Source organism: Gracilibacillus thailandensis, from assembly GCF_010994055.1.
Taxonomy (GTDB): Bacteria; Bacillota; Bacilli; order Bacillales; family Amphibacillaceae; genus Gracilibacillus; species Gracilibacillus lacisalsi.
In genome coordinates, this window is record NZ_WJID01000057.1 from 1 (window position 1) to 45,762 (window position 45,762).

The window sequence follows — 45,762 nt, forward strand, 5'->3', positions numbered from 1 at the left end:
CCACGGAAAGCGGAGTATTCTGCCGGAGCGTATGTGAGCGTTCATCATTAATCATAATGGGAGAAAGCCTCATTTTTTCTCCTTTCATTACTTCGTAGTTTATATCTAAGTCGAATTAATAAGAAAGTTGTTTGTGAATAATTGATTTCATAAAAAGTTATGCACATGTGGATAATATATAGCGACGATAAATTTTAAATCTGAGTGTGGATATCTTTTCAAGTGATATAGTTTTGTGCTATTCTAATAAGTTAGTGACACTAAATGAAATAAATAGCCAATTGATATAGAAAAAGTTAGAATAATGGGGGTGAAGAAGTGGAAAAAGATACAATAGCAGCGATTTCGACACCGATCGGAGAAGGGGCGATCGCAATTGTTCGATTGAGTGGTGAAGACGCAATTGCCATTAGCAATAAATTATTTGAGGGAAAAGATCTCGAAAAAGTAGAATCCCATACGATACATTACGGAAAAATGATCGATACCGAAACGAATGAAATGATGGAAGAAGTAATGGTTACAGTCATGCGTGCCCCAAAAACATTTACGAAGGAAGATGTAGTAGAGATTAACTGTCATGGAGGACTAGCATCTGTTAATCGATTATTAGAACATGTTTTGTTCCATGGTGCACGTTTAGCTGAACCAGGAGAGTTTACCAAACGAGCATTTCTTAATGGACGTATAGATTTATCACAAGCAGAAGCTGTTATGGATTTGATTCGTGCCAAAACAGATAAGGCAATGAATATTGCATTGAAGCAATTAGATGGGAAATTATCGAAACTTGTTCATCAATTACGGCAAAAGTTAATTGAAACGGTAGCACATGTAGAAGTAAATATCGATTATCCAGAGTATGATGACGTTGAAGAAATGTCTCACCAAATGTTACGAAAACAAACAGAAGATGTATATCAGGAAGTAGAACGGTTATTAAGTATGGCGAAACAGGGAAAAATCTTACGGGAAGGTATTGCAACTGCAATTATTGGTCGTCCAAACGTAGGAAAATCCTCTTTGCTCAATGCATTTGTACAGGAAACGAAAGCAATTGTAACAGATATTCCAGGTACAACGAGAGATGTGATTGAGGAATATGTCAATGTCCGCGGTATTCCGTTACGATTAGTTGACACAGCGGGAATTCGCGAAACAGAGGATATTGTCGAGCGAATCGGAGTGGAACGTTCTCGGCAAGCATTAAAGGAATCGGATCTAATTTTATTAGTGTTGAATTATGGTGAGGAACTAACTGAGGAAGACCGTAACCTGTTTAAAGCGGTAGAAGGATTAGAATATATTGTGATTGTCAATAAGACAGACTTGGATCAAAAGTTAGACTTGGATGAAGTAAGGCAATTAGCCGGTGATCAAAAAGTGATAACGACTGCATTAATTGAAGATAAAGGTATGGATGATTTAGAAGAAGCAATTGCAGATACCTTCTTTGCGGGAGATTTGGAAAGTGGTGATTTAACGTATGTTTCGAATGTCCGCCATATTCAGTTATTACAACAAACTTTAAAGGCTCTAGAAGATGCAATGGGAGCGATGGATGCAGATATGCCAATTGACCTGGTACAAATTGATGTGACAAGAGCTTGGGAATTATTGGGTGAGATTGTAGGAGATACGATGCAGGACAGTCTGATTGATCAACTGTTTTCACAGTTCTGTTTAGGAAAATAAATATTGATAAAAAGGAGGATCAGCGATGTCAACTTATGAAGCTGGTCATTATGATGTGATCGTCATCGGAGCAGGACATGCAGGGGTAGAGGCTGCTTATGCTGCTGCCAAACGTGGAGCGAAAACATTAATATTAACATTGAACTTAGATATGATCGCATTTATGCCTTGTAATCCGTCCATCGGCGGACCTGCCAAAGGTATCGTCGTTCGTGAAATTGATGCATTGGGCGGTTTAATGGGTAAAGTAATCGATAAAACATACATTCAAATGAGAATGCTTAATACAGGGAAAGGACCTGCTGTTCGGGCATTACGTGCACAAGCAGATAAACCTTTATATATCCAAGAAATGAAAAAGACATTAGAACAAGAACCAAATTTAACTCTTCGTCAAGGAATGGTAGAAAAATTAGTTGTCGAAGATGATCAAGTTAAAGGGGTTATCACAGAGACGAAAGCATTATATCGTGCTGAATCAGTTATTATTACAACGGGTACGTTTATGCGTGGACGTGTCATCATTGGTGATATTTCTTATGAAAGTGGGCCTAATAACCAGCGAGCAAGCGTAAAATTAGCAGAAAACTTGGAAGAGCTAGGGTTTGATCTAGTTCGATTTAAAACAGGTACACCACCAAGAGTAAATAATCATTCGATTAATTACGATAAAACAGAAATTCAGCCAGGGGATGACCATCCACAACATTTTTCCTACGAGACAACGGAGGAAATTTTGGATCAAATTCCATGCTGGTTAACCTATACAAATGAAAAAACGCATGAGATTATTAATGAAAATCTAGGATTATCAGCGATGTATTCCGGTATGATTAAAGGAACAGGACCGCGTTATTGTCCATCTATTGAGGATAAAATTGTCCGCTTCCATGATAAACCACGTCATCAAATTTTCTTAGAGCCAGAGGGTCGTCATACGGATGAAGTGTATGTCCAAGGTTTATCAACCTCATTACCTGAATACGTACAACGCGATATTTTACGCAGTATTCCAGGGTTAGAAGAAGCGGATATTATGCGTGCCGGCTATGCAATTGAATACGATTCTGTCGTGCCAACACAATTGTGGCCGACACTTGAAGTGAAAGATGTGGAAGGTTTGTTCACTGCGGGTCAAATTAATGGGACATCTGGATATGAAGAAGCAGCAGGTCAAGGTTTAATGGCTGGAATTAACGCAGCAGCTAAAGCATTGAACAAAGACCCATTAATCTTAGATAGATCTCAGGCGTATATTGGTGTATTAATCGATGATCTTGTGACAAAAGGCACCAATGAACCTTATCGACTGTTAACGTCACGCGCAGAATACCGTTTATTACTACGTCATGATAATGCGGATTTACGCTTAACCGAGATAGGTCATCAAATGGGCTTGATTTCCGATGAGCGCTTTGCACGTTTCGAAGAGAAAAAACAGTTAATTGAAGAAGAAAAAGAGCGATTAAGCAATATTCGGTTAAAACCAACGGAAGAATTACAAAAGTTGATGGAGTCTGTCGGTGGCACGAGGCTAAAAGATGGCATTCTTGCTTATGATTTAATGAAGCGACCAGAAGTAACGTATGATGTGATTGAACAAGTAGCTCCACCTGAAAAAGAATTAGCGGCTGATATCAAAGAACAAGTCGAAATTCAAATTAAATATCAAGGTTATATCGCAAAATCAAACCAACAAGTCGAGCGCATGAAAAAAATGGAAAATAAATTAATCCCAGATGATATTGATTATGATGCGATTAGCGGTATTGCTACGGAAGCAAGAGAAAAATTAAAACAAGTTCGTCCGTTATCTGTAGCACAAGCATCAAGAATATCAGGGGTTAACCCAGCTGATATTTCCATTCTGTTAGTGTATATTGAACAAGGGAATGTAGCAAAAGTATCGAACGAATAGAGGAGTGGCAAGATGAATCTTTCGTCCTTTCAAGAACATTTAAAAAACGAAGGTATTGAGATCACCGAAAAACAATTACAGCAATTTGAGAAATATTTCCACATACTGGTGGAGTGGAATGAAAAAATGAATTTAACAGCGATCACAGATAAAGAAGAAGTCTACGCCAAACACTTTTATGATTCGATTACAGCTGCATTCTATTTTGATTTCACAAATGAGTTTCATTTATGTGATGTGGGTGCTGGAGCAGGTTTCCCTAGTATTCCACTCAAAATACTTTTTCCGCAAATCAATGTTACCATTGTCGATTCATTGAAGAAGCGGATCACATTTTTAAATCATTTAGCCACAGAACTAGAACTTGAAGGTGTGAGTTTTTACCATGATCGAGCTGAATTATTCGGTATAAATGAGAAGTTTAGACATAAATTTGATGTAGTGATGGCTCGTGCCGTTGCAAGGACTTCTGTTTTGTCTGAACTTTGCCTGCCACTTTTACGAACAAATGGTACGTTTATTGCGATGAAAGGTTCTAATGTGGAGGAAGAACTTTCCGATGCCGAAGATGCTATCGAACTGCTTGGTGGAAAATTACAACGTGTTGAACATTTTTCATTACCAGAAAATAACGGCGAAAGAAATATCGTCATTATTGACAAAAAACGTAAAACACCAAAGAAATTCCCGCGAAAACCAGGTGTGCCTAATAAAAATCCATTATAATTGATATTTTTATCAAAAATAAGTCATATTTTTTATCGCTTTTTGATTTTTTATGATAAAATAAGAGTAACAGATTACTAGTTATGTTCCACGTGAAACATTTGGGATATAAAACGGCTTCTATGACTTGCTTAAATTCTAGTTTTAAGCAAGTTTTCCCTTTTATTTAATTGATAAATAGGGAAAAAAGTATTCGCTCTCATATTATTTGAATTTTGTTTAAGCAGAAAAAAGGTGGTGTTGATTATGTTACACCCATTTGGTCGTATTTTTGGATTAGGTGATAAGGTGGATGAAGAATTAATAGAGGACCAGGAAAGCTATCAGGATGAAGTAGTTTTTATTGATGTTGATGCTATTGAAGCAAATCGCTACCAGCCTAGATCCATATTTAATGAAGAAAAAATCAAAGAATTAGCACAAACCCTACATACACATGGTATGATCCAGCCGATTGTCGTGCGGTCTCTTGATGAAGAAGAGGAAAAATATGAAATAATTGCAGGGGAAAGACGTTGGCGAGCAGCAAAAAGCCTGAATTGGGAAAAGGTTCCTGCAATTATCCGCGAGATGACAGATAAAGAGACGGCATCGGTAGCATTAATTGAAAACTTGCAACGCGAGGAACTTACAGTAATCGAAGAAGCGGTCGCGTATGAGAAATTGATCGAGATGCATGAATTAACACAAGAAGCGTTAGCCCAACGCTTAGGGAAAAGCCAATCGACAATAGCAAATAAAATGCGCTTATTGAAATTGCCAGAACCAGTGCAACAAGCTATTTTACAGAAGACAATTACAGAGAGGCATGCTCGTGCATTGATCGCTTTAAAGAGTGAAGAACTTCAACTGAAAATTTTACAACAGATTATAGACCGAGATTTAAATGTCAAACAAACAGAGGCACAAATAGAACGAATGTTATCTGATAAGAAAAAGCCTGCCAAAAAGCCTCGATTAAAAGGTGTTAACAAAGATATGAGAATTGCCATGAACACGATCAGGCAATCGTTAGACATGGTATCGGACACCGGAATCGATTTAGAGACTGATGAACAGGATCATGATGACTTTTATCAGATTACGATCAAAATTCCTAAGAAAAAATGATTACATGATGACCCATCTTTATAAGTTAGGAAGATGGGTTGTTTTTTGGCAAGATAGTAGGAATTTTCAGGTTTATAAATTGTACCATTTTGACTAAAAATGCTAAAAATCAAAAAAAATTTATTTATAATAGAATATTAGTGATAGAATAAGAGAAAAGATGCAAGAGGTAGGTGACACCATGGGTAAAGTAATAGCCGTTGCAAACCAAAAAGGTGGCGTCGGCAAAACGACTTCTTCTGTTAATTTAAGTGCATGTTTAGCACATCTTAATAAAAGAATATTAATTGTTGATATAGATCCTCAAGGTAATTCAACGAGTGGGGTAGGGATTAATAAAGCAGATGTAAGTCATTGTATATATGACGTGTTAGTAGAGGATATTGAAACGAAACAAGTATGTTTACAAACAGATATCGAAAACTTAGAAATAATACCTGCAACCATTCAGCTAGCTGGAGCTGAAATAGAATTAGTTTCTACTATTTCACGTGAAGTTCGCTTGAAGAAGGCTATTGATAGTATTAAGGATGATTATGATTATATTATCATTGATTGTCCTCCTTCACTAGGGTTGTTAACAATCAATGCCTTAACAGCTTCAGATACTGTATTAATTCCGGTTCAATGTGAGTATTATGCATTAGAAGGATTAAGTCAGTTATTGAACACGATTCGGTTAGTGCAAAAACATTTAAATAAAGAACTGATGATAGAAGGAGTTCTTTTAACCATGTTAGATGCTAGAACGAATCTGGGATTGCAAGTAATAGATGAAGTGAAAAAGTACTTTCAAGATAAAGTCTATAACACGGTGGTACCTCGTAATATTCGTTTAGGTGAAGCGCCAAGTCATGGACAACCAATCATATCATACGACTCTAAATCAAGAGGAGCAGAGGTTTACCTTGATTTAGCAAAGGAAGTGATTGCTGGTGGCTAGAGGATTAGGTAAGGGGTTAGATGCATTTTTTCCAGAAATAGAAGAAAAAGATTCTGACAAGATTGAAGAGGTAGAACTGAGTAAGTGCCGGCCAAACCCGTATCAACCACGAAAAGTATTTGAAGCGGATGCGATCGAGGAATTAAAAGAATCTGTTTTACAACATGGTATCTTACAACCTTTGATAGTAAGAAAGAGCATTAGAGGATACGAAATTGTTGTAGGTGAGAGAAGGTTTAGAGCGGCTAAAGAAGCAAATTTAGACACAATACCTGTTATTATTAAAGATTTAACAGATGAACAAATGATGGAGTTAGCGTTATTAGAAAATATTCAGCGTGAGGATTTAACTCCAATTGAAGAAGCAACTGCATATGATCGTTTAATTAATGAATTAGGTACAACACAGGATCAACTTGCTAAGCGATTAGGGAAAAGCAGATCACATATCGCGAACCTGGTAAGACTTCTCAGTTTGCCAGAAGAGGTTATTGCCCAAATCAACCACGGAGCACTTTCCATGGGACATGGAAGAGCTTTATTAGGTTTAAAAGATAAAAATAAAATCAAACCAGTAGTGAAACGAATTACGAAAGAGAGATTAAATGTTCGCCAAGTAGAAGCATTAATAAACGAACTTAATAATCAGCAACCGAAGAAAAAGAAAAAACCAAAGAAGGATATTTTTATTACCGAAAAGGAAAATCATTTGAAAGAGTACTTTGGAACGAATGTAAAGATTAACAAAGGAAAAAGAAAAGGTAAAATTGAAATAGAATTCTTTTCGGAAGAAGACTTAAACCGTATTTTAGATAAGATAGAATAATACTTGGTCTGATTGTTTGCGGGTGCGAATGATCAGGCTTTTTCATGTGAAACTATGTTACAGGTGAAGGTGGATGCATAATGGCTTTATTAGGAACATTAGTAAATGGTTTATGTATAATTATTGGCACCATTATTGGTCTTGTTTTTTCTAATATCCCAGAAAGAATTAAAAACACTGCTTTACAAGGAATTGGTTTAGTAGTAGCACTGATTGGTATTCAAATGGCGATTCAAGCAGATAATATTATCTTAATTTTGCTAAGTTTATTACTCGGATCTATTATTGGTGCAGGCGTACATTTGGAAGATAAATTAAATATCCTTGGGCAAAAACTAGAAGGTAAGATAAGTAAGGATGGTAATGGGAATTTAACAGAAGGGTTTATAACGGCTTCTTTAATCTTTGTCATTGGAGCAATGAGCATTGTCGGTGCATTGGATGGTGGACTGAGAGGGGATCATGAAGTCTTATATACGAAAGCGTTCTTAGACGGTTTCATGGCAATGGTGTTAACCACAACATTAGGATATGGCGTCATTTTTTCGGTGATACCAGTTATTCTTTATCAAGGCTCGATTGCATTACTAGCGGTACAAATTAATAACTGGCTCCCACAATCTATCTTAGATGGATTTATCAATGAGGTTACTGCAATAGGGGGGTTATTAATATTAGCAATTGGCCTAAATATTCTTAACATCACCAAAATAAAAATAGGAGACTTTCTACCAGCAATTTTTGTATTCATTATTTTTTATTTTAGCTATGGATTTATAGTATTTTAGAATACTGAGAAAGATGCGGACATCTGTTCCGTTATTAGGGTAGTCGCGGACATCTATTCCGCTATTCAGCGAAAATAGTGCTAATGGAAGCCGAAATAAACCAAATAAGGGATTCAATGTCTGCGGACATCGAAAAACAGCTGATTTTCATTCAAATAAAGCAGTAAATGTCCGCTCAGGCAGCTTGTATCTATTTTGTAGCGGACAATCAGTGCGTGGTTAGTGACTGTTAAAGTGAAGGAATTTTTGTTCATACCTTTGTCCTGCGTCGCATATTTTTAATATATCTAAAGCTTTTTTGGAGGCAAAGATATGTGGAAATCGGGTGCGAAGTGGATGTTCTTAATTATAGGAACAATGGTTGGGGCAGGGTATGCTTCAGGCAGAGAATTATGGCAATTTTTTGGTCATGAAAGTGGACTGGCTATTCTTTTATTTACCTTATTCTTTATTGCTTCAGTAGCAATTACAATGAAAGTTGGTTATCAAAACCGAACGTCTAATTATTACGCATTATTGGAGATTATTCTGGGGAAACGTATTGCACGTTTTTATGATATCTTAATTTTCTTCTACCTTATGTCCACCACTGTGATTATGATAGCTGGTAGTGGTGCAACCTTCGAAGCTTTTCAACTTTCCAAATGGATTGGCATACTCTTTATAGTTGTTTTTATTATTATGATTTTTATTAAAGGCATTAAAGGGGTGCTCACTTTTAATGTCATCATACTACCTTTATTAATCATAGGTTTATTATCGATTTTAGTCATTTATTCAATAGATGAACAACTTCCATTCATCATATCGTTAGACCATCAAGCAAACTGGACAGCTGCTTTTACATTTACAGCTTTAAATATCTTGTCCATCATCGCTGTGTTAGGAGCAGTAGGGGAAAAGATTGAATCAAATGGTGAAATAGTGATAGCAAGTGTTGGTAGTGGTTTGATTCTAGGAATTATCTCTTTTTTATATAATAATTCCTTAATTCAGATATCTGAGGTCATTATTTTATATGAAATTCCTTTATTTGCGATACTGAAGAATTATCCTAATTACACGTATATTATAATGTCAATCTTACTGTGGTGTGCTATATTTACCACAGCTATCTCAGGTGTTTTAGGACTGGTAACAAGGCTTGGCCGTTTCTTTAAATATCATTTATGGCAAATTACCATCGTTTTATTAGTCATTCTCACACCGTTAACAACGATTGGCTTTTCGACATTGATTGAATTTCTTTATCCCATTTATGGAATTGTCAATTTATATTTACTTTGTGCTATCTTACTATTTCCTTTTTATAAAAAAATCTAATATAATAGGTATCAGAATATCGTGTAAGATTGAGGTGATAACATGGAGCGCAAGGAATTTCAATTAAATGATGTAGTCGAAATGAAAAAGCCCCATCCATGTGGTGAGAATCGCTGGAAAATTATCCGCATGGGCATGGATATTCGAATTAAGTGTGAAGGATGTGGGCATAGTGTCATGTTACCACGTAAACGATTCGAACAAAAAATGAAACGAGTACTCGAACATCAGGAATGAAATAATTTTCATAAAAATGTTTCACGTGAAACAAAATCTTTTTTTCTAGTATGCTGAAAGGTAATAAATCATTTTTTCAATAGAGGGAAATTGGAAAATCAAGGGGTTAATGCCCTTGATTTTCGTTTTTTAATAACTTGTCATTTTGGAAAAGTATCACTATAATTGGTATGACTGATACGTTCATATGGACGGAATCCTTAAGGAGTGAAAGTTAACATGGCATTAACAGCAGGAATTGTTGGTTTACCTAACGTGGGTAAGTCAACGTTATTTAACGCAATAACACAAGCGGGTGCAGAATCGGCGAACTATCCATTCTGTACGATAGATCCGAATGTAGGAATTGTAGAAGTACCAGATGAAAGATTGCAAAAGCTAACAGAATTAGTAAAACCAAAAAAGACAATCCCTACAGCATTTGAGTTTACTGATATTGCAGGGATTGTTAAAGGAGCGAGTAAAGGGGAAGGACTAGGTAATCAGTTTCTTTCGCATATTCGCCAGGTAGATGCAATTTGTCACGTTGTTCGTTGTTTCCAAGATGAAAATATCACCCATGTATCTGGAAAAGTAGATCCTATTTCCGATATTGAAACCATTAATTTGGAGCTTATTTTAGCCGACTTGGAAACTGTTTCAAAAAGAATTCAACGTGTAGAAAAAATGGCAAAACAGAAAGACAAAGAAGCAATGGCTGAATTTGAAGTGCTTTCGAAGTTAAAGGATGCATTTGAAGAAGAAACACCAGCGCGTGCGGTATCTTTTACAGAAGAGCAACAAAAGCTTGTTAAAGGTTTACACTTATTAACAAGTAAACCGGTATTGTATGTGTCTAATGTAGGCGAAGATGAATTATTAGAAGCAGATAACAATGAATATGTACAGCTTGTAAAAGATTTTGCTGCCAAAGATGAAGCGGAAGTCATTGTGGTAAGTGCCAAGGTAGAGTCTGAGATTGCCGAATTAGACGGAGAAGAAAAAGAAATGTTCCTGGAAGAGTTAGGAATTGCTGAATCAGGACTAGATCAACTGATTAAGGCAACTTATAACTTGCTTGGCTTAGCAACATACTTTACAGCAGGAGAGCAAGAAGTACGAGCATGGACATTTAAAAAAGGAATCAAAGCACCCCAAGCAGCAGGAATTATTCATAGTGACTTTGAAAAAGGATTTATTCGTGCTGAAACAGTTTCTTATGATGATTTAGTCGAAGCAGGTTCTGAACAGGCTGCGAAAGAAAAAGGAAAAGTAAGATTAGAAGGTAAAGATTATTTGGTGAAAGATGGAGATGTGATGCATTTCCGTTTTAACGTATAGCAGGATCACTTGTTACATGCAAAATATTGTTTGCATTAGAGAAAGAAAATTGATATAATATCTTATTGTGAGTAATGAGACTATTACTCCTTGCTCTATTCTCAGAAATAGGGCCGTCAAGACCAAAAGGAGGTGTAAACGGATGAATAAATATGAAATCATGTACATCATCCGCCCAGATATCGAGGAGGAAGCACAAACAGCTCTAATCAAGCGTTTTAACGGTTACCTTACGAATAATGGTGCGGAAATTGAAAAAGTTGAAGAAGTAGGTAAGAAACGTCTTGCTTATGAAATCAACGACTATCGTGATGGATATTATGTAATCATTAACTTTACAGGTGATGAAACAGCTATTAACGAATTCAATCGTCAAGCGAAGTTCTCTGATGACATTTTACGTCACATGGCAATTCGTGAAGATGATCAATAATAAGGAGTGGTTCTGATGTTAAATCGTGTCGTGCTTGTCGGCAGGTTAACGAAAGATCCTGATTTACGTTATACACCAAATGGCGTTGCCGTAGCAAATTTTACCATAGCTTGTAATAGACCTTTTACTAATCAGCAAGGACAACGAGAAGCAGACTTTATTAACTGTGTCACATGGAGAAGGCAAGCGGAAAACCTTGCAAACTACATGGGAAAAGGAAGTCTAATCGGTGTAGATGGTCGTATTCAAACTCGTAGTTTTGATAATCAAGAAGGTCAACGAGTCTTCATGACAGAAGTAATGGCAGAATCGATTCAATTCTTGGAATCTAAGGGTGGATCAACTGGTGGGCAACCTAACGCACAAGGATCTCAAGGATATAATCAAAATCAGAACCAACCGAGTCAAGCAAATCAAAATCAATTTAACCAAAACAATAATAATCAAAATAATCAAGGGAATAACGATGGCGGTAATCCATTCCAGGATAGTGGAGAGCCTATCGATATTTCGGATGATGATTTACCATTTTAAATTAAAGGAGGTTTTTGATTATGGCAGCTCGTCGTGGTCGCGCAAAGCGTCGTAAGGTGTGTTATTTCACAGCGAACGGTATTACACACATCGACTATAAAGATGTTGGTTTATTAAGTCGTTTCGTTTCTGAGCGTGGAAAAATTCTTCCTCGTCGTGTAACTGGAACTTCTGCAAAATATCAACGTAAATTGACTAAGGCAATTAAACGCGCTCGTCAAATGGCGCTTTTACCTTACGTGAATGACTAATAAATGTGTAAGAGCTTGAAGCTATGTGATGCTTCAAGCTCTTTTATTAGGTCGGAAAGGATCAAACTGTGCATTGATTGGCTTTGAGGAACTAAGTGACTTCACCAATCGAACAATCACAATCTATATCGGTCCACTTAATATCAGGAAAACCTATTATGTTTATAGCTCCATTTCTTAGTTATCCCACTAATAACAGAATCTCTGAAGAATAGCTCGACCCTGACATCCACACAAATGTTATACATTCATTTATACTCAGCCTCAACGTTCGTGTTTTGGATCAAGACAAAGCTTCAATAGTAAATTAAATAATAGTGAATACTTAAAAGACGAACAATATCGGTGGATATTTACTTTTTCGTATTGACATTCTCTTTTAATTTGCTATGATAGAGAAAACTTTAATAATGTTCCACATTTTCAAAAGCCAAAGTGTCGAAATTTTCTCAATTCCATTCTATTTATTAAAGTTTAAAAGTGCTATAATAATATTAATTAATAGAAAGTGTATATAAGTGAAGTGTTTCACTTATTCAACAAGCTGGATACTTTTGTACAAGAAATATAATTTTTTTGGAGGGGACAACTGTGACTTTTAAAGTATTAATTAGCGATCCGTTAAGTGAAGATGGAATTAAACCATTACGAGAAGCAGACAATATTCAAGTCGATATTGATACGGGTTTATCTCCTGATGAGTTGACAGAAAAAATTGGGGAATATGATGCCTTATTAGTAAGAAGTCAAACAAAAGTAACGCGAGATATTATTAGCCAAGCATCTAAATTAAAAATTATAGGTCGTGCAGGTGTTGGGGTTGACAATATTGATTTAAGTGCAGCAACGGAATACGGAGTAATTGTCGTAAACGCACCAGATGGTAATACGAATTCTGCAGCTGAACATACGGTTGCGATGCTTATGTCATTAGCAAGAAAGATTCCACAAGCATTTTTAGCATTGAAAAATGGTAAATGGGATCGTAAAACACATGTCGGCGTAGAATTAAAAGGTAAAACACTAGGTGTTGTTGGTATGGGACGTATCGGTGCAGAAGTAGCAGCACGTGCGAAAGGTCAACGAATGAATGTTATTGCTTATGATCCGTTCTTAACAAAAGAAAGAGCAGACAAGCTCGGTGTTGATTTTGGTTCAGTGGAGGACGTCATTGTTGCATCTGACTTCATTACGGTTCATACACCATTAATTAAAGAAACCAAGCATTTGATTAATAAAGATGCTTTCGCAAAAATGAAAGACGGTGTACGTATTATTAACTGTGCTCGTGGTGGTATTATTGATGAGGATGCTTTATATGATGCGATTAAATCTGGTAAAGTAGCGGGAGCAGCTCTTGATGTATTTGAAGAGGAGCCTGCAACAGATCATCGTTTATTAGAGCTTCCAGAAGTTATTGCGACACCTCACTTAGGTGCTAGTACGGTAGAAGCACAGGAAAATGTAGCAATTGATGTTAGTCATGACGTTGTGCGTTACTTAACAGAAGATGTAGCGAAAAACCCAGTTAACTTACCATCTGTACCGAAAGAATTGATGAATAAAATTGAGCCGTATTTCCATCTGTCTGAAAAACTTGGTACATTTTTAACCTATTTAATTCCAGGAGTTATTGAAGAAATTAATATCTCTTATTCAGGAGAATTAACAGAGCTTGAAGTAGCACCATTAACAAGAAATACAATTAAAGGCTTATTGAAACGTCATTTAGGAGACCACGTAAATGATGTCAATGCCTCTTACTTAGCGGAAAAAAGAGGTATTCAAGTTAATGAAAATAAATCTTCTACACCGAGAGGATTTACAAACCTCTTAAAAGTGGAAGTGAAAACAAAAGAAGTGACACGTTCTATCGCAGGTACCTTATTAAATGGTTTAGGCCCACGTATTGTACAAGTAGATGCTTATAGTGTGGACTTAGTACCAGAAGGCGATCTAGTAGTCATTAAGCACAATGACCGTCCAGGGGTAATCGGGAAAGTAGGTAGCCTGCTTGCAGAACGTGGAATTAACATTGCAGCTATGCAAGTAGGTCGTTCAGATGTTGGTGGCGAAGCAATCATGATCTTAACGGTTGATAAATATTTAGAAGACGCAGATGTGGAAGCACTAAATGAATTTGAAGAAATCGAAAAATTGACTGCTATGGAACTGTAATAGATGAGAGCTCTTCGATGTTGAAGAGCTCTTTTTCTGTTGATTTTGTAAAGTTGATAGTAAAATTCAAAAGTTGATAGAGAACTAATCGAAGTTGATAGTAAACCCTTCGAAGTGGAACAGGGGGATGAATATTGTGAAGGTAAGACTTATCCATATGGGGTATTTTGTTACTTTTATTATCCTTTCTTTCGTTAGCAAAATGTCCTCTGAACAGGAAATGGTTTACAATGTTTTGTGACAACAGTTTATACTAGTATATATAATAATTTGGGGAAGGTGGGAGTTGAAAATGAATAACAGTTTGTGGAAAAGTTACGCTTTTTTCATTGTAAATGTGTTTCTTACATTTACATTTATTGCATTTTTTTATTTTTCTTTCACGTCTGCCAATTCTGTCGTTGTTGATTCGCTGTTTGTCCTTATTATCATTTTGTGTATCGCTTCTGTTGGAATGGGGGTTTGGTGTTTTGCTTCCAAATTAGAGAAGGCAAACGTAAAGATTGAAAATGTAACGATTTTTGCTACTATATTAACTTTTGTGAACCTTGTTATTTTTATGCTCTTTTAAAACAATAATTGCATCGCCAAATAAATGAAAGGGTGATATGAGATGAAACGATTCAGTTGGCTTAGTTATTGGTCTATATCGTTGAGTGTTTTGCCTATTATCCTATGCTTCTTAGTGATTTATGGACATATTCCGAGTGGGGACTTCATCGTTTTTCTCGTTTTATTATTCGTTTTAATTGCCATATCTGTTATCTTTGGTGCAATAGCGATTGTGAAACCAAATGAGGGAAATTGGCTCGGTATTTTTGGGATATTGATTGCGCTAGTTTCTGGTGTATTTATTGCTTTCGGTTTGATGATGTCTCAAATGGCATAATCCTCCATATAATAGAAACGAAAGCCCGGGGAGGACTTCCGTTTAATCATTCTTTTTTCACCTAGAAGTAAACAAACATCTAAACTTTCTTCATTTGTATGCCACTCCTATTGTCCATTCGCCTGGGCTTAAGTATCGACCGAGACAATCAAGGAACTTGTCATGCATGGCAAGGACATCGAGTGGAATTGTCGATTAAGCGACTGTCATGCGTATATAACAAGAATCACAAGACCCGTTTCCGGCTTCGTGAACAACCCTACAGTAGTTATAGAGAACACCTTCAAATTCAGAACAAGGCTCTCCAACACCATAAGATAATGTGTTTGAAGAAATTTTTTATAGGGGTGGTGAAAGAACGTGAAAGTTAAAACTACCTTATATGCGATATTAACTTTACTTATGTTAGTCGGTTGTCAAGATGATGAGGATAAAGATCATGTAATAGAAGGAAGGAATGCAAAAAAAATTTCTGTTTTTGAAGGTGTTAGAGGAAAAGGCGATACCCCTATTAAGATCCTAAATGAACAAGAGATACAAGAATTTGAAGATATTGTATACAATATTCCAATGTCAAAAGACGTCAGTGAAGATGAGTTGACCATCACCCATAGTTTTGATCTTAAATATGAAGAAAACCTTTTAGATGGAATTAGTCTAGTGTTAGGAAATGAAAAAGAAAAAAGTTATTTTTTTCATGGTCGTGACTCCTATAGCGAAAGAAGGATATACGAAGTATCACCAGAAGAAACATCAAGATTGAGAGAATTAATTGAAAATTAAATAGAATAAGATTGTTTTTTTAGAAGGATTTCTCTTTTGATATAATGTAAGACAATTAGCCGGCAGTAGTGTTGGGTTCGAATCTTGTAATAATTCCTTAGGTGTACACCTAAGGAATTGGTAAATTTTATGTCATTCAATTCTTCAGAGAGAGGAAATCTCTCTGTCCTTATTATCATTTTGTGTGTCGCTTCTGTTAGAATCGGGTCTTGGTGTCTTGGCTTCTAAAAATCTTTGCTACTATATCTTAATTTCTTTTTGTTACGTATAGCTCTTATTCTGAGATTCCGCTATGATTCAACCGGAAATTTTTGAATCGATGCTGACCTTCTTTTTCTTTATGATTATCCCTTCAAAATCGCAAACAATTCATCAAGATGTTTAATTTGATAAGTAGGCTGTACATCGGTTGGTTGTTTATTTTCTCGATTGATCCACACACTTTGAATCCCTGTCCGGTTGGCACCTAGGATATCTGTCATCAAGTTATCTCCGACCATGATTGCTTCATCTTTAGTCACGCCAGCTGTTTCCAGTGCATGTTCAAATATACTAGGATCAGGCTTTCCTTTGCCAAATCCACCAGAGATAATAATATGATCAAAGTAATCCTTTAGTTCTGGTGTGATCGTTAATTTGGTGTTTTGTAGATCTGGAGAACCGTTTGTTAGCATAACTAGTTGGTAATCGCTCGCCAATTTTTCTAAGACAGAAAATGTTTCTTCATAGACGAATGGATTTTTCTTACGGTTTTCAGGAAATTGTTCTGCTAAGTAAGCACCGTACTCTTCATCTTCTATTCCTAGTTGTTTTAAACCATTTGTCCAAGCATCTTTACGGTAATTAGGCACAATCTCTGCCATTTTTTTAAAATATGTATGATCATCTAAGAAATTTCCCCATAGGCCTTCAAAAGGATTAATCCCGATCATTTGGGTAAACTCATAGGTTTCGTATCCTTGATACAATTTACGAGCTTGAGCGCGTACAGCTTCTTCTAATTGTTCAGGATCGATTCCATATTTTTGCTTTGCTAATTGACAAGTTTCTTCGAATGCGGTTTTGACACTTTTTTTGTCAAACAAAAGTGTATCATCAAGGTCAAAAATAATCGTCTTAATCATCTGGTGCTCCTCCTCTAATCATTCTACATTCATTATAAAGGATTAAGGAAACTAAATCATTAGAAAGTCGATTTAATTTGTCGCAGATATATTGTTCGTATATAATTAATATAGTAAAAGTGTACGATGAAAAAGCACAGCGCTTTCTTGCTGTGCTTTTTCAATCAATTAGAGTAGTAAGGGTGGTTCTCATGGATCAGCAACCAGTAAGGAAAGACTTTTTAATATATGTAGGTAGCTTTTTACTTCTTTTGTTCATTACAATACTTATACCATTTATACAAATGATTACACTCGTTTTGCTACCCATCCCAGTTATATTGCTAATGAAAAATTATCCCATTAAATGGACGATATTAGGCATGCTTATTTTATTATCTTTTTCACTATTTGTTGTGCCTGTATTCTCATTCCCATTAACATTATTAGCTTTGATAAGTGGAGCTATGATTGGATGGTCGATAAAACAAGACCAGCATCCATATGAAACATGGGCGAAAGGTACGGCCGGTTTTGTACTAGGATTGACGCTTATTTACGCTTATATTGAAGTAGTTCTGCAGTTTTCAATTATGAATGCCTTTGAAAATACCGTGGATGATTCCATCCAGATGACAGAGGACTTGTTTCAGGCAATCGGTATGGGGCAACAGGAGTTTGGCGTCATACGACAAGAAATGATGAATATGCTACAGTTACTGCCGGTGATATTAGTAGTTGTTTCCATGGGTTTTGCCATATTAACACAATGGATATGCTATAAAGTAATCAATAAAGTGCAACAAGAACATTATCAATTTCCACCCTTTCGCAGTTTTAACCTGCCAAAAGTGATGTTATGGATATATTTTGTGATGTTACTTATTTCCTTTTTTGCTGAAGCAGACTTTTCTACGATGCCATCTGTTATAATATGGAATGTGTATCATTTAGCAGGAATATTAATGGCTTTACAAGGATTGTCATTCCTGTTCTTTTATACGCATGCGAAGAAGCAGTCCGTTGCATTGCCAGTTATTAGCATCCTTTTCATTATATTTTTTCCGTTTATGGGTCTTTATTTGATGAGAATCTTAGGTATAATTGATTTAGGGTTTGAGTTAAGAAAAAGAATGGCAAAGTAAAGGGACTTTAGTTAGGAGCTGACAACAATGCCAAAAATTAAAGATAAACCAGTTGCAATGGGGAGGCATATCATAGGCATATATGTATTATCCTTTGTACTATTAATCTTTCTCTTTTATTTCCATTGGATTATTGGTGCCGTGATGACAGTTCTGTTTTCTATATCATTGTACTACAGTATCGAACGGGAAAAGCAACTGGTGGACCAAACAGAGGCATATATATCAACACTTTCTTATCGTGTCAAAAAAGTCGGCGAAGAAGCCCTATTAGAAATGCCGATAGGGATTATATTATACGGAGACGATTATCAGATAGAGTGGGCAAATCCTTATATGAATCAGTTTACCGAAACAGATTCATTAATCGGTGATAATCTTGACGTCTTATCGGACGATATTTCTTCTTATTTGAAAGATGATAAGGAAACATTTTGGCTAACGATTGATCAATATGATTTACAAGTATATAACAAGAAAGAAGAGAAATTATTATACTTGTTTGACCGAACGAAACAAACAGAGCTGCACACGCTATACCAGAATGAAAAAACGGTACTAGGTATTATCTTTCTAGATAACTACGAAGAAATAACGCAAAACATGGATGATACAGCTAAAAGTCAAATTAATTCACAGGTTACATCTATTTTAAACAATTGGTCGAATGAACATGAGATCTATTTAAAACGAACATCACAAGAGCGATTTATGGCGGTGATGAATCAGAAGATCTTGGCTGACTTAGAAAAATCGAAATTTGAAATTTTAGATGAAGTTCGTGAATTAATTACCGATAAAAATGTACCATTAACCCTAAGTATTGGAATCGGATTAGGAAGTGAAGGATTACCAGGCTTGGGTGAACTAACACAATCGAGTCTTGACTTAGCGCTTGGCCGAGGTGGAGATCAGGTTGTTATTAAAGATGATAACACTGGAAAAGTTCGTTTTTATGGTGGTAAAACAAACCCAATGGAGAAGCGAACGAGAGTAAGAGCAAGGGTTATTTCTCACGCCTTAAAAGAATTAGTCAAAGAAAGCGACCAAATTTTAGTGATGGGGCATAAAGCTCCTGATATGGATTCGATTGGTGCGTCGATCGGTGTGTTAAAAATAGCACAAGCGAACGATGTAGAAGGGTTCATTGTCTTAGATGAGGATGATATTAATACAGGGGTACAGCGACTAGTAGATGAAATGAAAGACAGCGAGGAATTGTGGTCCCATTTTATTGACCCTGATTCGGCATTAGATATCGTAACGAAAGACACCCTTTTAGTAGTAGTGGATACGCATAAACCTTCCTTGGTACAAGAGGAAAAGTTAGTCCATAAAACAGAACACGTGGTAGTGATTGACCACCATCGTCGAGGCGAAGAGTTTGTTGATCATCCTACACTTGTTTATATGGAACCATATGCATCCTCGACATCAGAACTAGTAACAGAATTGTTGGAATATCAGCCTAGTAAGCTTTCTTTAAATATGTTAGAATCGACAGCATTATTAGCAGGTATTATTGTAGATACGAATAGCTTTACCTTACGAACAGGATCGAGAACTTTTGATGCTGCTTCCTATTTACGATCTAAAGGAGCGGATACCGTATTAGTCCAGAAATTCTTAAAAGAAGATTTGGATATTTACGTCAAACGAAGCAGATTAATTGAAAATACGAATATTTATCGTGGTAATATTGCAATATCTGTAGGGAACTCAAGAGAGAGGTATGGCCCTGTCATTATTGCTCAAGCTGCAGATACCTTGTTAATGATGACTGGAGTTGAGGCGTCCTTTGTGATTTCAGAACGAGAAGATGGCCGTATTGGTATCAGTGCCAGGTCACTTGGAGATGTCAATGTCCAGGTTATTATGGAAAAAATGAATGGTGGCGGTCATTTGACGAACGCTGCTACACAATTAGATGATATGGCAGTAATCGATGCCTATGAATGGTTGAAAGAAATTATAGATGAGTATTATGAGGGAGGAGAAACAGAATGAAAGTCATTTTTACCCAAGATGTAAAAGGTAAAGGAAAAAAAGGGGAAGTTAAAAATGTTTCCGATGGATATGCTCGCAATTACTTGCTGAAAAATAATTTAGCAATCGAGGCAAATCAAGCAAATATGAAGGCACTAAACGCAAAGAAGAATAAAGAGAAGCAATTGGAACAGCAAGAAGTAGAAGAAGCAGAGCAATTAAAAGGAAAATTAGCTAATATAGAAGTGAAAGTAACAGCAAAATCTGGTGAAGGCGGCCGTTTATTTGGTTCGATTACAAGTAAACAAATTGCGGAAACCTTAAAGAAAGATCATCAAATTAAAATGGACAAGCGTAAAATTGAATTAGATCAACCAATTCGTTCATTAGGTTATACAAACGTACCGGTCAAAATCCACCCAGAAGTAACAGGTACGATAAGAGTTCATGTTGTAGAAGCATAACACAATGGGAAGTTTACCTTACTTCCCATTTTCTTAAGTAAAGAACTCGGATCATAGTGATATATGGCGGACATTTAGTACGTTATTTCCTAGAATAATGTTCCATTTTAGGTGTTAGCGGACATATAATCCCTTATTTAACGAAATGAACTGGAAAACAGCCTTATTTTGAATGAATAACGGAATAGATGTCCAATAACATCCTAAAAACGTTCATTTTGTCACGAATAGCGGAATGAATGTCCACTTTTTGTATGAAAGGGGGCAATGAGATGGCGGAAATGATCCAAGGGCGCACACCGCCTCACAATATAGAAGCAGAACAAGCGGTACTTGGTGCCATTTTTCTAGATCCGGATGCTATTTCCAGCGCTTCGGAAATATTAATCCCGGAAGATTTTTATCGTGCAAGTCATCAGCTTATTTACCGCGTGATGTTAGAGCTGTCAGATAAAGGAGAACCGATAGATATTGTCACTGCTACAACAGTTTTGGCGAATAATCAACAGCTAGATGACGTTGGCGGTGTCTCTTATTTAAGTGATTTAGCAAATGCTGTACCTACAGCAGCGAATATTACGTATTATTGCAAAATTGTCGAAGAGAAATCGATCCTCAGAAGACTGATTCGAACAGCAACCGATATTGTAACAGATAGTTATTCGAAAGAAGACGAAGTAGAAGAAGTGTTGAATGAGTCTGAAAAGCGAATATTAGAAGTATCGAATCGAAAGAATGCTTCTTCATTTAAAAATATTAAAGATGTTTTAATGGAAGTCTATGATAATATCGATCTATTGCACAAAAACCAAGGTGAAGTTACCGGTATTGCCACCGGTTTTCGTGACTTAGATCGTATTACATCGGGTTTCCAACGTAATGACCTTATCATTGTTGCTGCAAGACCGTCTGTTGGTAAAACAGCTTTTGCCTTAAATATTGCACAAAATGTAGCGATTAAAACAGAAGAAAATGTCGCTATTTTCAGTTTGGAGATGGGGGCAGATCAGCTGGTATCACGTATGCTCTGTGCAGAAGGTAATATTGATGCGCAGCGTTTAAGAACTGGTACTTTAGAAGAAGAGGACTGGGGAAGATTATCGATGGCAATGGGTAGTTTATCCAATGCTGGTATTTTCATCGATGATACACCTGGTATTAGAGTAAGTGAAATTCGTTCCAAATGCCGTCGTTTAAAACAAGAACACGGCCTCGGGATGATTTTAATTGATTATTTGCAATTAATTCAAGGTAGTGCCGGTTCACAAGAAAACCGTCAACAAGAGGTATCGGAAATCTCTAGATCATTAAAGGGATTAGCGAGGGAATTAAATGTGCCATTAATCGCTTTATCACAGTTATCTCGTGGGGTTGAATCCCGTCAGGATAAGCGACCGATGATGTCCGACTTACGTGAATCAGGGAGTATTGAGCAGGATGCCGATATCGTAGGCTTCTTATACCGTGATGATTACTATGATAAGGAATCTGAAAAACAAAATATTATTGAAATTATTATAGCCAAACAACGTAACGGTCCAGTTGGGAACGTCGAACTAGCCTTTGTAAAAGAATATAATAAATTCGTAGATTTAGATCATCGCTATCAAGACAGCGACATACCACCAGGGTAAGGATATTCCATCCTTATCCTTTTTTATTTAGATAAGCATATAATCCCGGGTACCACCGTATTTTTGAACTATGATAAGTGAAATTTGAGGATAATCCAAGATGTTTTATCTGACATTTGTTGTAGAGCAGATCTTAGCGAAGGCCGTCCACTTCCACTCCTGTGGGAATTGTTTGGTCTGAAAAAGTTAAACCCCACGGAAAGGGAAGTGGACAGCCATAGTGGGGGTAATACGATCGATATATTTCAAAATGGCTATTATAACAAAGCAGATCTACTGAGTCGTCGTTACTCATTGATAGTCTCAAATATTCAGACTGGTTGGTATAGTCTGAATATCCAATGTTCATAATAGAGTATGGGTTTTAGTAATTTGATTTTCACGAACAATAATAATAAAAACATCATAAATGTTCGTAATTAAATTGACATCGCTCGGTAAGATTGGTAGAATTAGTTCGGAATCAATAAATTGATAAGGCGGAGGTGCCGTTTATGTCTTCAGTCGTCGTTGTAGGTACACAATGGGGAGACGAAGGAAAAGGGAAAATTACAGACTTTCTTTCACAAAACGCAGAGGTAGTAGCACGTTATCAAGGTGGAAACAATGCAGGTCATACCATAAAATTTGATGGTATTACATATAAACTACACTTAATACCTTCAGGGATATTCTTTAAAGACAAAACTTGTGTATTAGGTAATGGTATGGTTATCGATCCAAAAGCAATGGTAGAGGAATTAAAATATTTACATGATAAGGATGTTAGCACAGATAATTTACGTATTAGTAATCGTGCACATGTCATCTTGCCATATCACTTAAAATTAGATATTTTGCAGGAAGAAGATAAAGGTGCAAATAAAATCGGTACAACACGCAAAGGAATTGGACCAGCTTATATGGATAAAGCGGCTCGTGTTGGAATACGTATTGCTGATTTATTAGATAAAGATGCTTTCCGTGAAAAATTAGAAAGCAACTTAAAAGAAAAAAATCGCCTTTTCGAAAAAGTATATGAAACAGACAGAATAGAAGTAGAAGATATATTAGATGAGTATTATGAATATGGTCAACAATTGAAAAAATATGTGGCGGATACATCTGTTGTATTAAATGATGCACTAGATGAAGGACGTCGTGTGCTTTTTGAAGGCGCACAAGGGGTTATGCTTGATATTGACCAAGGTACGTATCCTTTTGTTACTTCATCCAACCCAATCGCTGGTGGTGTTACAATTGGTTCAGGTGTAGGTCCTTCGAAAATTGATCATGTAGTGGGTGTCTCCAAAGCCTATACAACTCGTGTTGGAGACGGTCCATTCCCAACAGAATTACATGATGAAATTGGTGATCAAATCCGTGAAGTTGGTAATGAATATGGTACAACAACAGGTCGTCCTCGTCGTGTCGGCTGGTTTGACAGTGTTGTCGTACGCCACGCTCGTCGTGTAAGTGGTATTACCGATTTATCCTTGAACTCGATTGATGTATTAACAGGTATTGAAACATTAAAAATTTGTACAGCTTACAAGTACAAAGGTGAAATCATGGAAGAATTCCCAGCTAGTTTAAAAGTACTGGCTGAATGTGAGCCTGTTTATGAGGAGTTACCAGGATGGACAGAAGACATCACTGGTGTGAAAAGCTTACATGAATTACCGGAAAATGCACGCCATTATTTAGAACGTATTTCCCAGTTAACAGGCATTCCATTGTCCGTTTTCTCTGTAGGACCTGACCGTTCTCAAACAAATGTTGTTAGAAGCGTTTATAGTATTTAACCCAGCATAAGCTTAAAGGTATAAACTCTTTTCACGGATGTGAAGAAGGGTTTATACTTTTTTTATTTGCAAGTATAGCTATACATTGGGAATTATTAAGTACCAAAAATCACTAGCATAAAGTTAAAATGGTACTAAGCATTCAATTAAGTACCAAAAATAGAAAACAAACTGTCAAAATGGTACTTAAAACAGGATTTAGTACCAAGATGAATTTTTTGTACTGTAATTTGGTACTAAATTATTAAACCATATAATACCGCGCGTTAATGGGATAATAATCCGATTTTCTAGCGCGGAGATATGTTGGAGAACAACACTTAGCGAAGGCTAGCTAGATACACGATTTGTCATATTACTCAATAGAGAAAAGAAGGAATCATTCCTAGGCAGATGTTCCTATTGTTACAAGTCATGTAATATTTTGGCTTTTATTATACAGTTTTGTTACATTCTCTTTAAAAATGTTTAATGCTATTCGGTTTTATGGTAGATTGGGTAAGGTAGAAGATTTGAATTAAAGATAAATAGAGATTTAATAGAGTAGTTGGGGTTATAGGAGGAAGTTAGAATGCGATTAAATATGAAAGGGTTCGTGAAACATCTGACGGTTGCTGGTGTTGTGGCATTAGGTCTTACGTCACAAGTTGTTTTAGCGGATGACGAAGAATTAAGCAAAGTCTATCATGTCTATGTAGACGGTGAGCATGTAGGAATTGTAGACAACAAAGACATTGTAGAAGATTATATTGTGGAAACAATCTCTGATCATCAAGATGAGAATGATTTTACATATACCGTAAACGAAGAGATTAACTTTGTTACAGAGACAGTTTTTTCGTCGGAAGCGGATAATCAAGAAGTGTTGGATCATTTAGAGGAAGAATTAACGGTAGCTGTCGAAGCAGAAGCCTTAACGATTGGTGATGAGGTAGTTGGATATTTTGCAGAAAAAGATCTAGCAGAACAAGTCATCCAAGAATATAAAGAAAAATTTGTTAGTGAAGACGTGTTAGAAAAAATAGATAATGATTCAGAACGAGAATCTGAACCACTATCTGTAGGGGAGTCTCATATTATAGACGTTTCACTAACAGAAGAGGTTTCAATAGAAGACAAAAAAATTTCAGAAGATGAAATTTTAACTGTTGAAGAAGGCGTTACATTACTAGAAAAAGGCACACTGGAAAATAAAAAACATGTAGTAGATGATGGAGATGTTCTGGGGAGTATTGCCAGTGAGTACGATCTTTCACTAGATGAGCTACTAGAACTAAACCCAGATTTAACAGAAGATTCTTTAATCAAAATCGGTGATGAATTAAATGTAACAGCATATGAACCTTTTGTAGAAGTAGTTGTCACGGAAGAAAAACTTGATGAAGAAGAAATCGCCTATGAAACAGAAGTAGAAGAATCAGAAGATATGTATAAAGGCGAAGAAGAAGTGAAACAAGAAGGCGAAAACGGGACCGTGGAAAAACATTATCAAATTAAAAAAGTTAATGGTAATACAGTAGACACGGAAGTTTTAGATGAAAATGTAACGAAAGAGCCGACAAATAAAGTGATTGTCAAAGGTACGAAGGTAGTTTCATCTCGCGGTACTGGTGATTTCCACTGGCCAGCAGTCGGAGGTTATATATCAAGCCATCAGGGAGAACGTTGGGGTTCTTTCCATAAGGGAATCGACATTGCTGGTGTAAGTGACCGCTCGATTTTAGCAGCTGATAACGGAAAAGTTACTTCTGCCGGATGGGATGATGGCGGTTATGGTAACAAAGTTGTCATTGACCATAACAACGGTTATCGTACGATTTACGCTCACTTATCATCGATCGACGTTTCTTCTGGTCAAACAGTAGAAAAAGGGCAAAAGATCGGTGTGATGGGGGATACAGGCTTTTCAACAGGCATCCATTTACACTTTGAAGTGTATAAAGACGGTTCATTAGAAAACCCAGCAGACTACTATTAAACACTTATATAACATATACCCAAAATTAGATAGTATCAAACCCTTGTTACCGTAACGTAACAAGGGTTTTTTGCTAATAGAGTAGAATCATTTAGATTAGATATAGTAGCGATAAGACATTTTTGTTAATTTCGGTTAAAATAGAACGTAAGGAAAAATTTAATGGAAAAAGGACGTGCTTTTTATGAGTCAAAAAATATTAGTAGTAGATGACGAAAAGCCAATTGCAGATATATTAAAATTCAACTTAGAAAAAGAAGGCTATGAAGTATTGTGTGCCTATGATGGAGAAGAAGCAATCGAACTCGCGATTAATGAGAACCCTGATTTAATATTGCTCGATATTATGTTACCGAAAAAAGATGGTAATGAAGTATGTCGGGAAGTAAGAAAAACTCATAGCATGCCCATTATCATGCTTACTGCAAAAGATGCAGAGATTGATAAAGTGCTTGGCCTTGAACTTGGAGCAGATGATTATGTAACGAAACCTTTCAGTAACAGAGAGTTAATTGCTAGGGTGAAGGCTAATCTAAGGCGCCTGGAAGTGGAACCTGCCAATCAAAAAAACGAATCCAAAGATATTGCGATCGGTTCGTTGGTGATACATCCGGATGCATATACGGTTACAAGAGATGGCGAATATATAGAGCTTACACATCGAGAATTTGAGTTACTCCATTATCTTGCTCGCCATATTGGTCAAGTAATGACGAGAGAGCATTTGTTAGAGACGGTTTGGGGTTATGACTATTATGGTGATGTAAGAACGGTCGATGTAACAGTAAGAAGGCTGAGAGAGAAAATTGAGGATAATCCGAGTAATCCATTGTGGATCGTAACAAGAAGAGGTGTCGGATATTATTTGCGAAATCCTGAACAGGGGTAATGTTACATGAATAAAGTGAGTTTCTTTCAATCGATTCGGTTAAAAATTATTGTCATACTTAGTTTGTTTATTCTATTGGCGATTCAGGTGATCGGTACGTATTTTGGTCAGAAATTAGAGGAAAATTTAGTGAAGACTCACCAAAGTAATGTGGAAGACCGACTCCAAGTATTAGAGAATAATTTAGAGGATGCTTTTAAAAAAGAACGATCTGAAGATGAAGAGGAACAAACATTACAAGAAGAGGTTAGAGAGATTACAGAGACATACTCCAGTGATATCTTTTCTGAATTGCAAGTGATTGATTCGCAATTTCGGGTCTTAGGTTCAAATAGTTTTGATATGGTTGGGAAGAAAATATCTGGAAACAGTAGTATTCGTCTAGCATTGGTACATGGGCAAGAAGACGATGATATAAGAAGAAATGGACGAGATCGTGTCTATGTGAGAACATTACCAATTACCGATGAGGGTGTGGCTGTCGGTGCAATTTACTCTGAAGCTTCTTTAGAGGGAGTATATGACCAACTACAAGATATTAATGAAATTTTCGTAAATGGAACGATTCTCGCGGTTGTCATATCGATTATTATAGGTATTCTGGTAGCCCGTACGATAACGAAGCCTATCACCGAAATGCGGAAACAAGCGATGGGAATGGCGCGAGGGGATTTCTCCAAGAAAGTAAACGTATATGGTCAAGATGAAATCGGCCAATTAGCAACAACTTTTAATGATATGAATGATCGCTTAAAGCTTGCGAATCAAACAACAGAAGAAGAACGGAGAAAGTTAAGCTCCGTACTTTCCAATATGTCGGATGGAGTTATCGCTACTGACGAAAAAGGAAATATAACCTTAATGAATGACCCGGCAGCACACTTAATTGGTGTGACATTATATGAAGTGAAAGGTCAACCGATCAAAGATATATTACAAATTGAAGATAAAGTCGTAGATGTAAAAGAGTTAGAAGAAGTAGGTACGTTAACGATAGACTTTAGTGATGAAGAACAACTCTTTTTAATTAAAGCGAACTTTTCAATTGTCCAGGACGAAGAAGGGAACTTCATGGGATTAATCACGGTGATTAGTGATGTAACTGAACAAGAGAAGGTAGACAGAGAACGTAAGGAATTTGTCTCCAATGTATCACATGAATTACGAACACCGTTAACAACGATGAGAAGTTATCTAGAAGCATTAACAGATGGCGGTGCATGGGAAGACAAAGAACTAGCGCCACAATTTTTACAAGTTACCCAAAATGAAACGGAGCGAATGATCCGTTTAGTTAATGATTTATTACAATTGTCTAAGATGGATCACAAAGAAAGTGCTATGTACAAGAAGAGAATCGATATTATTCCGGTTTTCAACCATATTTTGGACAGGTTTGAAATGAACAAGACGGAATTAATACATGTAGAGCGTAAAATTCCTGATGAACGTATATTTGTTTGGGTAGACCAAGATAAAATAACGCAGGTAATAGATAATATTATGTCTAATGCTATCAAATATTCTCCAGAAGGTGGAAAAATTACATTCCAAGTTGTGAAAGAGCCTCATCGTCTGCGGATAAGCATTAGTGATCAGGGATTAGGTATTGCAAGAGAGAAAGTGGATAAAATTTTTGAACGCTTTTACCGAGTGGATAAAGCACGGTCAAGAGAATTAGGAGGAACCGGACTAGGTTTGGCTATTTCCAGGGAAATAATCGAAGCACACCACGGGCACATTTGGGCTTCCAGTAAAGAAGGGAAAGGTACTACTATTTATTTCACGCTACCGCTCAGGAAAAGAAAGCGAGGTAGTAGAAAATGAGAATAGATTTTGAGCTCGTTAAAACGGTATTACTTGTTTTCCTAGTGTTACTAAGCTTTTTATTAACATTTGGAATTTGGAGTTATCAAGGGAATTATGAACCATCTACCGGTAATTCCGTAACAGATGCCGAGTTGAATGGATCAGAGGAGACAAAGAAAAATCTAGTGCAGCCGTCGCAAATTGTTATGCATGATGAGGGTTCATTAAAAGGATTTGGCGATAGTGAGGATGAATTAGAAGTATTTCAGAAAATTTCAAAGTGGGCATTGTATGATTTTGAAATCTATTCAAAAAGTGAAGATGTTGAAATAGATGAATCTTCTAATGTGATAGAGCTTGTTTTCCCCACTTCGATTCCTTCTTCCATAATTAGTGAAATGTTTACAACAGATGATAGTATGCCGATTGATAGTACATTTGAGCGTATTTATATATTTGCAGATGAAGATCAAGCCGATTCAAAGATCATATTTAAAAATCGTGATCAAGATGGCATCGATATTGAGGCTAGTGTGCAAAACGTGACAGAGGTTGTGGAATATTTTAACCAACTAATTTTCGATTATGACGTTATTACTTACGAGAAAATGGAACTTGCGGATGAACGCACCGTCTATTTGCCAAGTGAAGTCAATATTACAGGGAAACAATATCGCTTTGAAACCATTAGTACTGAAAATACTAATTTCCGGTCGATCTTTTTCCGTAAGCCGTCAACTGTTGTCAATACAGAAGATGTAGAGGGAAATGAAGTATTAAAAGATAATCAACGAGAAGTTGTCATTAAAGGTTATGCGATGGAATATACTAACTTTTCTCCATCGGAAAATAATCAAGAACAAAATTCTTCTTTTCAAGAAGCAACAAATACTAGTGATTTCTTGCTCTCTAGTTCAATAGATTTTATCAATTCACATAAAGGATGGCTTACTGGTCAAGGACTACAATATCGATTGTATGACTTGAGCGAAATTTCCAAGAGAGTTGACTATCGAATGGTTCTTGGAAATTATCCGGTTTTTTCAAAAGGTAATGAAGGTTTATCATTAATGTCTGTTACCTATAAGAACATGAGTGAATATAACTATGTTCGTCCATTAATGCAATTAACAACACCGTATGATCGTGGTTCAACTGATCTAATGTCTGGTGATGAATTACGTGATTATCTCTACAGTACAGATCGTATTGCCTTTAACCAGATTACAGATATTCGATTAGGCTATCGGATGGAGCAACAAGGTCAAATTTTTGATTTTATACCAACGTGGTGTATTAAGACTTATGCTGGTTGGGAATATGTAACAGAAAATGCTAAGCCTGTTACACAAGGAGGAGAGCTAAATGCAATGGGGGCAAATTAAAACACTGTTCATTCTTTGTTTTCTTATCCTTGATATTTTCCTATTACATCACTTTATTACTTATTCCACTACTAATTATGAACCTACAGATAATGTGCCTATGGAGGATAATGTTCGGAATAATGTGAATGGATTAAGTAATGTACCTGAAGAATCTCCAACTGAAGAAGCCATGTTATCTGCAGAACGTAAGGAATTTACTGAAACAGAGGAATCGGAAATTGCCAACCTTCCGAATCAAGGGAGTATCATTATTGACCATCACTTAATCATATCTGAATTTGATAAGCCATTAGCGATTAATGTGGAGGAAGATACGGAAGCATTAGCAGAAAACATCTGGAATTTTGACCAATATCAATATTTCGGGAAGAATGAAGCTGCTAATACTTATATATTCTTTCAGGTGATTGACCGACCCATTTATTTTAATTCTAGTGGAACTCTCTTGATACAAGTGAACGAAGAGGGAGAAGTAACACATTATGTTCAAACCATACTAGAAAAGACAGATGATCAGACAGAACCAGAAGAAATTAATTCACCTATGAATGCTTTAACGGGTTTGTATATTAGTGATGGTTTCATCCATTCTGGAGATGAAATAACAGCTGAAGTGCAGTTAGGCTACCATAACTTACTACCTTTAGCAAATGGTGCTCAATTACTGGCACCAACATGGCAATTTGAGGTGAATGATGAGTCCCATTATTATGTAAATGCAATAGAGGGTCATTCAACATCTAGTGACAGTGAAACCTTTATCAGAGAAATGAAAACACAAATTATGGACTATTTTGCAGAAGACAGTACAGCGGAAATAGAGATAACAGATAAAGAATGGGAAGAAGAAGATATAGAGTTATTATTAGCACAACTTTTAGAAATTAAAGTAGAAACAAATGGAGTGGAGTAAGATGACGTTACATTTTAGTGTACTAGCATCTGGCAGTACGGGGAATGCTTTTTATATCGGAACAGAAAAAGAGAAAATATTAGTGGATGCAGGCTTAAGTGGAAAAGAAATGACTCGTTTATTCTCAGAGATCAATGTCGATCCCAACAGTCTTTCCAAAATATTAGTGACACACGAACATAGTGATCATATTAAAGGGTTAGGAATCTTTGCTAGAAAGTATGATTTACCGATTTACGCCAATGAAAAGACATGGAAAGCGATGGACAGTGCCATTGGCAAAATTGAGCTCGATCAGAAATTTGTATTTAAAATGGAAGAGACCAAAACCTTTGGGGATATAGATGTAGAATCTTTCGCTGTGTCCCACGATGCAGCAGAACCAATGTTTTACACCTTCCATCATAATGGCAAAAAAGTAGCACTTGTAACGGATCTTGGCTATGTCTCAGAACGTATTAAGAAAACCGTACAAGGAGCGGATGCGCTGATTTTTGAAGCAAATCATGATGTCGAAATGCTACGAATGGGTCGTTATCCATGGAGTGTGAAACGGCGGATTTTAGGAGACAGTGGTCATGTTTCTAATGAGGACTGTGCTGTTGCTTTAAAAGATATTATAGATAATGAAACTAAACGTATTTATTTAGCACATTTAAGCAAAGATAATAATATGAAGGATTTAGCGAGAATGTCAGTAGAGAATGGTTTAAATGAATATGGTTTTACGGTGGGGGATCACGTAACACTACATGATACCGATCCGAAATCACCGACACCTATTTATGAAGTAGTTTAAATCAAGAAAGAAGGTGAAGTAATGGGCTATTATGATGACCATTACATGTCGAAGAAACCACCAAAGAAAAGAAATTGGCTGACACCTTTTGTTATTGGTTTGGTTTTAGGTGCTTTTCTGTTTGCTGTTTTATTGCCATCGTTAGTCCAAAATAATCTTTTACCATATCAAATCATGATCAATAATGATACAGCAACCAATCAACACCAAACAGACAATCGTGCAGGAGATAATATTGAACCTTCAGACATTCGTAATGTGCAGGTTGACATCTCCACCCAAATCTCCGAAATAGTAGGAGAGGTATCACCAGCTGTAGTAGGTGTTGTGAATGTGCAAGATCAGATAGATTTTTGGCAACAGGAAGAGGAGTCAGGCAAAGCAGGAACAGGATCCGGTGTGATTTATAAAATTGAAAATGACTCCGCATTTATTGTTACCAATCATCATGTGATTCAAGGGTCCAATCAAGTAGAAATTGTCTTATCAGATGAAACACAAGTAGAAGCTACCCTTGTTGGAAGTGATTTGTATACCGATTTAGCTGTAATTGAAATGGACGCTAGCTATGCAGAAAAAGCCATTGAAATCGGGCGATCAGAAGATGTCCATGTCGGAGAACCGGCGATTGCCATTGGTAATCCATTAGGCTTGCATTTGTCTGGTTCAGTGACACAAGGAATCATTAGTGGAAAACAACGAGCGATTCCGCAAGATTTCAATATGGATGGAAGGGCAGATTGGCAAGCGGAAGTTATCCAAACAGATGCTGCCATTAACCCTGGTAATAGCGGCGGAGCTTTGCTAAATATGGAAGGGCAGCTAATTGGTATTAACTCGATGAAAATTGCAGAATCTGCAGTCGAAGGGATAGGCTTTGCGATTCCAGTAGATGATGTGATTCCCGTCATTGATGAGTTAGAACAAAATGGAGAAATCATGAGAGCTTATTTAGGCGTGGAAGCATACTCGTTAAATGATATCGCAAGAGTTGAATGGGAACGCAGCTTGAATCTGCCTGATCATGTCGAAGGTGGTATCTATATTCGTAGTGTGGAACCAATGTCCCCAGCTGATCATGGTGAATTAGAGTCATACGATGTGATTACCGAGCTTGATGGAGAGTCGATTCAGGATATTGTAGATTTACGCAAACATCTCTATTCGGAAAAATCAGTCGGGGATCAATTAACGATTACCTACTATCGCGATGGAGAAGAACGGCAAACAACGGTAGAATTGACGTCATTATCGTATTAAACGGATGTGGATAAGAACTTTCTACAGTTTTTATCCACATTTTTTGTAGGTTATTCACATACTGTGGATATAATTCTGGATAAATGTCCATATATGGTGTAGAACATAAATTCTTATACGATATATATAAGAAAATTGTGAGTATGTTGATAATTTTGTGGATAAGCTGTTTGTATGGCTGTTCAGATGTGAATAAGTGATAAAATTCGTGCATTGTGAACAAAATTGTGGATAAATAACAGGATATAGATTGATTTTAGATGGATAAGATAGTATCTTTTAGGAAGTACGAACTTATAGAAATGATAGGGGAGAGTCTATTTATGTATCAAGAACCAATTTTCCTTCAACCGATTTTTCAGGAACGAATATGGGGCGGTCAGAAGTTACATACAGAGTTTCATTACACGATTCCTTACGAACAAACTGGTGAGGCATGGGCAATATCTGCTCATGAGAATGGACCAAGTAAAATTATCAATGGCCCATTAAAAGATCAAACACTGTTAGATGCATGGAATCAGCATGGCGAATTATTTAACAAGCCTGTGGATAACCAGGAAGCTTATCCACTGTTAATCAAAATTTTGGATGCTAACGACAATCTTTCTGTTCAAGTTCACCCTGATGATCAATATGCAAGAGAAGTAGCGAATGAAGCATATGGTAAAACTGAATGCTGGTACGTATTAAGTGCAGAAGAAGATGCTGAATTAATCATCGGCCACCATGCTCAAACAAGAGAAGAATTAGAAAAGCTGATTGACGAGGGCAAGTGGGACGATTTATTACGCCGTGTTAAAGTAAAAGCAGGCGATTTCGTCTATGTACCAAGTGGAACAATCCATGCAATCGGTAAAGGAATCGTTATTTTAGAAACGCAGCAAAGCTCTGATATTACCTATCGTGTTTATGACTATGATCGGACAGATGCAGCCGGTAATACAAGAGAATTACATTTAAAAGAAGCGAAAGAAGTAACGAGTGTTCCACATGAAACACCGCAATTAACTCAAGAAGTTGTGGATAAACAAGGATTAACGGAGAAAAAGCTAGTAGAAGAAAAGTATTTCACGGTTTATCATTGGGATTTACATGGCGAAGCAGAGCTGGAAAGAACGGCAGACTTTGTGCAAGTTAGTATGGTAGAGGGAGAAGCTACTATTACGACAGGTAACCAAACATACGATATTAAAAAAGGTGATCACTTTATTATTCCGGCTACGATTCAGCAATATAAATTAGCTGGTAATGCAACGTTTATTGTTTCGCATACGTCTTGATCATTATATTCTATAGAGCAAAATAAATCGACAAGCCCTCATCTGAGAATAACTCTGATGAGGGCTGTTATGTTTATATGTTAATTTGCTGCGCGTTCTACTTGTTCCTGTAATTGATTAATATTTACACTAATATGTCTGCCATATAATAATAACTCTAGAATGGTTTTGGCATGATGGTTTGCTAATTGGCTGTTAATATCTTGGAAAACTAAGTCCAGTTCTCTTATAAGTGCGATTGCTGAGTTATTATATAAATAAACATCAAAAAAACGTTCATTATTAAACAAAGCATTTTCTAAATAGGGACGAAACCTGTTTATAATAGTAGGGATATTGCTATTCAATCTTCTAACGCCATCCCTTACTCCATTAATCCTTGAGGCAAGGGTATCGATAGGCTCTAAAGTATGTTTAACAGTATTCCTCACTTTATCATCGAAGTCGGTAAACGTACTTATTATCATTCCTGGCAAACTTTGGCGAAGAAATATATTGGTTCCTTGTTTAATGGCAAAAGATAAACTTTCGATTGTAACTTCTAAACCTAAGAGTATGACGTTTATACCTTCGAGTACAGGAGTGAGAAGATTGTTCATTTTCGTTGAGAAATAGGTAAAGGATAAGTCCAATTGTATTGCTTTAATATCCAGTTTAGCTTCTAAGTACGGGGATGGTTCTAAGTTGTCAGTGTTAGCTTTTACGGAGATGAATACCTCTTTAATGTAGGCAATTTTATTTTGGATTGCATTTGCTAATTGTAAATCAGTTTTTTCAAAAGTATCTGCGGTGTCTTCGATTTGTTGTTGGAAAGTTTGTATCTGTGTAAGCAATATATCGTTATTATTCATCAAAATGTTAAAATGTTCCTGTAATTCGTTTACTACAGCGTCATGCCATTTTTCCATTCCTACATGAAAAAGCTTAGGAACTACGCTTGTTAAAATAAGGTGAGAGTTATCCATTAATTCATCAACATTACTACTTAATTGATTCAAAAAATTTCTTGCTTCATCCACCAATGAAGATACATCAACTTGACGGTTCATGATAAATTCCATCAATTCAGCTGGCGGGGAATTTAATAAGTAGTTAAGTGATTGTCCTTTGTCTTCAATTAGATCCAATAATCGATGCATATCATCAATACTCGCTTGAATAGATTTCCCCATCATTTCTATATCTTCATCAATTTGGAATTCAATAATCTGTTGGAGCCTGCGTTGGAGAATGTTAATTCTTGTGTGCCTTCTTTCTGCTTCATCATCAATAATCTCTTTCGAATTGCTAAGATATTCTGAAGCTCTTTCCAACCTATTAAAAACAGAATCATGTAGCCCATTGGCTAATGTATGTAATGCTTCTGGTGTAATTCGAATATTAGTTGATCCATCTCCATAAATTGGTTGCCCTGTCCATGCGCTAGTAACAATGTGCTCATCAGCTTTTACATGAATTTGACCAGATCCTGGACCACCACCTGGACGGATTTCATAATACTGCGTTCCCTCATCATTTCTTAAATAACCTGTATGGTTACTTCCGATCGTTCCAAATTTGCTCTCAGCAGTACCTGGTATACCATTATAAATTTCATGTTTTTTCCCTGGTACACGGTCACCGAGCCCTAAGCTATCTAATGTCATATTTAATACATCGTATTGACCGATATAGTTGGTAATGTTGTCATAATCCTTATCCGTGTCTACTAAATGACCAGGTAATAAGGCCGGATTGTACGTTACAGACCTAACATTAGGATACTCAACCGCTATAGAATTGGCTAATGCCCCACCTAAGGAATTGCCTGTAACAGAATCAATGCCATACTGCCTGTTCATACCTTTATAGTACTCTTTAGCTGCTTCTAGTTGTGGTACATCCGTGCTGCTAAGTAAATAAACATCTGTTAGAATGTCTTGCAGTTGGTCCTTGTTGGTTCCGACGTAGACGATTATTGTATAATTTGTTTTAATATTCTGAACAGTTAATGCATCTAAGCCTGTATGTTGATCATAATATACATTTTTAACTTCATATCTATTTCCATCGATTCTAATTATATCATCTACATCATAACCTAAATAAGCATGATAACCAGCTAGTTCTACTAAATCCGTATCACTGTTATTGGTAACCGACATATTGTTTCTCCTTAATTTCAATTTTTTATTAAATTATCAATTCTTATTGAATTCTTATTACTACCTACTGCTTTCCTTTTATTTATGTTATTATCATGAATGGATAATCCATACATTCCTTTTGGCAGATTATCAGTTTCTTCTATTGAAGTTTTAAGCATTTCTATTGTTTTTTCATTTGGTTTAGCATTTGCATCTTCCATGTAAAGATTAACTGATATTCTAATAGATTCTGGATTAACATCATTAATATTAATCATTTCACTCCACTCTTCTTCAGATCTATTGGGATCTTCTAAATAACTTTCTATAATTGGTATAAAGGGGCTCTCATCTCGTATAGAGACGAAATAAAACTCATTACTAAAGCGATTCGCACCTATTGGGATTGCTTCAGAATTTATTCCAACTAAATTGTGTTTTTCAGTGATTTCCGAAATAAGGTTAGTTAAATTATTAAATTCTTCTTCAAGTATAAGACCATAGATTCCAGCAATAATCGCATCTTCTATTTGCCATTCTTGAGACCAAACGTTGTCTTCTAGAATTTCTTCGTTTTCAACATCAATCGGAATGATTGCGTAGGTATAAAAATGTGGTTCTCCTACTGATTCTACAAACACTGTTGCACCATCCACATTTCCAACTATGTTATGTACAGTAATTTCTGTTTTATATTCTTCTTTAAAGAATCTTTTTACTGCTTTTTCCACTACTGCTCTATTCTCATTAGCAATACGTCCTGTCTCTTCGCCATTGTCTAACTTATATCCTTCTCCAGTGTATTCTTGGACTGGTACATAAATATCTTCCACATTATTCTCTTCTGGCTGGCCCGTAATTTCTTTAGAATCATCGTCCATATCTCTAGAACACCCTCCTAAAATAAATACAAATAAAATAGAAGTAACTAAAATAATTTTTTTAATCATTTTCAATAGATACTGCCTCCTCATCGAAGCTTACGCATTTTCATTATAAGAATAATGATATGTAAAACCAACTATTTATAATGAAATTTTTGGAAATGATTCGTTTTATCTATGCTTACAAAGAAATGAATGGTAATTTATGACTAGATATAATTTTGGATATAGAGTTTAGATAACTACAACATTCGTTAATGCTTCGCCTAAGGAATTTTCAATACTAATCATTCCATACTGCTGATTGATAAACTCTGCATGAAAACGTGGAGTATGTTGAGCATGTTTATTGAAGATCCTTCATATTTTCTATTCAGTATTGGATATTTGTGTTAATAATTAAATAAAAGATTACAAAGGGGCTAGTAGCTTCAAAAGGGATTTAACTAGATATAAGCTTGTTGGGATGGGGGGGTGTTGGACAAGAGAAAGATCGAAGGAAAGATGTTGCGATCAGTTGAGTACAAGGGAATTTGGAAAGCAATTAAAACTGAAGGATATCAACCACCTTTCGGAAACATTTTTTTAGAAGACAAGCAATATGTATTGGTAAAGAAATGAGGAGGGGTTTTAATGAAACGAGTAGATGTAGTCTATGCACTTGTTTATGATGACATACGGGAAAAAGTTTTAATGGTTCATAACACTAAATATGATAATTGGTCTTTACCAGGTGGATCTGTTGAACCAGGAGAAACGCTATCCCAAGCAGCTATACGTGAAGCAAATGAAGAAACGGGCTTAACTATTGAGGTTGATCACATTATTTCCGTCAATGAAGCATTCATGAAACCTGCTGACCATCACGCCCTTTTCATAACGTTCAAAGCAAGGATAATAGGTGGTGAGCTGTCCATTCAGGATACAGAGACCATCTCAGACGTAAGGTGGGTGGATGTGAAAACTGCTGATGAAAGAATGCCATATCATGAACATGGTGTTAAATCTTTGCTAAATCAATCCGTTACTTATGTGTTTCAAGGATAGGACCGAATCAGTAACAACGTAAAATAAGGAGTGATCGTAATGTTGTTTGAATCATCAAGGGTAAGATTAAGGAAGATGACGGAGGAAGATACAGAACTTTATCACAAATGGAGAAATGATATAGAAGTAATGCAATCCACAAATCCCTCTTTGGATGTATATTCGATAGAGGCAACGAAAGAATTTGTAGATACTGTTATTTTAAATTCTCCTCATTCTAAAAGCTACATCATAATGGATAAAGACAATGAAATACCAATTGGCATTGTATCGTTGGTCAACATGGATTATAAGAATCGAAACGCTGAATGTATTATAGACATTGGTGAAAAAGAATATTGGGGTCAAGGTTATGGTTCAGAGGGATTAAAGTTACTGCTTGATTTCGCCTTTTACGAAATGAATCTTCATCGTGTTTCGCTCAAAGTATTTTCATTTAATGATAGAGCTATTCGATTATACAATCGGATTGGTTTTCAAGAAGAGGGAAAAAGTAGACAAAGTCTATTTAGAAATGGTGATTGGCATGACATTATTCATATGGGACTTCTGCAAAAGGAATACTTTGAGACACAAATAAAAAGTACATAAAGTATGGCGTGCATACTTAACTAGAAAAACTCGAGTGCTAGCACTCGAGTTTACGCTTAATTTAAAATATCATTAATTGCATCCAATTCTTCTTGTGCAAAAGTAGTATTACTTAATGCTTTGATGTTTTCTTCAATTTGACTAACTCGGCTTGCACCGATTAATGCAGATACAACTGATTTTTCTTGTAATACCCAGACGAGTGCCATTTGTGCTAAGGTTTGCCCACGGTCTCGTGCGATTGTATTTAATGCTTTGATCTTCTGTAGTTTGTCAGAAGATACATCGCGTTCATTTAAGAATGGAATAAATTCTTTTGCTGCTCGGGAATCCTTTGGAATACCACTTAAGTATTTGTCTGTTAATAGCCCTTGAGCTAATGGTACATATGCAATACAGCCAATTCCGTGTTCGTCCAGTACATCCGTTAAGCCATTTTCTATCGTACGATCAAGCATAGAATAAGCGGCTTGATGAATGATAAAAGGTGTACCTTGTGCCTCTAAAATGTCAATTGCTTGTTTTGTTTGTTCCGCATTATAGTTGGAAATGCCGACGTACAATGCTTTTCCTTGTCGGACTGTTTGATCGAGAGCGGCCATTGTTTCTTCAAGGGGTGTCTCTGGATCTGGACGGTGGTGATAGAATATGTCCACATAGTCGAGGTTCATGCGCTGTAAGCTTTGATCTAGGCTCGAGATTAAATACTTTCGAGAGCCCCAGTCGCCATACGGCCCATCCCACATTCTGAAGCCCGCTTTTGTTGAGATGATCATTTCATCCCGATACTGAGCGAAATCCTCTTTGAGAATTCGTCCAAAGTTTTTCTCTGCTGCCCCTGGAGGTGGACCATAATTATTGGCAAGGTCAAAATGAGTAATTCCTAAATCAAAAGCTTTCATTAGCATTCGGCGCTGATTCTCTAACGTATCCTCGCCTCCAAAGTTGTTCCAAAGGCCAAAGGAAATGGCCGGGAGCTTGATACCTGAGTTGCCACAACGGTTATACGGTATTTCATGGTAACGTTTGGGACTCGCAATAAACGTCATACACATTCCTCCCTATTATTTTTAATAGCCTACTTCTACAGCTGCATTGACAATATACATCAAATCGTTCTTGTCTTCTTTTTCTTCGAGAACAATACCAGATGTTGTTGCCATGCCACCATCAATCACTTCAACTGTCACAGTTCCATATGGTATTTCTTGTTTGACTAGCTCCACATCTACTTTTTCTTTGTCGATGGGAACGGCTAGTCTAACATTAACTTTCATGTTGTGCAGATTGTTTTCTGGTAGGTATTCGGCAATCCCTGGCATGGAATTGTAGTGAATGGCATTTTCCACAGCACGAAGACAGGCTTTGGTCACATTTTGTCCATGTACATCTATTCCAGTTCCTGTTTCAATAAATATGATTTTTTCCACGAAATCGCCTCCAATTATTAATGATAGAGACAAAATATGTAATCATCCCCTTATTTAATGGTAAGGTAAAACGATGCGTAAATCAATTATGAACAACTCGTATCCAGTTCATGGATTTGGTAAAATAGTAATAATGATAGTTTTCGGAAGGATGACACACATGAAGATTTCGATTGTAGCGGTAGGAAAGTTAAAAGAGAAATATTTAAAACAGGGTATACAAGAGTATATGAAAAGATTGGGCGCTTATGCCAATATGGAAATAATTGAAGTGCCAGATGAGAAAGCACCCGAGAATATGAGCGAAGCAGAACAAGAGGAAGTAAAACGAAAAGAGGGCGAACGAATCCTGTCGAAAATTTCCCCAGACGCATACGTTATTTCCCTGGAAATAATGGGACAAATGCCAACATCCGAGAAATTTGCCGAAAAAATAGAGCAATTAATGATTCATGGCAAAAGTAAGATCGTTTTTGTCATTGGTGGTTCGTTGGGATTGAGTAAGGAAGTGAGCGAGCGAAGTGATTATGCGCTGTCTTTTTCTAAGATGACGTTTCCTCATCAGTTAATGCGGTTGGTTCTGTTGGAGCAGGTTTATCGGGGGTTTCGGATTATGAAGGGGGAACCGTATCACAAGTGATGGTAAAACAAAAAATAGAAATTGTATTAGGGAAAGAACAATTAGATAAGATTAAATAAAAAGAAATTTTCTCGTTAAATATATGGAAAAACATATAGATCTATTGAAAAATACCGATATTAATCATAAGCAATAAACCTTTAAGAGACAGGAGGGGGCTAGTTATAGTTAAACTAATTATTGAGCTATTAAACATATATGTAAACATGTTCAATAAGATGGAAGAAGTACTTTTTCATTCGAAAAATAGGTTTATAAGGAGATATCATTTAAAAATTGTTGATTTTCTTTCCCTTTTTTTTATTTTATATCTATTAACCGGTTTAATTTATTTAATTATTACTTTTATTCCAATTGTTAACGGAATACTAAAAAATATTATTTCATTAACATCGTTAAATAATAAACCAACTAACTCAACCTTGCTTGAGTTCCATCTATTTCCTGAAATGGATTTTGGTTTAATGCTAAAATTATTTATTTTAAATACTGTAATTGCAATAACTGTAATAATGCTAAATAAAAATGGAAGAAGAGTGAAACAAGAGTTAGTAATATTAGAAAGTATCTTGAAGTTAGTAGTAAGTAAATTATATTTTAGCAAAAAAAATATATATATTTATATTTTTTTTATAATATCAACAATGATAATTACATACTTTGTGGTTTCAAGTGAGTATTATTTTAATTCTTTGTTAATTATATACATTTTTTGGACAAGTTTGTTCTTAGTAATAATTACATTTTCAAATTTAAACAAAAATGAAATCCAAGCCAAAAGATTTTTATTTTATTTTTTTATTATTCCTATAACAATAATTTATGTGCTGAATAATAGTAAAGACTACTTTTACCACTCCATCAACTTGGTATTTGTTGTAGTAACTATTTTTCTAGCCTTCGATAGGCTTATTAGTCTAATAGTAGATTATAGAGAAAAGTTATTTAATGGTGAGGATTTATTATTTGTAATAAATGGTTTCACGATAGAAGATTACGATAATCTTAAAAAAAAATTGAGAATACAAGGAAAAAAGAAGATAGAAGAAGTTGATGATCCCGTTTTAGTTGGTTTAATATTTATTAATTCTTCAAAACAGAATTTAGAACTTGCAAAATATTACTTCAGGTGGGCTTTAAAGTTAGAACCAGATAATAATGTGGCAAAGGTTTACCTAGCAAGCACTTTGCTTAATATTAAAAGAAATAGTAATGAATATATAGAAAAAGCATATGAGTTATTCAATTCGGTTGAGACTGATCAAAAAAGTAATAACTATACTCAAATAATTTTTAGTGATTTACACGTCTCTCTTGCTGAAGTAGAGTTTCTTAGACGAAATTCAGATTATAAAAGAATTATAGAGTTACTGAAAAAAGAAAGTTGGCTATCTGATTCATTAACCTATATGTTGGGATATTCCTATTTCAAAGTGGGAAATTTTATAAAGGCAAAAAAACTGCTGTCGAAACTAATTAATAATCATAGTGAGTTTGAGGATGTTCCGAACTTACTTACTGAAATTAATTTAAAAATAGATACTAAACATTAAACATTTTGTAACACAGTTAATCAACGTAATCATCTTCCCAATATATCTCCATTTATTATCAGTATAAAATAATAGTAGTAAAGTATTTGTATAATAAAAAATCACCTGCCCACATGATGGTGAACCGTATCACAAATAGCAGAAATAGATTTAACCAAATATAGGCAACTTTATCAGATTGATACTGGATAATCATGGCTAATCAACACGCCTGGTGAATTTATACTTTTTATAAAAATGGGCCTCTTTGAACTTTTTTAATGTTCATAGAGGTTGTTGTGCTTTATTATTTGGATTTTTGTACTGTTGTCTCAACGATTTGTAAGGGCATTTTTGTTTCATTCGTGAAGCTGACATGCAGTTTAATACCAGAACGCTCCTTGCCCATGGTAAGCGAGTTTTTCCTATTGTAATCGTCGTGGAGTCAATTGAAAAAAGCGTTTTTGGTATCTTTAATGCTCGACGTGTTGCTCGATTTCATTTAGCGACAATCCCTTCAAATAGGCGTTTAAAGTGTTCAAGGTATCGCTAATGGTGTCAATAGTGGTATGAAAACAGTAGCAGGTTGGTTTAAATAAGTTAAATATATGAATATGTTTTAATAAAAAGGAAGATAAATATGAAAATAGATCATAAAACTAGATACCAGAATTTAGCACAACATGTTAAGGAGCAGTTAGCATTTATCCCTGTAGAAGTTGTTAGAATGTCTGTAATAGCATTTGTTTTTATTGGTTTCGACTTATTTTTACTTTTGGGTTTATTAAATATATTTAAACTTGAATTTTTATGGATTGTTTCCCTTTTATTTTGATCGTTCATTTATGGGGGACAAGGCTAATTATTAAAAACCCTTATTCTGCACAGCTTGAGATGGTTTTATTTATGGGGGTACTCGGTCTATCAGGAGCAATTTCTTTATTTGTTATGGTACAAGGAATGTCATATTATACGCTCCATATTACCTCTGTATTTTACTATATCATTATAAATTTAGCTGCTATCATATCCACTTATACTCTGGTGAAATACCAGATTAATAAGTATGCTGGTGACCCAACAATGGAAAAGAAAAGTGGAAACCAATCAAAATATTTGGGGGTATTAACTATTGCCCCGGCAATAGGGTATATTTTAGCTCAAAGTGTACAAGAAACGATTGTTTTAAAACATGTTTTCTCATTAATCGTAGTGTATTTTTTCGCCATTTTTTTGGCGTATGCAGCAGCAAAATTTTTACACCGATACTTTTTTATGAGAGCGAATATGGACTATGTAAACTATCAGCCATATTCTAACAAGGAGAAGAAAAAACTGATGAAACAAGGACTGGAGATAAAATAATGGAGACACTATTACCAAACGGAACTATAGTCTTATTAAAAGGTGGAAATAAACGCTTAATGATTTATGGAAGAAAACAGTTAGTTACAGGTGAGGAAAAAGAGGATTTGCAGGCTCAAGAAGAGGAAATAACAGAACAAACGATGTATGACTATATTGGTGTTCCATACCCGGAAGGTTATATTAATCAAGAGTACACTTATGTATTTAATCACTCGGACATCATTGATATTATATTTCAGGGTTATGAAGATCAGGAAGAAGAGGAGTTCCAGAAAATCTTAAGACAAGTTTAAAAACAGTAGAAAAAGAATATGAGTAAAAAGGGAGGAAAAATCTTCAGAAAATATAAAAGAAGTTAATGGCTGATGATCATTTAAAAGAGATGCATAACTTTAGACAGGATTATTTCAAAGTACAAATCCAGTAATCACCGTACCTTGCCTGAGTCTTAAATCTAAATCACAAGGTCGGAGGATCGCACCTCCAACCTACCATTTTTAAAAAGTACTCATAAAAATATCAACTACTACTAACGCTTATATGATAGAGGCTCAAATCTCTTATCGTTGGTGTCGTTTCGGATCTGGTTGGAATTTTTTCTTAATCGTTAAATAGATTTTCATTTCATACAGTAAATGAAATAATGCAGATCGTACTTCAAATTCTTTTCGGGAACGTGGAAGCTCCATTTCGCGAAGTGCTTCCGTCAATTCATGCAACTGTTTTAAATAAAGGATGGCGGTATTACCCGGATGAATGGCATTACTCAACTCCTCCATAAATTCAGCTATTTTTTGACTTTGCACGACTGTGTGATCAAGCGTTGATATCAACGGTAGCATACGTTTTAAAATTTCAAGCTGTTTTTCTCTCATTTTAAAATAATGATAAAAGTAATTATCATGACGAAATAATTGGTTATCGCTCGCTCTTAACGCATTTGCAAGCCCATCATCAATTTTCTTGGAAGCAGTTATCAGTTCCTCCCCGCTCCAATTTGTGATATTTCCCCGTAAATAACGCGCATATTCATACCAGATTTTTTGAAAACATTGCTCGAGTTCTTCTTGAGTGTTCCGCATTTGTTTTTCATTGCTTGGCATATAGGTATTCATTAGCAATGCTGCTCCGACCCCGATTAATAATAGTAAGATTTCATTGAGCAGAATACCGAGTGTAACTTGTTCCAGTGTGTAAAGATGGAGCATGAACACAGTGCTTGTCACAATGCCTTTTTTTGCATTAAAATACACTACTATTGGAATGAACAAAAGCAATAAAACACAGAGCACGATAGCGTGATATCCCAACAGTTCAAACATGACTGACGCTAAAGTTAATCCAATAACACACGCAACGATTCTCTGCCATGAAGCCATTAGAGAGTCTTTTCTTGTCACCGATATACAAAGGACCGCGGTAATACCTGCTGATACATAAAAATCAAGCTGTAGCTGTTCTGCTATGAATATGGCAAGTGCCGCACCTATAGCAGTTTTTAGTGTGCGATAACCTATGATGTTAAACATATATTCTATATCCTTTCCTTTTTTCATGAGATCCAGTAAAGACGTACCTTTATCGCCGTGCAAACGTCCGTAAACCCCTCTTCAAGGTTTGAGTGAAAACGAGGAAGCTAAGTGGAAATAAACGGACGCTAACTTCCTGATAAGTTTCGCTAACAATCAGTGGGAGTTAAAACTTCCACTGATTGAAGTTGTATTTGGCAAGTAAAAAATGTATGAAATGGCAATT

General features: G+C 35.9%; 43 protein-coding genes. 37 read left to right on the forward strand and 6 right to left on the reverse strand.

The features are described 5' to 3' along the window. Nucleotides 1-318 precede the first annotated feature (318 nt). The 17 genes from mnmE to GH715_RS15920 all read left to right on the forward strand — a co-directional run bounded on the left by mnmE (nt 319) and on the right by GH715_RS15920 (nt 15,954). On the forward strand, nt 319-1,695 hold the full coding sequence (gene mnmE, locus GH715_RS15840) for a tRNA uridine-5-carboxymethylaminomethyl(34) synthesis GTPase MnmE (RefSeq protein ID WP_163578712.1): 1,377 nt from the start codon (nt 319-321) through the stop codon (nt 1,693-1,695). A 25-nt stretch (nt 1,696-1,720) separates the two neighbouring features. After that, on the forward strand, nt 1,721-3,613 hold the full coding sequence (gene mnmG, locus GH715_RS15845) for a tRNA uridine-5-carboxymethylaminomethyl(34) synthesis enzyme MnmG (protein WP_153836236.1): 1,893 nt from the start codon (nt 1,721-1,723) through the stop codon (nt 3,611-3,613). Nucleotides 3,614-3,625: 12 nt separating this feature from the next. Next, nucleotides 3,626-4,339 (forward strand): 16S rRNA (guanine(527)-N(7))-methyltransferase RsmG, encoded by a 714-nt coding sequence (gene rsmG / locus GH715_RS15850; protein ID WP_153836237.1) that lies wholly within the window; start codon nt 3,626-3,628, stop codon nt 4,337-4,339. Between the two features lie 246 nt (nt 4,340-4,585). Beyond that, complete coding sequence (gene noc / locus GH715_RS15855; RefSeq protein ID WP_153836238.1) at nt 4,586-5,449, forward strand: nucleoid occlusion protein; 864 nt, start codon at nt 4,586-4,588, stop codon at nt 5,447-5,449. A 181-nt stretch (nt 5,450-5,630) separates the two neighbouring features. Continuing rightward, nucleotides 5,631-6,392, forward strand: coding sequence for a ParA family protein (locus GH715_RS15860; RefSeq protein ID WP_026287421.1), 762 nt, complete (start codon nt 5,631-5,633; stop codon nt 6,390-6,392). After that, nucleotides 6,385-7,218, forward strand: a complete 834-nt coding sequence (locus GH715_RS15865) for a ParB/RepB/Spo0J family partition protein (RefSeq protein ID WP_163578713.1) — start codon at nt 6,385-6,387, stop codon at nt 7,216-7,218. The genes GH715_RS15860 and GH715_RS15865 overlap by 8 nt, the downstream gene beginning before the upstream one ends. Nucleotides 7,219-7,298: 80 nt before the next feature. Next, nucleotides 7,299-8,006: a DUF554 domain-containing protein gene (locus GH715_RS15870; RefSeq protein WP_153836239.1), complete on the forward strand. Its 708-nt coding sequence runs from the start codon at nt 7,299-7,301 to the stop codon at nt 8,004-8,006. A 312-nt stretch (nt 8,007-8,318) separates the two neighbouring features. After that, nucleotides 8,319-9,329, forward strand: a complete 1,011-nt coding sequence (locus GH715_RS15875; protein ID WP_153836240.1) for a YkvI family membrane protein — start codon at nt 8,319-8,321, stop codon at nt 9,327-9,329. 42 nt (nt 9,330-9,371) lie between these two features. After that, nucleotides 9,372-9,566, forward strand: a complete 195-nt coding sequence (locus GH715_RS15880; protein WP_018934417.1) for a DUF951 domain-containing protein — start codon at nt 9,372-9,374, stop codon at nt 9,564-9,566. Between the two features lie 219 nt (nt 9,567-9,785). After that, nucleotides 9,786-10,886: a redox-regulated ATPase YchF gene (gene ychF / locus GH715_RS15885; protein ID WP_153836241.1), complete on the forward strand. Its 1,101-nt coding sequence runs from the start codon at nt 9,786-9,788 to the stop codon at nt 10,884-10,886. A 142-nt stretch (nt 10,887-11,028) separates the two neighbouring features. Next, nucleotides 11,029-11,319, forward strand: a complete 291-nt coding sequence (rpsF, locus tag GH715_RS15890) for a 30S ribosomal protein S6 (protein ID WP_153836242.1) — start codon at nt 11,029-11,031, stop codon at nt 11,317-11,319. 15 nt (nt 11,320-11,334) lie between these two features. Continuing rightward, complete coding sequence (gene ssb, locus GH715_RS15895) at nt 11,335-11,853, forward strand: single-stranded DNA-binding protein (protein ID WP_018934414.1); 519 nt, start codon at nt 11,335-11,337, stop codon at nt 11,851-11,853. 20 nt (nt 11,854-11,873) lie between these two features. Then, nucleotides 11,874-12,104: a 30S ribosomal protein S18 gene (rpsR, locus tag GH715_RS15900; RefSeq protein ID WP_018934413.1), complete on the forward strand. Its 231-nt coding sequence runs from the start codon at nt 11,874-11,876 to the stop codon at nt 12,102-12,104. A 591-nt stretch (nt 12,105-12,695) separates the two neighbouring features. Further along, on the forward strand, nt 12,696-14,282 hold the full coding sequence (serA, locus tag GH715_RS15905; protein WP_163578714.1) for a phosphoglycerate dehydrogenase: 1,587 nt from the start codon (nt 12,696-12,698) through the stop codon (nt 14,280-14,282). A 292-nt stretch (nt 14,283-14,574) separates the two neighbouring features. Beyond that, the gene (locus tag GH715_RS15910; RefSeq protein ID WP_153836244.1) at nt 14,575-14,853 is read left to right on the forward strand and encodes a hypothetical protein; all 279 of its coding nucleotides are present in this window, start codon (nt 14,575-14,577) and stop codon (nt 14,851-14,853) included. 42 nt (nt 14,854-14,895) lie between these two features. After that, complete coding sequence (locus GH715_RS15915) at nt 14,896-15,171, forward strand: hypothetical protein (RefSeq protein WP_153836245.1); 276 nt, start codon at nt 14,896-14,898, stop codon at nt 15,169-15,171. Between the two features lie 360 nt (nt 15,172-15,531). Continuing rightward, entirely contained in the window at nt 15,532-15,954 is a 423-nt protein-coding gene (locus tag GH715_RS15920; RefSeq protein ID WP_153836246.1) for a hypothetical protein, read from the forward strand. A gap of 344 nt (nt 15,955-16,298) precedes the next feature. Here GH715_RS15920 and GH715_RS15925 read toward each other — a convergent pair whose 3' ends face one another. Beyond that, nucleotides 16,299-17,078, reverse strand: a complete 780-nt coding sequence (locus tag GH715_RS15925) for an HAD family hydrolase (protein WP_153836247.1) — start codon at nt 17,076-17,078, stop codon at nt 16,299-16,301. A gap of 191 nt (nt 17,079-17,269) precedes the next feature. On the opposite strand from GH715_RS15925, the gene GH715_RS15930 reads away from it, so the two are divergent. From GH715_RS15930 to manA, 13 genes are all read left to right on the forward strand, one after another. Further along, nucleotides 17,270-18,202 carry a YybS family protein gene (locus GH715_RS15930; protein ID WP_153836248.1) on the forward strand — a complete coding sequence of 311 codons (933 nt, stop codon included), beginning with the start codon at nt 17,270-17,272 and terminating at the stop codon, nt 18,200-18,202. Nucleotides 18,203-18,229: 27 nt separating this feature from the next. Continuing rightward, on the forward strand, nt 18,230-20,209 hold the full coding sequence (locus GH715_RS15935; RefSeq protein WP_153836249.1) for a DHH family phosphoesterase: 1,980 nt from the start codon (nt 18,230-18,232) through the stop codon (nt 20,207-20,209). Further along, on the forward strand, nt 20,206-20,652 hold the full coding sequence (gene rplI / locus GH715_RS15940) for a 50S ribosomal protein L9 (protein ID WP_153836250.1): 447 nt from the start codon (nt 20,206-20,208) through the stop codon (nt 20,650-20,652). The genes GH715_RS15935 and rplI overlap by 4 nt, the downstream gene beginning before the upstream one ends. Nucleotides 20,653-20,924: 272 nt before the next feature. Further along, nucleotides 20,925-22,286 carry a replicative DNA helicase gene (gene dnaB, locus GH715_RS15945; RefSeq protein ID WP_018934405.1) on the forward strand — a complete coding sequence of 454 codons (1,362 nt, stop codon included), beginning with the start codon at nt 20,925-20,927 and terminating at the stop codon, nt 22,284-22,286. A gap of 494 nt (nt 22,287-22,780) precedes the next feature. Next, nucleotides 22,781-24,070 (forward strand): adenylosuccinate synthase, encoded by a 1,290-nt coding sequence (locus GH715_RS15950; RefSeq protein ID WP_018934404.1) that lies wholly within the window; start codon nt 22,781-22,783, stop codon nt 24,068-24,070. Between the two features lie 571 nt (nt 24,071-24,641). Further along, complete coding sequence (locus GH715_RS15955) at nt 24,642-26,048, forward strand: peptidoglycan DD-metalloendopeptidase family protein (RefSeq protein ID WP_153836251.1); 1,407 nt, start codon at nt 24,642-24,644, stop codon at nt 26,046-26,048. Nucleotides 26,049-26,232: 184 nt separating this feature from the next. Beyond that, nucleotides 26,233-26,937 carry a response regulator YycF gene (gene yycF / locus GH715_RS15960; RefSeq protein WP_153836252.1) on the forward strand — a complete coding sequence of 235 codons (705 nt, stop codon included), beginning with the start codon at nt 26,233-26,235 and terminating at the stop codon, nt 26,935-26,937. Between the two features lie 6 nt (nt 26,938-26,943). After that, nucleotides 26,944-28,764, forward strand: coding sequence for a cell wall metabolism sensor histidine kinase WalK (gene walK, locus GH715_RS15965; protein WP_153836253.1), 1,821 nt, complete (start codon nt 26,944-26,946; stop codon nt 28,762-28,764). Then, on the forward strand, nt 28,761-30,131 hold the full coding sequence (locus tag GH715_RS15970) for a YycH family regulatory protein (protein WP_153836254.1): 1,371 nt from the start codon (nt 28,761-28,763) through the stop codon (nt 30,129-30,131). Before walK ends, GH715_RS15970 begins: the two co-directional genes overlap by 4 nt. Further along, on the forward strand, nt 30,112-31,047 hold the full coding sequence (locus GH715_RS15975; protein ID WP_153836255.1) for a two-component system regulatory protein YycI: 936 nt from the start codon (nt 30,112-30,114) through the stop codon (nt 31,045-31,047). The genes GH715_RS15970 and GH715_RS15975 overlap by 20 nt, the downstream gene beginning before the upstream one ends. Before the next feature lies 1 nt (nt 31,048). Continuing rightward, nucleotides 31,049-31,846, forward strand: a complete 798-nt coding sequence (locus tag GH715_RS15980; protein WP_018934398.1) for an MBL fold metallo-hydrolase — start codon at nt 31,049-31,051, stop codon at nt 31,844-31,846. Between the two features lie 21 nt (nt 31,847-31,867). Continuing rightward, on the forward strand, nt 31,868-33,106 hold the full coding sequence (locus GH715_RS15985; RefSeq protein WP_153836256.1) for a S1C family serine protease: 1,239 nt from the start codon (nt 31,868-31,870) through the stop codon (nt 33,104-33,106). Nucleotides 33,107-33,429: 323 nt separating this feature from the next. Then, nucleotides 33,430-34,389 (forward strand): mannose-6-phosphate isomerase, class I, encoded by a 960-nt coding sequence (gene manA / locus GH715_RS15990; RefSeq protein ID WP_153836257.1) that lies wholly within the window; start codon nt 33,430-33,432, stop codon nt 34,387-34,389. An 80-nt stretch (nt 34,390-34,469) separates the two neighbouring features. Here the strand turns inward: manA and GH715_RS15995 are convergent, their stop codons facing one another. Together GH715_RS15995 and GH715_RS16000 are read right to left on the reverse strand one after the other, a co-directional pair. Then, nucleotides 34,470-36,533: an SA1320 family protein gene (locus GH715_RS15995; protein ID WP_153836258.1), complete on the reverse strand. Its 2,064-nt coding sequence runs from the start codon at nt 36,531-36,533 to the stop codon at nt 34,470-34,472. A 17-nt stretch (nt 36,534-36,550) separates the two neighbouring features. Beyond that, nucleotides 36,551-37,465, reverse strand: coding sequence for a DUF1672 family protein (locus tag GH715_RS16000; RefSeq protein ID WP_228760330.1), 915 nt, complete (start codon nt 37,463-37,465; stop codon nt 36,551-36,553). Between the two features lie 567 nt (nt 37,466-38,032). Between GH715_RS16000 and GH715_RS16005 the strand changes: the two genes are divergently transcribed. Both GH715_RS16005 and GH715_RS16010 read left to right on the forward strand, forming a co-directional pair. Further along, a complete protein-coding gene (locus GH715_RS16005; protein WP_153836260.1) occupies nt 38,033-38,446 on the forward strand; it encodes an NUDIX hydrolase in 414 nt (137 codons plus the stop codon). 39 nt (nt 38,447-38,485) lie between these two features. Continuing rightward, nucleotides 38,486-39,037 carry a GNAT family N-acetyltransferase gene (locus tag GH715_RS16010; RefSeq protein ID WP_153836261.1) on the forward strand — a complete coding sequence of 184 codons (552 nt, stop codon included), beginning with the start codon at nt 38,486-38,488 and terminating at the stop codon, nt 39,035-39,037. Nucleotides 39,038-39,093: 56 nt separating this feature from the next. On the opposite strand, the gene mgrA is transcribed toward GH715_RS16010, so the two are convergent. Both mgrA and GH715_RS16020 read right to left on the reverse strand, forming a co-directional pair. Further along, a complete protein-coding gene (gene mgrA, locus GH715_RS16015; protein WP_153836262.1) occupies nt 39,094-40,086 on the reverse strand; it encodes an L-glyceraldehyde 3-phosphate reductase in 993 nt (330 codons plus the stop codon). A 21-nt stretch (nt 40,087-40,107) separates the two neighbouring features. Continuing rightward, entirely contained in the window at nt 40,108-40,467 is a 360-nt protein-coding gene (locus GH715_RS16020) for a Lin0512 family protein (RefSeq protein ID WP_018934428.1), read from the reverse strand. A gap of 160 nt (nt 40,468-40,627) precedes the next feature. On the opposite strand from GH715_RS16020, the gene rlmH reads away from it, so the two are divergent. From rlmH to GH715_RS16045, 5 genes are all read left to right on the forward strand, one after another. After that, a complete protein-coding gene (rlmH, locus tag GH715_RS16025; protein ID WP_100358447.1) occupies nt 40,628-41,107 on the forward strand; it encodes a 23S rRNA (pseudouridine(1915)-N(3))-methyltransferase RlmH in 480 nt (159 codons plus the stop codon). 218 nt (nt 41,108-41,325) lie between these two features. Further along, nucleotides 41,326-42,660: a tetratricopeptide repeat protein gene (locus GH715_RS16030; protein WP_153836264.1), complete on the forward strand. Its 1,335-nt coding sequence runs from the start codon at nt 41,326-41,328 to the stop codon at nt 42,658-42,660. 619 nt (nt 42,661-43,279) lie between these two features. After that, a complete protein-coding gene (locus tag GH715_RS16035; protein ID WP_153836265.1) occupies nt 43,280-43,474 on the forward strand; it encodes a hypothetical protein in 195 nt (64 codons plus the stop codon). A gap of 71 nt (nt 43,475-43,545) precedes the next feature. Continuing rightward, the gene (locus GH715_RS16040; protein WP_153836266.1) at nt 43,546-44,004 is read left to right on the forward strand and encodes a hypothetical protein; all 459 of its coding nucleotides are present in this window, start codon (nt 43,546-43,548) and stop codon (nt 44,002-44,004) included. Next, a complete protein-coding gene (locus tag GH715_RS16045) occupies nt 44,004-44,300 on the forward strand; it encodes a DUF4176 domain-containing protein (RefSeq protein WP_153836267.1) in 297 nt (98 codons plus the stop codon). Before GH715_RS16040 ends, GH715_RS16045 begins: the two co-directional genes overlap by 1 nt. Nucleotides 44,301-44,567: 267 nt before the next feature. Here GH715_RS16045 and GH715_RS16050 read toward each other — a convergent pair whose 3' ends face one another. Further along, on the reverse strand, nt 44,568-45,536 hold the full coding sequence (locus GH715_RS16050) for an aromatic acid exporter family protein (protein ID WP_228760329.1): 969 nt from the start codon (nt 45,534-45,536) through the stop codon (nt 44,568-44,570). Nucleotides 45,537-45,762: the final 226 nt, after the last annotated feature.

Excerpts from the sequence above, each read along its gene's own strand:
- mnmG (WP_153836236.1), top strand. The coding sequence starts at position 1,721 with ATGTCAACTTATGAAGCTGGTCATTATGATGTGATCGTCATCGGAGCA.
- rsmG (WP_153836237.1), top strand. The coding sequence starts at position 3,626 with ATGAATCTTTCGTCCTTTCAAGAACATTTAAAAAACGAAGGTATTGAG.
- noc (WP_153836238.1), top strand. The coding sequence starts at position 4,586 with ATGTTACACCCATTTGGTCGTATTTTTGGATTAGGTGATAAGGTGGAT.
- GH715_RS15860 (WP_026287421.1), top strand. The coding sequence starts at position 5,631 with ATGGGTAAAGTAATAGCCGTTGCAAACCAAAAAGGTGGCGTCGGCAAA.
- GH715_RS15870 (WP_153836239.1), top strand. The coding sequence starts at position 7,299 with ATGGCTTTATTAGGAACATTAGTAAATGGTTTATGTATAATTATTGGC.
- GH715_RS15875 (WP_153836240.1), top strand. The coding sequence starts at position 8,319 with ATGTGGAAATCGGGTGCGAAGTGGATGTTCTTAATTATAGGAACAATG.
- GH715_RS15880 (WP_018934417.1), top strand. The coding sequence starts at position 9,372 with ATGGAGCGCAAGGAATTTCAATTAAATGATGTAGTCGAAATGAAAAAG.
- ychF (WP_153836241.1), top strand. The coding sequence starts at position 9,786 with ATGGCATTAACAGCAGGAATTGTTGGTTTACCTAACGTGGGTAAGTCA.
- rpsF (WP_153836242.1), top strand. The coding sequence starts at position 11,029 with ATGAATAAATATGAAATCATGTACATCATCCGCCCAGATATCGAGGAG.
- ssb (WP_018934414.1), top strand. The coding sequence starts at position 11,335 with ATGTTAAATCGTGTCGTGCTTGTCGGCAGGTTAACGAAAGATCCTGAT.
- rpsR (WP_018934413.1), top strand. The coding sequence starts at position 11,874 with ATGGCAGCTCGTCGTGGTCGCGCAAAGCGTCGTAAGGTGTGTTATTTC.
- GH715_RS15910 (WP_153836244.1), top strand. The coding sequence starts at position 14,575 with ATGAATAACAGTTTGTGGAAAAGTTACGCTTTTTTCATTGTAAATGTG.
- GH715_RS15915 (WP_153836245.1), top strand. The coding sequence starts at position 14,896 with ATGAAACGATTCAGTTGGCTTAGTTATTGGTCTATATCGTTGAGTGTT.
- GH715_RS15925 (WP_153836247.1), bottom strand. The coding sequence starts at position 17,078 with ATGATTAAGACGATTATTTTTGACCTTGATGATACACTTTTGTTTGAC.
- GH715_RS15930 (WP_153836248.1), top strand. The coding sequence starts at position 17,270 with ATGGATCAGCAACCAGTAAGGAAAGACTTTTTAATATATGTAGGTAGC.
- GH715_RS15935 (WP_153836249.1), top strand. The coding sequence starts at position 18,230 with ATGCCAAAAATTAAAGATAAACCAGTTGCAATGGGGAGGCATATCATA.
- rplI (WP_153836250.1), top strand. The coding sequence starts at position 20,206 with ATGAAAGTCATTTTTACCCAAGATGTAAAAGGTAAAGGAAAAAAAGGG.
- dnaB (WP_018934405.1), top strand. The coding sequence starts at position 20,925 with ATGGCGGAAATGATCCAAGGGCGCACACCGCCTCACAATATAGAAGCA.
- GH715_RS15950 (WP_018934404.1), top strand. The coding sequence starts at position 22,781 with ATGTCTTCAGTCGTCGTTGTAGGTACACAATGGGGAGACGAAGGAAAA.
- GH715_RS15955 (WP_153836251.1), top strand. The coding sequence starts at position 24,642 with ATGCGATTAAATATGAAAGGGTTCGTGAAACATCTGACGGTTGCTGGT.
- yycF (WP_153836252.1), top strand. The coding sequence starts at position 26,233 with ATGAGTCAAAAAATATTAGTAGTAGATGACGAAAAGCCAATTGCAGAT.
- walK (WP_153836253.1), top strand. The coding sequence starts at position 26,944 with ATGAATAAAGTGAGTTTCTTTCAATCGATTCGGTTAAAAATTATTGTC.
- GH715_RS15970 (WP_153836254.1), top strand. The coding sequence starts at position 28,761 with ATGAGAATAGATTTTGAGCTCGTTAAAACGGTATTACTTGTTTTCCTA.
- GH715_RS15975 (WP_153836255.1), top strand. The coding sequence starts at position 30,112 with ATGCAATGGGGGCAAATTAAAACACTGTTCATTCTTTGTTTTCTTATC.
- GH715_RS15980 (WP_018934398.1), top strand. The coding sequence starts at position 31,049 with ATGACGTTACATTTTAGTGTACTAGCATCTGGCAGTACGGGGAATGCT.
- GH715_RS15985 (WP_153836256.1), top strand. The coding sequence starts at position 31,868 with ATGGGCTATTATGATGACCATTACATGTCGAAGAAACCACCAAAGAAA.
- manA (WP_153836257.1), top strand. The coding sequence starts at position 33,430 with ATGTATCAAGAACCAATTTTCCTTCAACCGATTTTTCAGGAACGAATA.
- GH715_RS15995 (WP_153836258.1), bottom strand. The coding sequence starts at position 36,533 with ATGTCGGTTACCAATAACAGTGATACGGATTTAGTAGAACTAGCTGGT.
- GH715_RS16000 (WP_228760330.1), bottom strand. The coding sequence starts at position 37,465 with ATGATTAAAAAAATTATTTTAGTTACTTCTATTTTATTTGTATTTATT.
- GH715_RS16005 (WP_153836260.1), top strand. The coding sequence starts at position 38,033 with ATGAAACGAGTAGATGTAGTCTATGCACTTGTTTATGATGACATACGG.
- GH715_RS16010 (WP_153836261.1), top strand. The coding sequence starts at position 38,486 with ATGTTGTTTGAATCATCAAGGGTAAGATTAAGGAAGATGACGGAGGAA.
- mgrA (WP_153836262.1), bottom strand. The coding sequence starts at position 40,086 with ATGACGTTTATTGCGAGTCCCAAACGTTACCATGAAATACCGTATAAC.
- rlmH (WP_100358447.1), top strand. The coding sequence starts at position 40,628 with ATGAAGATTTCGATTGTAGCGGTAGGAAAGTTAAAAGAGAAATATTTA.
- GH715_RS16030 (WP_153836264.1), top strand. The coding sequence starts at position 41,326 with ATGGAAGAAGTACTTTTTCATTCGAAAAATAGGTTTATAAGGAGATAT.
- GH715_RS16035 (WP_153836265.1), top strand. The coding sequence starts at position 43,280 with ATGAAAATAGATCATAAAACTAGATACCAGAATTTAGCACAACATGTT.
- GH715_RS16040 (WP_153836266.1), top strand. The coding sequence starts at position 43,546 with ATGGGGGTACTCGGTCTATCAGGAGCAATTTCTTTATTTGTTATGGTA.
- GH715_RS16045 (WP_153836267.1), top strand. The coding sequence starts at position 44,004 with ATGGAGACACTATTACCAAACGGAACTATAGTCTTATTAAAAGGTGGA.
- GH715_RS16050 (WP_228760329.1), bottom strand. The coding sequence starts at position 45,536 with ATGTTTAACATCATAGGTTATCGCACACTAAAAACTGCTATAGGTGCG.